General features: G+C 70.0%; 44 protein-coding genes. 24 read left to right on the top strand and 20 right to left on the bottom strand.

From position 1 onward, the window contains the following. Positions 1-114 precede the first annotated feature (114 nt). The 4 genes from mch to ABS772_RS23020 all read right to left on the bottom strand — a co-directional run bounded on the left by mch (position 115) and on the right by ABS772_RS23020 (position 4,251). Positions 115-1,086 (bottom strand): methenyltetrahydromethanopterin cyclohydrolase, encoded by a 972-nt coding sequence (mch, locus tag ABS772_RS23035; protein WP_238256902.1) that lies wholly within the window; start codon positions 1,084-1,086, stop codon positions 115-117. After that, on the bottom strand, positions 1,016-2,140 hold the full coding sequence (locus ABS772_RS23030) for an ATP-grasp domain-containing protein (RefSeq protein WP_350397013.1): 1,125 nt from the start codon (positions 2,138-2,140) through the stop codon (positions 1,016-1,018). Before ABS772_RS23030 ends, mch begins: the two co-directional genes overlap by 71 nt. Positions 2,141-2,250: 110 nt before the next feature. Continuing rightward, positions 2,251-3,144 (bottom strand): NAD(P)-dependent methylenetetrahydromethanopterin dehydrogenase, encoded by an 894-nt coding sequence (mtdB, locus tag ABS772_RS23025; protein WP_350397012.1) that lies wholly within the window; start codon positions 3,142-3,144, stop codon positions 2,251-2,253. 111 nt (positions 3,145-3,255) lie between these two features. Next, positions 3,256-4,251, bottom strand: coding sequence for a beta-ribofuranosylaminobenzene 5'-phosphate synthase family protein (locus ABS772_RS23020; protein ID WP_350397011.1), 996 nt, complete (start codon positions 4,249-4,251; stop codon positions 3,256-3,258). 465 nt (positions 4,252-4,716) lie between these two features. Between ABS772_RS23020 and ABS772_RS23015 the strand changes: the two genes are divergently transcribed. The 18 genes from ABS772_RS23015 (at position 4,717) to folK (ending at position 19,703) form a co-directional block, all read left to right on the top strand. Continuing rightward, the gene (locus ABS772_RS23015; RefSeq protein ID WP_350397010.1) at positions 4,717-5,793 is read left to right on the top strand and encodes a formyltransferase; all 1,077 of its coding nucleotides are present in this window, start codon (positions 4,717-4,719) and stop codon (positions 5,791-5,793) included. Further along, positions 5,787-7,430, top strand: a complete 1,644-nt coding sequence (locus ABS772_RS23010) for a formylmethanofuran dehydrogenase subunit A (protein WP_350397009.1) — start codon at positions 5,787-5,789, stop codon at positions 7,428-7,430. Before ABS772_RS23015 ends, ABS772_RS23010 begins: the two co-directional genes overlap by 7 nt. A gap of 237 nt (positions 7,431-7,667) precedes the next feature. Beyond that, complete coding sequence (gene fhcD / locus ABS772_RS23005; protein WP_238256482.1) at positions 7,668-8,603, top strand: formylmethanofuran--tetrahydromethanopterin N-formyltransferase; 936 nt, start codon at positions 7,668-7,670, stop codon at positions 8,601-8,603. Between the two features lie 10 nt (positions 8,604-8,613). Further along, positions 8,614-9,414 (top strand): formylmethanofuran dehydrogenase subunit C, encoded by an 801-nt coding sequence (locus ABS772_RS23000; protein ID WP_350397008.1) that lies wholly within the window; start codon positions 8,614-8,616, stop codon positions 9,412-9,414. Between the two features lie 72 nt (positions 9,415-9,486). Beyond that, complete coding sequence (locus ABS772_RS22995; RefSeq protein ID WP_238256480.1) at positions 9,487-9,780, top strand: type II toxin-antitoxin system Phd/YefM family antitoxin; 294 nt, start codon at positions 9,487-9,489, stop codon at positions 9,778-9,780. Beyond that, complete coding sequence (locus ABS772_RS22990; protein ID WP_350397007.1) at positions 9,777-10,226, top strand: hypothetical protein; 450 nt, start codon at positions 9,777-9,779, stop codon at positions 10,224-10,226. The genes ABS772_RS22995 and ABS772_RS22990 overlap by 4 nt, the downstream gene beginning before the upstream one ends. A 154-nt stretch (positions 10,227-10,380) precedes the next feature. Beyond that, entirely contained in the window at positions 10,381-10,587 is a 207-nt protein-coding gene (locus ABS772_RS22985; RefSeq protein WP_238256478.1) for a hypothetical protein, read from the top strand. Between the two features lie 105 nt (positions 10,588-10,692). Beyond that, entirely contained in the window at positions 10,693-12,327 is a 1,635-nt protein-coding gene (locus ABS772_RS22980; RefSeq protein ID WP_350397006.1) for a sensor histidine kinase, read from the top strand. Then, positions 12,324-13,031 carry a response regulator transcription factor gene (locus ABS772_RS22975; RefSeq protein WP_350397005.1) on the top strand — a complete coding sequence of 236 codons (708 nt, stop codon included), beginning with the start codon at positions 12,324-12,326 and terminating at the stop codon, positions 13,029-13,031. The genes ABS772_RS22980 and ABS772_RS22975 overlap by 4 nt, the downstream gene beginning before the upstream one ends. Positions 13,032-13,264: 233 nt before the next feature. After that, positions 13,265-13,354 (top strand): pyrroloquinoline quinone precursor peptide PqqA, encoded by a 90-nt coding sequence (gene pqqA, locus ABS772_RS22970; RefSeq protein WP_012317526.1) that lies wholly within the window; start codon positions 13,265-13,267, stop codon positions 13,352-13,354. A 46-nt stretch (positions 13,355-13,400) separates the two neighbouring features. Then, positions 13,401-14,300, top strand: coding sequence for a pyrroloquinoline quinone biosynthesis protein PqqB (gene pqqB / locus ABS772_RS22965; protein ID WP_350397004.1), 900 nt, complete (start codon positions 13,401-13,403; stop codon positions 14,298-14,300). Between the two features lie 217 nt (positions 14,301-14,517). Further along, positions 14,518-15,621, top strand: a complete 1,104-nt coding sequence (gene pqqC, locus ABS772_RS22960; protein WP_350397003.1) for a pyrroloquinoline-quinone synthase PqqC — start codon at positions 14,518-14,520, stop codon at positions 15,619-15,621. After that, positions 15,618-16,772 carry a pyrroloquinoline quinone biosynthesis protein PqqE gene (gene pqqE / locus ABS772_RS22955; RefSeq protein WP_350397002.1) on the top strand — a complete coding sequence of 385 codons (1,155 nt, stop codon included), beginning with the start codon at positions 15,618-15,620 and terminating at the stop codon, positions 16,770-16,772. The genes pqqC and pqqE overlap by 4 nt, the downstream gene beginning before the upstream one ends. Then, entirely contained in the window at positions 16,769-17,509 is a 741-nt protein-coding gene (locus ABS772_RS22950) for a hypothetical protein (RefSeq protein ID WP_350397001.1), read from the top strand. Before pqqE ends, ABS772_RS22950 begins: the two co-directional genes overlap by 4 nt. Continuing rightward, positions 17,490-17,855: a hypothetical protein gene (locus ABS772_RS22945; protein WP_350397000.1), complete on the top strand. Its 366-nt coding sequence runs from the start codon at positions 17,490-17,492 to the stop codon at positions 17,853-17,855. Before ABS772_RS22950 ends, ABS772_RS22945 begins: the two co-directional genes overlap by 20 nt. A gap of 96 nt (positions 17,856-17,951) precedes the next feature. Next, positions 17,952-18,821: a dihydropteroate synthase gene (gene folP / locus ABS772_RS22940; RefSeq protein ID WP_350396999.1), complete on the top strand. Its 870-nt coding sequence runs from the start codon at positions 17,952-17,954 to the stop codon at positions 18,819-18,821. Further along, entirely contained in the window at positions 18,814-19,230 is a 417-nt protein-coding gene (gene folB / locus ABS772_RS22935; protein WP_350396997.1) for a dihydroneopterin aldolase, read from the top strand. Before folP ends, folB begins: the two co-directional genes overlap by 8 nt. Beyond that, positions 19,227-19,703, top strand: a complete 477-nt coding sequence (gene folK, locus ABS772_RS22930; RefSeq protein WP_238254824.1) for a 2-amino-4-hydroxy-6-hydroxymethyldihydropteridine diphosphokinase — start codon at positions 19,227-19,229, stop codon at positions 19,701-19,703. The genes folB and folK overlap by 4 nt, the downstream gene beginning before the upstream one ends. 52 nt (positions 19,704-19,755) lie before the next feature. Here the strand turns inward: folK and xoxJ are convergent, their stop codons facing one another. From xoxJ to ABS772_RS22900, 6 genes are all read right to left on the bottom strand, one after another. Next, entirely contained in the window at positions 19,756-20,610 is an 855-nt protein-coding gene (gene xoxJ / locus ABS772_RS22925; protein WP_238253649.1) for a rare earth element methanol dehydrogenase accessory protein XoxJ, read from the bottom strand. Continuing rightward, on the bottom strand, positions 20,610-21,161 hold the full coding sequence (xoxG, locus tag ABS772_RS22920) for a methanol metabolism c-type cytochrome XoxG (RefSeq protein ID WP_238253650.1): 552 nt from the start codon (positions 21,159-21,161) through the stop codon (positions 20,610-20,612). Before xoxG ends, xoxJ begins: the two co-directional genes overlap by 1 nt. A 191-nt stretch (positions 21,162-21,352) precedes the next feature. Continuing rightward, positions 21,353-23,158: a lanthanide-dependent methanol dehydrogenase XoxF1 gene (xoxF1, locus tag ABS772_RS22915; RefSeq protein WP_238253648.1), complete on the bottom strand. Its 1,806-nt coding sequence runs from the start codon at positions 23,156-23,158 to the stop codon at positions 21,353-21,355. A 708-nt stretch (positions 23,159-23,866) separates the two neighbouring features. Next, positions 23,867-24,628 (bottom strand): ABC transporter ATP-binding protein, encoded by a 762-nt coding sequence (locus ABS772_RS22910; protein WP_350396996.1) that lies wholly within the window; start codon positions 24,626-24,628, stop codon positions 23,867-23,869. After that, positions 24,609-25,343, bottom strand: coding sequence for an ABC transporter permease (locus ABS772_RS22905; RefSeq protein WP_238253646.1), 735 nt, complete (start codon positions 25,341-25,343; stop codon positions 24,609-24,611). The genes ABS772_RS22910 and ABS772_RS22905 overlap by 20 nt, the downstream gene beginning before the upstream one ends. Positions 25,344-25,394: 51 nt before the next feature. Beyond that, a complete protein-coding gene (locus tag ABS772_RS22900) occupies positions 25,395-26,390 on the bottom strand; it encodes an ABC transporter substrate-binding protein (protein ID WP_238253645.1) in 996 nt (331 codons plus the stop codon). Positions 26,391-26,675: 285 nt separating this feature from the next. Here ABS772_RS22900 and ABS772_RS22895 point away from each other — a divergent pair, with 285 nt between their 5' ends. After that, entirely contained in the window at positions 26,676-27,053 is a 378-nt protein-coding gene (locus ABS772_RS22895; protein WP_350396995.1) for a 4a-hydroxytetrahydrobiopterin dehydratase, read from the top strand. 113 nt (positions 27,054-27,166) lie between these two features. Here ABS772_RS22895 and ABS772_RS22890 read toward each other — a convergent pair whose 3' ends face one another. Then, complete coding sequence (locus ABS772_RS22890; protein WP_350396994.1) at positions 27,167-28,042, bottom strand: dienelactone hydrolase family protein; 876 nt, start codon at positions 28,040-28,042, stop codon at positions 27,167-27,169. A gap of 98 nt (positions 28,043-28,140) precedes the next feature. Continuing rightward, positions 28,141-29,073, bottom strand: coding sequence for a LysR family transcriptional regulator (locus ABS772_RS22885; RefSeq protein ID WP_350396993.1), 933 nt, complete (start codon positions 29,071-29,073; stop codon positions 28,141-28,143). Between the two features lie 157 nt (positions 29,074-29,230). Here ABS772_RS22885 and ABS772_RS22880 point away from each other — a divergent pair, with 157 nt between their 5' ends. Both ABS772_RS22880 and ABS772_RS22875 read left to right on the top strand, forming a co-directional pair. Beyond that, positions 29,231-30,334: an NADH:flavin oxidoreductase gene (locus ABS772_RS22880; RefSeq protein WP_350396992.1), complete on the top strand. Its 1,104-nt coding sequence runs from the start codon at positions 29,231-29,233 to the stop codon at positions 30,332-30,334. A gap of 173 nt (positions 30,335-30,507) precedes the next feature. Beyond that, positions 30,508-30,894, top strand: a complete 387-nt coding sequence (locus ABS772_RS22875) for a RidA family protein (protein ID WP_350396991.1) — start codon at positions 30,508-30,510, stop codon at positions 30,892-30,894. An 82-nt stretch (positions 30,895-30,976) separates the two neighbouring features. On the opposite strand, the gene ABS772_RS22870 is transcribed toward ABS772_RS22875, so the two are convergent. The 8 genes from ABS772_RS22870 to ABS772_RS22835 form a co-directional block, all read right to left on the bottom strand. Then, on the bottom strand, positions 30,977-31,951 hold the full coding sequence (locus ABS772_RS22870; RefSeq protein WP_238253639.1) for an HpcH/HpaI aldolase/citrate lyase family protein: 975 nt from the start codon (positions 31,949-31,951) through the stop codon (positions 30,977-30,979). A gap of 126 nt (positions 31,952-32,077) precedes the next feature. Continuing rightward, entirely contained in the window at positions 32,078-34,846 is a 2,769-nt protein-coding gene (locus ABS772_RS22865; protein ID WP_238253638.1) for a phosphoenolpyruvate carboxylase, read from the bottom strand. Between the two features lie 218 nt (positions 34,847-35,064). Beyond that, positions 35,065-35,955: a succinate--CoA ligase subunit alpha gene (gene sucD / locus ABS772_RS22860; protein WP_198580282.1), complete on the bottom strand. Its 891-nt coding sequence runs from the start codon at positions 35,953-35,955 to the stop codon at positions 35,065-35,067. A gap of 22 nt (positions 35,956-35,977) precedes the next feature. Next, positions 35,978-37,150: a malate--CoA ligase subunit beta gene (locus ABS772_RS22855; protein ID WP_350396989.1), complete on the bottom strand. Its 1,173-nt coding sequence runs from the start codon at positions 37,148-37,150 to the stop codon at positions 35,978-35,980. Between the two features lie 427 nt (positions 37,151-37,577). Beyond that, positions 37,578-38,204: a methenyltetrahydrofolate cyclohydrolase gene (fchA, locus tag ABS772_RS22850; RefSeq protein WP_238253635.1), complete on the bottom strand. Its 627-nt coding sequence runs from the start codon at positions 38,202-38,204 to the stop codon at positions 37,578-37,580. A 77-nt stretch (positions 38,205-38,281) separates the two neighbouring features. Next, positions 38,282-39,148, bottom strand: a complete 867-nt coding sequence (locus tag ABS772_RS22845) for an NADP-dependent methylenetetrahydromethanopterin/methylenetetrahydrofolate dehydrogenase (protein WP_350396988.1) — start codon at positions 39,146-39,148, stop codon at positions 38,282-38,284. 235 nt (positions 39,149-39,383) lie between these two features. Further along, positions 39,384-40,328: a D-2-hydroxyacid dehydrogenase gene (locus tag ABS772_RS22840; RefSeq protein ID WP_238253633.1), complete on the bottom strand. Its 945-nt coding sequence runs from the start codon at positions 40,326-40,328 to the stop codon at positions 39,384-39,386. 166 nt (positions 40,329-40,494) lie between these two features. Then, positions 40,495-41,703: an aminotransferase class V-fold PLP-dependent enzyme gene (locus ABS772_RS22835; protein ID WP_238253632.1), complete on the bottom strand. Its 1,209-nt coding sequence runs from the start codon at positions 41,701-41,703 to the stop codon at positions 40,495-40,497. Between the two features lie 659 nt (positions 41,704-42,362). Here ABS772_RS22835 and ABS772_RS22830 point away from each other — a divergent pair. From ABS772_RS22830 to ABS772_RS22820, 3 genes are all read left to right on the top strand, one after another. Then, the gene (locus ABS772_RS22830; protein WP_238253631.1) at positions 42,363-43,175 is read left to right on the top strand and encodes a UDP-2,3-diacylglucosamine diphosphatase; all 813 of its coding nucleotides are present in this window, start codon (positions 42,363-42,365) and stop codon (positions 43,173-43,175) included. 52 nt (positions 43,176-43,227) lie between these two features. Then, the gene (locus tag ABS772_RS22825) at positions 43,228-44,292 is read left to right on the top strand and encodes a glycosyltransferase family 4 protein (RefSeq protein WP_350396987.1); all 1,065 of its coding nucleotides are present in this window, start codon (positions 43,228-43,230) and stop codon (positions 44,290-44,292) included. A gap of 86 nt (positions 44,293-44,378) precedes the next feature. Further along, positions 44,379-45,029 carry a ribonuclease HII gene (locus ABS772_RS22820; protein ID WP_350396986.1) on the top strand — a complete coding sequence of 217 codons (651 nt, stop codon included), beginning with the start codon at positions 44,379-44,381 and terminating at the stop codon, positions 45,027-45,029. Positions 45,030-45,141 lie beyond the last annotated feature (112 nt).

Here is a 45,141-nt window from a genome sequence, read left to right as displayed (position 1 = left end):
CCGCTGACGCAGGAGCCACCCTCCCCCCACCCAAGTCGGGCCTGCCCGACTTGGGCAGACGCTTGCGGATCTCGGGCAGGCCCGAGATCCGTTGGGGGGAGGGTTTTTTCCGCCTTACGCGAACGAGGCGTCCACGAGCTGCGGCTCGAGCCGGCCGCCGCGAAAAGACTTGCCGGTCTTGACCGAGGTGACGATCGCCTCGGCGGGCGAGAACAGCGCGCCGTCGATCTTGTAGAAGTCGCCGTTCACCCGGGCGAAGATCTCGGCGAAGGGCGCGCCGTGGTCGGCCGAGGTGGTGGAGGGGAGCTGCTCGGCGAGCTGCTTGGCATCCGCGTCGTCGGCATCGACGAAGAGCTGCACCCGGCCGCCGTAGATGATGGCGTCGTTGGTGCGGCCCATCGCCTGGATGAAGTCCGGATGCTGCGGCGAGAGCGGGGCCGAGCCGATGCCGTCGAGGATCTTGTGCAGGTCGAAGCCGACGGTGTGGGCCTTGTGCAGCGCCACCTCCAGCACGCGGGCGACGACCTGGGTCGCGCCGGCGAGGCTCTGGGTCGGGGCGTAGATGAAGGTCACGTTCTCCGGCGCGAGGCCGGTGGCGGACGCCACCTTGGCGACGACGGAGGCCGGCGGGGCGCTGCCGGATTCGAGCACCAGGGCGGTCGCCGCCGCGTTGTCGCGGTAGCCGAGCTCCTTGTAGAGCTCCTCCACCACGGCGATGGCGCGGCCGGGGCCGGAGCCGAGGGCGAAGAAGCCGGAATCGCCCTCCTCGTCGGCGAGGCTCCAGCCGGCATATTGCGAGCCGAGGCAGGCCAGCACCGGGTCGGCGGAGTGGACGACGATCGAGTAGGGCCAGGAGGCGACCGGGCCGGTGGGGGCGATCGTCACCGTGCCGAGGCCGCCGAGGCAGATCTCGGCGATGCGCCGGCCGGCCTCGATCGAGCCGCGGGCGTTGGCGCCGGCATCGACGGTGCGGGCGCCGTTCTCCTGGGCGACGACGAGGCGGAGCTTGGCCGCGTCAGCGACGAGGCTCTCGACCAGCGGCCCGGCCAGGGCGTTGAGGCTCGGTGCGGTCGTGTTGGAACTCATGGTCGGTCTCCGTCTCCTCCAGCAGCGCGCGGACCCTCTCGATCCGCGCCCGCAAGTCTTGTTTGACCGCCGCGGCGTCCGGCCCGGAGGCCGTCACCGTGCAGAACGGTGCGTCGCGCGCGACAAGGCTGCCGGCCCGCGGCCGGTCACGGACGTGATCGGGCCAGTCGAGCGGCGGCACCGCCGCACAGGTCCGGGCCGCGTAACAGATCTCGGCGCCTGTCGCATCTGTCGGTGCTGCCTCGATGGCAGGCATTCGGCCGAGCGCGGCCTCGATATGCTGGATCAGCAGCGGGGTCGGGCGGCGGTCGAGCACGTCGAGGGTCGCGCCGGGGCGCGGATTGATCTCCAGGAGCCACCACGCGTCGCCATCGACGAGGCAGTCGGCGCTGGCAAGGCCGACGAGGCCGGTCGCCCGCGCCAGGCGCAAAGCCGCCTCCGCGATCGCCGCGGCGAGCGCCGCCGGGACCGGCCCCGCCTCGTCGCGGCCGCGGGCGAGCGCCCCGGCATAGCGGAACGGCCGCAGCGGCGAGGGCGCCTGCCACTGTTCGGTGAACACCAGGGGCTCGATGGTGTATCCATCGGCCAAAAAATTCAGGGCGACGGCGCGGCCGGGCCGGCGCGCCTGGAGATAGTGGCCGGGGGGCGCGGCCCCGGCCGCACTCGCGCGGATATGCGAGCCGCCGCAGCCGCCCGCCCGCTTGAGCAGCCACGCGCCGGGCTCGGCCACTGGGCCGGCACTGACCGCCGGGTGCGGGATCGCGAGGCGCTCGCAGAGCGCGGCGAAGCGGAACGGGTCCTTGAGGACGGCGACCGTCTCGGGGCCGGCGCCGAGCAGGCGGTGGCGGGCGGCGATCTCCGCGATGAGATCCGGCGCGCCCTCGAAGCCGCTGCCGAGGACGACGCCGAGGGCCCCGCCCGCCCGCGCCGACAGGTCCTCGAGCCCCGCCAGCACGCCGGCCCGGTCGCGGTCGCCCGCGCCGAAGCGGCCGGGCAGCGTCCGGTGATGCGCGGCGAGCGCCAGGGTGTCCTCGTCGCCGAACAGATCGAGCACGAACGGGCGCAGGCCCGCCCGCCGCGCCGCCTGCGCCAGCGCCCGGCCGGACTGGGCGGCGATCAGGACCGCGCCGCCCTCACGGGGACGAGAGAGGCTCAGCGCCGCGCTCAGCCGGCGATCTCGACGGCGAGCTGGTAGGCATCGCGGAAATCGAGGCAGAGCGGCTCCTGCGCCTCCAGCATCTTGCGGAACAGGCGACACTGGGTCTGGTACTTCACGTTGCCGACCGCGAGCGCGCCGATGCCGACGCCCCGGCCGACCGGCAAGGGGACATCGACGGCGTTCACGTCGATGCCGGCGATGCCGGCGGGCGGCACGGCGTTGACGTCGGAGGCCACCAGCAGCTTCGGCGCGGATTCGAGATCCTCCGCCGTCAGGATCGAGACGCCGGCGGGGCCGGCCGAGAGGATCACGTCGGCATCGGCGATGGCCGCGCGCCGCGCCTCCGGCGCCGTGCCGTCGACGGCGCCGACCTCGATGCCGAAGCGCCACTTCATGGTGAAGGCGATCTTCGAGACGCGCTCCTCGCCGTCATGGCCGACGAGCACGGTCTGCGCGCCCTCCAGCGCGCCGATCACCGCGGCGACGTAGGCGACCACGCCCGCGCCGCCGAAGATGACGATGCGCTTGCCCCTGAGATCGGTCGAGAACCGCGCCTTCAGGGCGCGGTTCACCTCGGCGACCATCGCCGCGCCGGTGGTGAAGGAGCCGGCCGGGTCGGCGAAGACGTGGTTCACGAAGGGCGGCACGAAGGCCTTCTTCGCCCGGTCCACCATGTCGAGGGCGAGCTCGGCGTTCTTGCCGCCGATGAAGATACCGGTGCGCACGCCGTCCTGCGGCGCGCGGGAGAAGATCGAGTCCTGGGTCAGCGAGACGACATCGGTGAGATCGACGCCCGTATAGGGGATCAGCGTCTCGAAACCGGCATCGATCGCCATGTTCACGTCGAACGGGCTCATGTGCTTGAGCGGCGTCAGCATGTGCAGGATCGAGCGGGCCATGGTGTTCGTCCTCTCGTGACCGCGCCCTTGGCGGAGCGCTTCAGGTGCAAAACCGGAACGGCCGGCGCCGGTCAAGCGCAGGTTTCTTTGAAGCGGGAAAAAGAAAAAGCCCTAAACTTCGGTCACCGAGGCGCCGACGTTGCGCCCGCGGGCGATGACGAAGCGCAGGCGGCCGGGCCGCGCCAGCCGCGCGACCAGCGCCTCTGCGTCCTTCTGCGAGGGCATCAGCGCGAAGCCGGTCGGCCCCCAGGAACTCTGGCCGTAGCCGGGCACGCCGGCGGCCGCGACGGCGGCGAGGGCCTCGGCCACCGCCGGGCTGGCGAAGCGGCCGCCCTGATGGGGCGCGAAATGGTCGCCGATCCGCTTCTGGATCGCGGTGATACCGGCTCCGAAGCCGTCGGGCTCGGCGGTGGCGGCGGCCGGCAGCACCTGCATCAGCACGATCCGGCAGATCTCGGCGGCCTCGCCCGCATCGAACAGCGGCAGATCGCGGAAGGCCTCCGTCTCGCGGGAGCCGTGCACGCCGGTCATGCCCTCGTCGATCATCAGCACGACGCGCCAATCCTCCGGATAGGGCAGCCGGGCGATGACCGGCGGCGGCGCACCGGACTCGTCGCGCCCGCCATCGACGATCAGGCCGCCCTCGGTGAAGGCGGCGAGCCCGACGCCGGAGCGGTTGCCGCGGTCGAGCACGTCGGCGAAGTCGGCCGGCAGGAACGGGCGCCGGTTGAGGCGGGCCACGGCGGCGGCCACCGCCAGGGCGACCTGCGTGCCCGAGCCGAAGCCGGCATGAGGGGGAATCGCCTCCTCGACCTCCACCGCCACGGTGTCCGGCACGTCGAGATAGGAGGATGCGGCGAGCAGATTGGCGCGGACCCGCTCGGCCTCCGGGCCGCTGGCGGAGACGCGCTTCGCAGGCCGCGCCACGAGTTGCACCGCCGGGGCGTCGAGGGCGAGCCCGATGCTGCCGAAGCGGCGCCCGAGGCCGCCGTTGAGATCGAGGAAGCCGAAATGCAGGCGCGCGGGCGCGCGGACCCGCACGGCGTTCACGGCGCTGCCGGTGGAGCGGGGGGCGCTCTCACCCGTCTGGTCCGGGACCTCGGCCACCGTCTCGTTTCCTCCCGCAAAAGCTGCCGGCCCGGCCGGCGCACACGCGCCGGACGATGCGGCCGGCTTCTCCCATGCTGCGGCGCCGGCGACAACCTCGCCGGAGCCATCTCGGGGCGTCGAGCCCGGGTTAGCATGGTCGGCGTGTCGGAGGCCCATCCGTCTCACGGATTCCGTTATCGCCGGAACGCCGCAGGCGGACCCGGACTGACGGCTCGGTTTCCGGGCCGACGACCGAAATCCTTGGCCCAAACTTCGCCGGGGGCTTGCAGGCTTCGGTTCGGGAAGGCAAAACCAGCCCGCTCCCTTTCGCGGAGCCGGTCCGAGCCGCCGTTGTCGAACCCGAGCCGGGATTTCGAGACGCCTGAAGCTCCACCAGGGGCGTCGTTCCGACGCCCTTCGGACATGACCGTCTTTCGCCCCGCCTCGACGCGGGGATGCCCGAAGAAACGACGGTGAGGAAGCATGGCAGCCTGGGTGAAGGGAGGCGCGGCGGATGTGGACGCGGCGGTCGAAGCCGCGGCCGACCTGCTGGCCGCGGCGCGCGTGCCGGTGCTGGCGGGCCTGAGCGCCGAAGTCGCGGCGCTCCGCGCCGCCTACCGGCTGGCCGAAACGCTCGGCGCCTCGCTCGATCCCGTCTCCGGCCCGAGCCTCTACGCCGAACTCGGCGCGCTCAGCGCGGGCGGCATCATGAGCACGACGCGGGCCGAGACCATCGGCCGGGCCGACGTCGTGCTGATCCTCGGCAACCGCCCCTGGGACGGCGACCTGGTCGGCGCGATCGCCGCCGCGCCCCCGAGCCGCGGACGCGCGGCGGGCAGCGAGCGCGCCCTGCTCTCGCTCGGCGGTCCGCAGAACGGCGCGATCCGCCACGTCGCCTACACCGCCGATGCCGGCGGCCTCGCGATCTCGCTGGGCCACCTGCGCGCCTTCGCCAAGGGCCATCTCGCCGGCGAAGAGGCCTTCACCGACCTCGCCCGGCGCCTGTTTTCCGCGCAGTACGGCGTCGTGATCTACGATCCGGAGGAGGTGGGCGAGCTCGGCGTCGAGATGCTCCAGGGCCTGATCCGCGACCTCAACGAATCCACCCGCTTCTTCGCGCTGACACTGGCCGACCCGTTCCAGGGCCGTGCCGCCGTGCAGCTCTCCGCCTGGACCACGGGGCAGGCGCCCCGGGTCGGCTTCGGCCGCCATCAGCCCGAGCACGATCCGTGGCGCTTCGACAGCGCCCGGCAGATCGCGGCGGGCGAGGCCGACGCCGCCCTGTGGCTCGCCTCGCTCCCCGCCCCGCGCCCGGCCTGGCTCGGAAGCCTGCCCACGGTCGCCATCGTCGGCGAGGGCTCGCCCGAGGCCGCGGGCGAGACCGCGGACATCGTCATCACCGTCGGCGTGCCGGGCCAGAGCGTCGGCGGCGCGCTGTGGAACGAGCGGCGCGGCGTCATCGCCTATGCCGAGCCGAGGGCTCAGGCGGAGACGGAGACGGCGGCCGGCGTGCTCGCCCGCATCCGCGACCGCCTCATCGAGAAGGGTGTCTCATGCTGACCCGTATCCACGGCGGACGGGTGATCGATCCCACGGTCGGGCGCGACAGCGTCGGCGACGTCTGGATCGAGGACGGCCGCGTCGTCGCCCCCTCCGAGCGCGCCCCCGATCAGACCATCGACGCCACCGGCTGCGTGGTGATGGCCGGCGGCGTCGAGGTCCACTCGCACATCGCCGGCGGCAACGTGGTGATGAGCCGCCTGCTCCTGCCCGACCTCTACGTCAGCGAATCCGCGCCCAACGGCCACCCCTTCGCCCATGCCGGCGGCTCGGGCAGCTGGATCGGCGCCAACTACGCGCGGATGGGCTACACCACCGCGGTCGAACCGGCCCTGCCGCCCTCGAACGCGCTCGCGACCCATCTCGAACTCGCCGACATCCCGCTGCTCGACCGCGGCGGGCTGGCCGTGCTCGGCAACGACGACCACCTGCTCCACCTCCTGCGCGACGGCGAGGGCAAGCAGGCGGTGCGCGACCTCGTGCAGCAGACGCTGGCCCATTCGCGGGGGCTGGGCGTCAAGTGCATCAACGCGGGCGGCGCCTCGGCCTTCAAGGACGGCGTGCTGAAGCTCAGCCTCGACGACGAGATCCCCTGCTACGGGCTCTCGACGCGCACGATCATGTCGGCGCTCCTCGACGCGGTGGAGGAGATCGGCGTGCCGCACCCGCTGCACGTCCACTGCAACAATCTGGGGCTCCCCGGCGCCGACGACTCCCTCGTGGCGACGCTGGAGGCGGCGGAGGGCCGGCGCATCCACTTCGCCCACGCCCAGTTCTACGCCTACGGCGTCGCCGACCCCGAGAACCCGATGACCGGCGGCTTCCGCTCGGCGGCCGAGCGGATCAACGCGGCGATGGAGGCCCATCCCAACGCGACCTACGACGTCGGTCAGGTGGTGTTCGGCCAGACGGTGACGATCTCGCTCGACATCCTGCGCCAGTTCGGCGGCCGCAAGGGCGCCAAGCCGAAGAAGTGGGCGCTCTCGGCCGGCGACGCAGAGGGCGGCGGCGTGGTGCCGTTCCTCTACCGGCCGCGGGGACCGGTCTCGTCGCTGCAATGGGCGATCGGCCTGGAGCTGATGCTCCTGTCGTCCAATCCCGAGCGCACCATCCTGACGACCGACCACCCCAATGGCGGCGTCTTCACCGAGTATCCGCGCATCATCCACCTGCTGATGGATGCCGAGGAGCGGGCGAAAGAGATCGCGACGCTGCCGGCGGTGGTCGGCGAGCGCTCCGGCCTGCCGAAGATCGAGCGCGAGTACACGTTCAGCGAGATCGCCCAGCTCACCCGCTCCGGCCCGGCCAAGCTTTTGGGGCTGACCGACCGCGGCCACCTGCGCGAGGGTGCCAAGGCCGACGTCGCGATCTACCGCGACGACAAGGACCGCACGGCGATGTTCGCGCGGGCCAAGCTGGTGCTGAAGGACGGCCGGCCGATCGTCGAGGACGGCGAGGTCGTGGCGTGGTTCTCCGGAAAAACGCTCTCGCTCGACGTCGAGGCCGATGCCGGCATGGAGAAGCGGGCCGAGAGCTACCTGCAGGACCGCTTCGGCGCCGGGCTCGACACCTTCGCGGTGCCGGACGCGGCGTTCCCCGAAGCGCAGACCTTCGAGGACGTGGCATGCCGGGCGTGACCGCGTTTTCCCCTCTCCCCGCCCGCGGGGAGAGGGCCGCGACGACCTCGTCGTCGGCGCGGCAAGCCCGAAGGGCGATGGTGAGGGGGGGTGTCCGGACGCGCCTCATCCTGAATCGCCCCCTCACCTCCGCTTCGGCTGCGCCTCCGCTTCCTGCATGGACGACGAGGTCCATGCAGGCCTCTCCCCGCATGCGGGGAGAGGGGAACATGTCCGTGCTGGCCTGCGAGACCTGGAATGGCTGACCTCATCCTCAACGGCATCAAGGTCGAGGACACCTTCGCCGAGGCCTTCGACGTCGCGGGCACCGCGATCATCGTCACCAACGACACGCCGAAATGGGCGATGATCGCGGCGACGGTGATGACGGGATTCGCCACCTCGGTGATCGGCTGCGGCGCCGAGGCCGGCATCGACGCGGAGCTCTCCCCGGAGGAGACGCCAGACGGACGCCCCGGCGTGCGCATCCTGCTGTTCGGCTTCGAGCCGAACGGGCTGAAGGAGCAGCTCCTGAAGCGGGTCGGCCAGTGCATCCTGACCTGCCCCGGCACCGCCTGCTACGCGGGCGTGGAGGGGCCGCACAAGATCAAGCTCGGCGGCGCGATCCGCTATTTCGGCGACGGCTTCGCGGTCGCCAAGCGCCTGCCCGACGCGCAGGGGCGGATGCGCCGCTACTGGCGCATCCCCGTCATGGACGGCGAGTTCCTGTGCGAGGATTCGACCCGCGCGGTGGACGGCGCGGTCGGCGGCGGCAACCTCCTGTTCCTCGGCCGGGTCCATTCCGAGACGCTGAAGGTCGCCGAGATCGCGGTCGAGGCCGCCAAGGCGGTGCCCGGCGCGATCCTGCCCTTCCCCGGCGGCATCGTCCGCTCCGGCTCGAAGGTCGGCGGGCGCACCAAGGGCATGATGGCCTCCACCAACGACGCCTACTGCCCGACGCTCAAAGGCCGGGCCGGCTCGGCGCTGCCGCCCGAATGCGGCGTGGTGCTGGAGATCGTCATCGACGCGCTGACCTCGCAAGGGGTCGCCGAATCGATGCGCGCGGCGCTCCACGCCGCGACCGAGATCGGCGCCAAGCACGGGCTCGTCGCCGTCACCGCCGGCAATTACGGCGGCAATCTCGGCCGGCACCACTACCACCTGCGCGACCTGCTGGAGAAACCCGCCGCATGAGGACTCCACGATGAGCACGCTGAGACTGCGCGGTGATCTGCCGGAGCGGGTCGATCTCCTCAACATCACCCCGCTGGCCCTGAGCGGGCTGTCCGAGGCCGAAGCCGGCAAGCTCGCCATCGGCACCAGCCGCCGCGGACTGACGCTCGGCGACGCGTTCGAGATCCGCCTCGACGGCTCCGACAGCCTCGTGATCGAGGGCGGCTCGTCCCGGCTCGACCGGGTCGGCGCGGCGCTGTCGCAAGGATCGATCCGGGTCGAGGGCGATGTCGGCCAGCGCCTCGGCGAGGGCATGGCGGCGGGCACGCTGACGGTGACGGGCTCCGCCGGCCCCTATGCCGCCACCGGCGCCACCGGCGGCACCATCACGATTCGAGGCGATGCCGGCGACCACGCCGGCGGCGCGGTCTACGCCGCCAAGGCCGGGCTCGACGGCGCGACCCTCGTCATCGAGGGCGCGGCCGGCGACGGTCTCGGCGACCGCATGCGCAAGGGCCTGATCCTGGCGGGCTCGGCGGGCGCCTACGCCGGCTCGCGCATGATCGCGGGCACCATCGTCGTCTCCGGCGCGCTCGGCGACCATCCGGGCTACGGCATGCGCCGCGGCACGCTGATCGCCGGCAGCCACGGCGCGCTGCTGCCGACCTTCGTCGAGACCGGCACGCCGGATCTGGTCTTCGTCCGGCTGCTGGCGCAGAGCCTCAAGCGCCTCGGCGCGGCGCAGGCCGGCCTGCTCGGCGGCACCCTGCGGCGCTACTCGGGCGACCTCGCGACGCTCGGCAAGGGCGAGCTGTTCGTGCCGGCTGCCTGAGGGCGGAGGCCTCGGCCTCCGACCTTGTGCACGCCAATGTCTCCCGTACAGTCAAGGGAAACGGAGGCGTTCATGACGGCGACGGTGACGGCGTCCGAAGCGCGGAAGAATTTCGATCTCTGGCACGACCGTTCTCGGACGGAGCCGGTGCAGATCACTGAGCATGGGCGGGAGACGGCCTATCTCGTCTCCGCCGAAACGTTCCATGAGCTGTGGTCCTGCTACCGCAAGGCGGTCGCCATCGGTGACCTGTCGGATGCCGAGATGGCTTTGATCCTGGCATCCGATGTTCCCGAAGAGCACGCCTACGAGATCTCGGATCTCGACGAGGCGGGGGATGCGACGAACCCGAAGCCTGGAGCGTGACGCTTCCCGAGGATCCGCGTCCCGGTCTCGTTCTCTGTTACGCTTACCTTTGGAAGCGTGAATTCGAAGCGGGCCTGCGTGAAGGCCGTAAAGATCGTCCCGTCGTGGTCGTCCTGGCACGCCGCGACCTGGGCCCCTCGCGGGTCATCTACGTCGCACCGGTAAGCCATTCCGCCCCGGCCGCAAGGCACGAGGCCGTGGAAATTCCGGCGGCCGTCAAGCGCCATCTCGGTCTCGATGACGGGGCTTCCTTCATTTCCGCAACCGAGATGAACGTATTCGTCTGGCCCGGCCCCGACCTTCGTCCAACCTATCGCCCGCTTTCCGGCAATCTCGATGCTGTCCCATGCCATTGGGGCTACTTGCCGAGAGGCCTTTTTCAATCCTTGAAACTTGCCATTGCGCACAATCGCGGGCTGGGCACGGCTGGCATCATCAAACGCTGACCGCCGCGGTCACAGAGACGTCATCGGCGGCTATGCCGGCATCTTGGACGAAAGCCCTTGCCGGCCTGCCGGATTCTCCCACCTTGCCTCGAACCGAGGCGCAGGACCCCCGTCCGACCCAAGTCGCTGCGCTCCCTCCGAGCCGAGGCCGCGCATGTTCCTGCTTCTGTCCGTCTGCCTGATCGCCCAGCCCGCGAAGTGTCACGAGGAGCGGATCAACCTCTCCTACGACAGCCCGAACACGTTCATCTGCCTGCGCAACTCGCAGAGCACGCTCGCGGCGTGGCAGGAGGAGCATCCCGACTACCACGTGAAGAGCTGGCGCTGCGCGCCCAAGGGCAGCCTGCCGAACGATCTCTAGGACCGTTTGCCCGGCGGGCCGGGACAAGCCGGCAAAGAGAACCGGCTTGAGGCGCCGCCCCGGCGGTGACATGGTCCGCCCGCCGCCGCGGCGGAGAGGGAGACCATGCGCTCGCTGAAAGTCCGGTTCGCCCTCTTGCTCGGCGGCACGGCGCTGCTCGCCCTGCTGGCGGCGGCCGGCGTGCTGTGGTCGATCCGGCTGACCGAGAACGTCATCGACCGGACGCTCGCCGCTCAGCACCGGCTGGAGCTTCTCGCCGAACTCTCCGGCCGGCTGGCGCAGTACGGCTTCGCCGCCATCGAGAGCATCGGCAATGCGGACGCGCCGCCCGAGGCCCTGTCGGTGACCCGGGACCGGGTCGATGAGGCGCTCAACCGGGTCGACGACGCCCTCGGCGCCGGCATGGCGACCAGCACCAACCTGGAGGACCGGATCCAGTACGTCGCCCGGACCCGGCCGCTGGCCAACGTCCGCGCGGCGCGGGCGATGCTCGACCGGCAGGTCACCCTGGTGCGGCGGGAGAGCGATCCCGACCGGCGCAAGACCGCGATGCAGGGGGCGCTGAACGCCTTCGGCGCGATGACCGGGCCGCCGCTCTCGCTGCTGGTCGAGGCCGAGCGGCGCAGCATGAATGCGGGCTCGGAGGCCGCCGCGACCCTGTCGCACCGGCTGACCGCCGCCGCCCTCGCGGCGGTGGTGCTGGCGCTCGCCTTCGTCGCCGTGCTCTACCGCTCGGTGATCCGGCCGACCCTGGCGCGGATCGAGGAGATCCGCCGGGCGGCCGGCGCCGTCGGCAGCGGCGCGCTCGACACCCGGCTCTCGGTCGAGACCCGCGACGAACTCGGGCTTCTCGTCGCGAACTTCAACCGCATGGCCGCCCGGCTCGCCCGCCGCGAGGGGCGGCTCGCCGCCGACCGGGCCGCGCTGGAGGACACGGTGCAGGCCCGCACCGCCGACCTGCGCGCGGCCAACGAGCGGCTGGAGATGGTCGACCGCTCCCGGCGCCGCTTCTTCGCCGATGTCAGCCACGAATTGCGGACCCCGCTCACGGTGATCCTGGGCGAGTGCGACCTCGCCCAGCGGTCGGCGGAGCGCGCCGCCGGGAGGCCCGTGGATCACGGTCCCGTCTTCGCCACCATCCGCAAGCGGGCGCAGCGGCTCAAGCGCCGGGTCGAGGACCTTCTGCGCGTCGCCCGCTCGGAATCCGGGCAGATCGAGCTCGACCGGCGCAGCGTCAGCGCGGTGGCGGTGCTCGGCGACGCCGTCGACAGCGCCGGCTCCGAGGCCGCCCGCCGCCGGGTCGAGCTGGTGCTGGAGCCGGGCGACCACGACATCGAGGTCGATGCCGATCCGGAATGGCTGCGCCAGGTCGTCGAGAGCCTGATCGACAACGCCCTGCGCCACGCCACCGGCCTGACCCGCATCACCGTCTCGCTCAGCGGGCGCGCCGCGCCGCAGGGCAGCCGGGCGCTCATCACCATCGACGACGACGGCCCCGGCTTCCCCGAGGACGGGGACGGCCTGTTCGAGCGCTTCCGCCGCGAGGCCCGGCCGGGAGAGGCGGGATTCGGCATCGGTTTGGCTCTGGCGCGCTGGGTCGTTGAGCGCCATGATGGCGTGATCAGCCTCGGCAGGGCGGGACAGGGCGGCGCCCGGGTGGTCCTCGACCTGCCCGCGCTCGATGACGGCGTCGTGCCGGAACAGGACGGGGCAGGACACGAGAGGATCGGCGCCGCATGACGACGCGCGTATTGATCGTTGAGGACGACATCGACATCCGCGGCATCCTGGCCCGCGGCCTGGAGGCGGAAGGGTTCTCCGTCGGTGTCGCCGGCCGGGTCGAGGACGCGCTCTCCGCCGCCCGCGACGACGCCCCGGAAGCGGTGGTGCTCGACATCACCCTGCCCGACGGCTCCGGCCACGACGTCTGCCGATCCCTGCGCGAGGGCGGCTATCCCGGCGCGATCCTGTTCTTGAGCGCCCGCGACGAGGTGCGCGACCGGGCCGAGGGGCTGGCGCTCGGCGCGGACGACTACATCGTCAAGCCGTTCGTGTTCGACGAGCTGCTCGCGCGGCTGCAGACCCACCTGCTGCGGCGTCGCGCGGCCGACACGCCGCGCACCGTCTTCACCGCCGGGCGGCTGACGCTCGACACCACCATCCGCCAGGTCAGCTTCGGCGACGCCTCGGCCCGCCTCACCCCGCGGGAGGCGGAGCTGCTCGCCCTGCTGATGCAGGAGGTGAACCGGCCGATCTCCCGCGGCGAGATCTTCGACCGGCTCTGGGCCGGCCAGGGCGGCCTCTCGCTCAACGTCGTCGACGTCTATGTCGGCTATCTGCGCTCGAAGCTCTCGGACTTCGTGCGGCTGGGCGGGCCCATCATCGTCACCGTGCGCGGCAAGGGCTTCATGCTCGACCTGCGGGGCCAGGATTTCCGCCACTGACCGCCCCGCGGCATTTCGTTCCTCCGCCCGGATTCCGGCCCGCGGCTCACCTGAACTTTGGTCGAACCCGGCGCGAACTTGGGAAGAAACGGCAAGCGGGCTCTTGCGGGCGGAGCCGGAATTGGCGATATACCTCCAGCGTGCGAAAACCAGTGCGTCGCCAGTATCTTACGATCCTCTTAATCAAGCGGGATCGGAGGTTCGGGCGTTCCATAAAGTCGAGGAGAGACACCATGAAGTGGGCCGCCCCCATCGTTTCCGAGATCTGCGTCGGCATGGAAGTCACGAGCTACGAGTCGGCCGAGATCGACACCTTCAACTAAGGTGATCTGAGCCGGGTCGGGTTGCGGGCATCAGCGGGTTCTCACCATGCATGTCGTGATCCTGGGCTCGGCTGCGGGCGGCGGCGTTCCTCAATGGAACTGCCGCTGCCCCATCTGCTCCCTGGCCTGGGCGGGCGATCCCCGCGTCAGGCCGCGCACGCAGTCGAGCATCGCGGTCTCCCCGGACGGAGAGCGCTGGCTCCTGCTGAACGCCTCACCCGACATCCGCCAGCAGATCCAGGCCAACCCGCCCATGCATCCGCGGGAGGGCCTGCGCCACTCGCCGATCCACGCGGTGCTGCTGACGAACGGCGACGTGGATCACGTCGCGGGCCTGCTCACCTTGCGCGAGGGCCAGCCCTTCACGCTCTACGCCACGCCCGGCATCCTCGCCTCGGTCTCCGACAACCGCGTCTTCGACGTGATGGCGGCCGACGTGGTGCGGCGGCAGACGATCGCCCTCAACGAGACCTTCGAGCCGGTGCCCGGCCTCTCGGTGACGCTGTTCTCCGTCCCCGGCAAGGTGCCGCTCTGGCTGGAGGACGCCTCGCTGCAGATCGGGGCGGAGACCGAGACCACCGTCGGCACGATGATCGAGGCCGGGGGCAAGCGCCTCGCCTACATCCCCGGCTGCGCCCGGGTGACGGAGGATCTGAAAGCCCGCGTCGCGGGGGCCGACGCGCTCCTGTTCGACGGCACGGTGCTGGAGGACGACGACATGATTCGCGCCGGCGTCGGCACCAAGACCGGCTGGCGCATGGGCCATATCCAGATCAACGGCGAGACCGGCTCCATCGCCTCCTTCGCCGACGTCGAGATCGGCCGGCGGGTCTTGATCCATATCAACAACACCAACCCGATCCTGGTCGAGGACTCGCCCGAGCGCGCCGGCGTCGAGGCGCGCGGCTGGACCGTCGCCCATGACGGCCTGACCCTCGATCTCTGATCGGACGCGCGAGCATCGTCCGAAAGGCGGTCGCCGGCCTGTCTTGAGAGACGGTGCCTCGGACCGCAGATGGGGCCGGCCTGGAAGTTTAGTGCCGGACCGAATATATTTTGCACGATACAATCGTGCGGCGGCGGCACTGCTCCTCCCGGTGCCAGGCCCCATTTAAGAAAAGCTCCAGGAAACGCGACTCGAAGCCCGGGGAAACGAAAACGCCATGACCGCCCAATTCCCGCCCCCCGTCCCGGAATCCGAGCAGCGGCTGCTGAGCCACGAGGAGCTCGAGGCGGCGCTCCGCGACATCGGCGCGCGGCGCTACCACAACCTCCACCCGTTCCACCGGCTGCTGCACGACGGCAAGCTCTCGAAGGATCAGGTGCGGGCCTGGGCGCTCAACCGCTACTACTACCAGGCGATGATCCCGGTGAAGGACGCGGCGCTGCTCGCCCGCCTGCCGGACGCGCAGCTGCGCCGGATCTGGCGCCAGCGCATCGTCGATCACGACGGCGACTTCGAGGGCGACGGCGGCATCGAGCGCTGGCTGAAGCTCGCGGAAGGGGTGGGCTTCGCCCGCGACTACGTGCTCTCCACCAAGGGCATCCTGTCCGCGACCCGCTTCTCGGTCGATGCCTATGTCCACTTCGTCTCCGAGCGCTCGCTCCTGGAGGCGATCGCCTCCTCGCTGACCGAGATGTTCTCGCCGACGATCATCTCCGAGCGCGTCGCCGGGATGCTGAAGAACTATGACTTCATCACCAAGGAAACGCTCGCCTATTTCGACAAGCGCCTGACCCAGGCCCCGCGCGACGCCGACTTCGCCCTCGACTACGTGAAGCGGCACGCCACCACGCCCGAGATGCAGCGGGCGGCGATGGACGCGCTGACCTTCAAGTGCAACGTCCTCTGGACCCAGCTCGACGCGCTCTACTTCGCCTACGTCGCCCCCGGCCTGGTGCCGCCGGACGCGTGGCAGCCGGGCGAGGGCCTGGTCGCCGAGAGCGACCCCGCCGTGGCCAGCCCCGCCGCGGCGCCGACGGGCGCCCCCGCCGCCTTCTCCGGCAGCGACGTGCCGCGACTGCCCCGCGGCGTGCGCCTGCGCTTCGACGAAGTCCGCAACAAGCACGTGCTGCTCGCCCCCGAGCGCACCTTCGACCTCGACGACAACGCCGTCGCGGTCCTCAAGCTCGTCGATGGCCAGAACACGGTCTCGCAGATCGCCCGCACCCTGGGCCAGACCTACGATGCCGACCCGGCCGTCATCGAGGCCGACATCCTCCCGATGCTGGCCGGTCTCGCGCAGAAAAGGGTTCTGGAGCGATGAATGCACCGACCCCCGCCCCCTCCCCCACGGAAGTGATTCCGGCGCCCGTGGGTCTGCTCGCCGAGCTGACCCACCGCTGCCCGCTGCGCTGCCCCTACTGCTCGAACCCGCTGGAGCTCGACCGGCGCTCGGCCGAGCTGGACACGCAGACGTGGCTGCGGGTGCTGACGGAGGCGGCGGGGCTCGGCGTGCTGCACGTCCACCTCTCCGGCGGCGAGCCGACGGCGCGCCCCGACATCGTCGAGATCACGGCCAAATGCGCCGAGCTCGGCCTCTACTCGAACCTGATCACCTCGGGCGTCGGCGGTGCGCTGGCCAAGCTCGACGCGCTCTACGACGCCGGCCTCGACCACGTGCAGCTCTCGGTGCAGGGCGTCGATGCGGCGAATGCGGAAAAAATCGGCGGCCTCAAGAACGCGCAGCCGCAGAAGATGCAGTTCGCCGCCCGCGTCACCGAACTCGGCCTGCCGCTGACGCTGAACTCGGTGATCCACCGCGGCAACATCCACGAGGTGCCCGGCTTCATCGACCTCGCGGTCAAGCTCGGCGCCAAGCGGCTGGAGGTGGCCCACACCCAGTATTACGGCTGGGCCTACGTCAACCGCGCGGCGCTGATGCCGGACAAGGCCCAGGTCGACGAGTCGATCCGCATCGTCGAGGCCGCGCGCGAGCGGCTGAAAGGTCAGCTCGTCATCGACCTCGTGGTGCCGGACTACTACGCCAAGTACCCGAAGGCCTGCGCCGGCGGCTGGGGCCGCAAGCTGATGAACGTGACGCCCCAGGGCAAGGTCCTGCCCTGCCACGCCGCCGAGACCATCCCCGGCCTCGAATTCTGGTACGTGAACGACCATTCGCTGGGCGACATCTGGGCGCGGTCGCCGGCCTTCGCGGCCTATCGCGGCACCTCCTGGATGAAGGAGCCCTGCCGCTCCTGCGACCGGCGCGAGAAGGATTGGGGCGGCTGCCGCTGCCAGGCGCTGGCGCTCACGGGCGACGCCGCCAACACCGATCCGGCCTGCTCGCTCTCGCCGCTTCACGCGAAAATGCGGGATCTTGCCAAGGAAGAGGCTGCCGAGAACCCGCCCGACTATATATACCGCAGCATCGGGACGAATGTGCAAAATCCCCTGAGCGAAAAGGCACCCCTTTGAGACGGACTATCCTGGCGGCCGCCGTCACGGCGGCTCTCTCGACGACGCTTCTCGCGGCCGCGCCCCTCGCCTGGGCGGCCTCGGACCCGGCCCCCAAGGAAACGGCCAAGGACCCGACCAAGGACGCGGCCGCGGCGCCTAATGCCGGCGACCTGCTCTTCGAGCAACCGCAGATGAAGAACACGGCGCCCGGCAGCACGCTGACCTACGACTACCTGCGCCGCAGCGGGATCGTGCGGGGGCCCTACGGCCCGCCGCTCATCGACGCGATCAAGCTGACCATCGAGCCCGGCAAGAGCGCCGAGAGCCGCGACATCCAGGTGCAGATGTTCTCCGGCGGCAACCGCGTCCCGGCCGGCCCCTTCCAGGATATGGCCGGCAATCCCGTGCTGCCCCTCTTCCTGGAAAACCACCTGAAGGGTCTCGCGGGCCTGCTCGAGGCCAATCCGCGCTACATCAAGAACGCGATCCGCAAGGGACTGCGCGAGAAGGCGACGGTCACCCCGGTCCAGATCGATTTCAAGGGCCGCAAGGTCGATGGCTGGCGCGTCGAGATGAAACCCTTCGAGGGCGACGCGCAGACCGAGCGGATGCGCGGCTTCGACTCCACCACCTACACCTTCGTCGTGGCGCCGGAAGTGCCGGGCGAGATCGTCTCGATCGAGGCACGGACCCTGAAGCCGGATGGCGGCGAACTGCTCGAAGAGAGGCTCGATTATGACCAGAAGGATTCCTGAGGTCGCCCTCGCCGCGGCGCTGGCGGCGGCGCTCCTCGCCGCACCCGCGCGCGCCGACGAGAACGACTACCCGACCGATGCGCGGGCCGACTACGTCTTCGGCTGCATGGCCGCCAACGGCCAGACCCGCGAGGCGCTGGAGAAATGCTCCTGCTCGCTCGACGCGCTCGCCTCGATCCTGCCCTACGACAAGTACGTGCAGGCGAGCACCATCCTCTCGATGCGCCAGGGCATCGGCCAGCGCACCACGGCGTTCAAGTCGACCAAGATGTTCGACGACAAGGTGGCCGACCTTCGCCGCGCCCAGGCCGAGGCGGAGATCCGCTGCTATCGCGGCACCTCCTGAGGCGCGACGAGACCGGGGCGGCGCGCGGATTGGATCTGGCGAAACCCCGTCGGAGGGGCTAGGCCGGCAGACCCGGCCTGACAGCTTTGATCCGCGATGCCGCCCGACACGCCTGCTCCCTCGACCCGCCTGAACACCCTGCTGCCCGACCTCGGTCGGCGCACCCTGGTGATGGGCATCCTCAACGTCACGCCGGACTCGTTCTCGGACGGCGGCCGTTTCGAGGGGGTCGAGGCGGCGCGGGCGCAGGCCGCGGCGCTCACGGAGGCCGGCGCCCACATCCTCGATATCGGCGGCGAATCGACCCGGCCCGGCCACACCCCGGTGCCGGCCGCGGAGGAGCAGGCGCGCGTCCTGCCCGTGATCGAGGCGGTGGCGCCGGGCCTGTCGGTTCCGATCTCGATCGACACCTACAAGGCGTCCACGGCGGAGGCCGCGCTCCGGGCCGGCGCCGGCCTCGTCAACGACGTCTGGGGCCTGCAGCGCGAGCCGGATATCGCCCGCGTGGCCGCCGACCACGGCGCCCCGGTCATCGTCATGCACAATCGCGAGACGGTCGACGCCTCCCTCGACATCGTCGCCGACATGCTGCGCTTCTTCGAGCGCTCGCTCGCCATCGCCCGCCGCGCCGGCATCCCGGACGGCGACATCGTGCTCGATCCCGGCATCGGCTTCGGCAAGAGCTGGGAGCAGCATCTCGAGGCCCTGCGCCGACTCCCCGAAATCCGGGCGCTGGGCTTCCCCCTCCTCGTCGGCGTCTCGCGGAAAAGCCTGCTCGGCCGCCTCCACGACCGGGAGACGGCCCCGCGCGACCGCCTCGTCGGCTCGCTCGCCGCGCATGTGCTGGCCGGCTCCCTCGGCGCCGACATCGTGCGCGTCCACGACGTGGCGCCGCATGTCGAGGCGCTGCGGGTACTCGACGCGGTGATGCGCCCCGACGCGGCATCGGGACCCGTTCATGGCTGACCGCATCCTCGTCCACCGCCTCGCGGTCTTCGCCCGTCACGGGGTGCTGCCGGAGGAGGAGCGGCTCGGCCAGCGCTTCTACATCTCCCTCGAATGCCGCCTCGACCTGTCGCAGGCCGGGCGCAGCGATGATGTCGCCGCCACCGTGAGCTACGCCGATCTGGCCGAGATCGCCCTCGACATCGCCAGCAACCGGCGCTTCGCCCTGATCGAGGCCCTGGCCGAGGCGATCGCCGAGACCTGCCTCGCGCGCTTTCCCCGCATCGAGACGATCGCCGTGCGGATCGACAAGCCGAGCGCGCCGATCCCCGCCGTGCTCGACTACGCCGCGATCGAGATCGTGCGCGGCCGCGCGGATCGGGCGCAGACGCAAGATTCGACGCAAGACTCGACGACGGAGACGAGATGACGCGCGCCTATCTCGGGCTCGGCAGCAATATCGGCGACAAGGCCGCGATGCTGGCCCAGGCCGTCGAGCGCCTCGCGGCGACGCCCGGCATCCGGGTCACGGCGCGCTCCTGCGATTACCGCACGCCGCCCTGGGGCGACACCGATCAGGACTGGTTCCTCAATGCGGCCGTCGCCATCGACACCGTGTTGACGCCGCACGGATTGCTGGAGGTCTGCCTGTCGATCGAGGCGGCGCTCGGGCGCGTCCGCGAGCGCCGCTGGGGGCCGCGGGTGATCGACATCGACGTGCTGGCCTACGAGGGCGCGGAGGTCTCCGACGAGCGCCTCGTGCTGCCGCACCGCTTCGTCCGCGAGCGCGCCTTCGTGCTGGTGCCGCTCGCCGAGATCGCTCCCGATCTCGTCGTCGGCGGCGAGACGGTCGCGGCGGCTCTGGCCAAGCTCGACCGGACCGGGATCGAGCGCGTCGAATGAAAAAGGCCCGAACCGCGGTTCGGGCCTTCGCATGGCGCATCGGGAGCGGGGGTTACGGCTCCGCTGCACCGAGAGGCTTGTTCTCTTCCTCCGCCAGCAGCGGCACCTCGTAGTCCCGCAGCACCTTCTCGATATCGGCCTTGCGCTTGCGCAGCACGGTGTTGAGGGTGCGCTTCCAGTCGTTCTCGTTCTGGCGGACGCCCATCGAGACGCGGAAGGTCAAGGGAGGCCGCGTCGGCTCGCTGAGGAGCGGCACCACATCCATCGGCACGCCGCTCTGCTTGGCCAGCCAGCCCGCGGCCGGTCCCCAGAGGATCGCCACGTCGATCTTCTTCTCGGCGAGGTCGGCGATCACCCCGGCGGCGACCGTCTGGTGCTTGCGCTCGGACCCGAAGGCGTAGGGCGCGTAGGCGTGGATCCGTTCGCCGACGAGCTTCAGCTCGCTCAGGCGGTTGGTGGGCGGCGTGCCGGCGATGATGCCGATCTGCCGGTCCTTCAAGCGCGGATCGTCGAGGCTCTTGATGTCCGGCATCTCGCCCTGGCGCGAGACGAGGACGTAGGCCGACCGATAATAGGGATTGGTCGGCTGAACGATCTCGCCGCCCGAGGTGCCGATGATCAGGTCGCACAGGCCGGTCCCGAGGGTGTTGCGGACGAAGCCGGGACCTTGGGTCAGCCAGTAGTAGCGCAGCTTGACCTTCAGTTCGTCGGCGACGATCTGCGCGATCTTGTTCTCGAAGCCGTCACCCTTGCGCTCGGAGAAGGGCATGTTGCCGGGATCGCTGCAGACGCGCAGCACATCCTGCGTGACCATGTCCGGCAGGTGCTGCGCCTGCGCGGGCCGCGCCCCTGCGGAGAGCAGGAGCGCGGCGGCGGCAAGGGCGCCGAGAGGGCTTGAGCGGGTCATCAGCCGCCCAGGCACTCCTTCTCGGCCGTCTTGGCGGCTTCGGGCTTCTCTTCCTTCTCGCCCGGACGCGCGCGACCCCAGGCACCGGAGGCGCGGGCGCGCAGGTACACGTAGAGGTCGTTGGCGTAGCACATGACGTTCTTGTTATCGCCGAAGGCGGGCATCACCTGGTTGGCGGTGTTGCTCACGTCCTGCTTGCCGCCGGCGAGGATGCCGTAGAATTCCTCGTAGGAGAGGATCTTCAGCGAATCCTTGAGAGCGGGGGCGTAGGTCGAACCCATGCCGTCCGGCCCGTGGCAGACGTGGCACTCGGCGTGGTACCGGCGGTACCCGGAATAGGTGTACCAATCGACCTTCTTGCCGTCGTTGGTGATGTGGAAGGTCGGGTGACCATCCTTGTCGAGGTACTTGCCGTCCTCGTCCTTCACCGCCGTGGCGGCCTTGAGCACCTTCTCGTCGAGATCCTTGGCGTTCGGATCGAGCTTGTTGGCGAGTTCCGGCTTGGCGTCCTGTGCGAGGACGGCGGTCGCGGTCGGGACCGCTCCGAGCAGGGCCGCGCCGATGAGACCTAGAACAGCGGTTCTTTTTATAGAAGACAACGACGTTTCTCCCGAGACCGTATGTTGCACCGCAGCATAGATCGTGCGGCTACGAGGCAGGCCGTACAGCATAATCATAGAATCATAAAGATGCCGGCGCGATTTCCCGCGCCGGCATCCTTAGGCTCAGTGTCGCAAGCGACTTAGTTGTTCGGCAGAGCGAACACGGTCAGCTGGCCACCCAGGTTGGTGTAGCTCGACAGGGCCGCGTAGCCGCCCACCGCGCCGAGACCGGCGTTCGGGTCGGTCAGACCGGCCGCGAGGCCGATGCCGGCCCAGCCGCCGACGCCCGACAGGACGCCCACGTACTGCTTGCCCTTGTGCTCGTAGGTCATCACGTTGCCGATGATGCCCGACGGGGTCTTGAACTTGTACAGTTCCTTACCCGACTTCGAGTCGACCGCCTTCAGGTAGCCTTCCAGCGTGCCGTAGAAGACCACGTCGCCGGCGGTGGCCAGCGCGCCGCCCCAGGCCGAGAACTGCTCGGGGTTCGACCACTTGATCTTACCGTTCACGCCGTCCCAGGCGATGAAGTTACCCATGCCGCCGTGCGAGCCGGGGGCCGGGTACATCGAGAGGGTCGCACCGACATAGGGCTGGCCCGGGGTGTAGGTCACCCGGAACGGCTCGTAGTCCATGCAGACGTGGTTGGTGGGCACGTAGAAGAGCTGCGTCTTGGGCGAGTAGGCCGCCGGCTGCTGGTCCTTGGAACCGAGCGCCGCCGGGCAGATGCCCTTCGAGTTCACGTCTTCGCCGTTCTGCTCGGTCGAGTACTTCGACACGACCAGCGGACGGCCGTAGGTCTTGGACCCCTTGTCCATGTCGACCTTGGTGGCCCAGTTCACGACCGGATCGTACTTCTCGGCGACGAGGAGTTCGCCGGTGGCGCGATCGAGCGTGTAGCCGAAGCCGTTACGGTCGAAGTGCGTCAGGAGCGGACGATCCTTGCCGTCGATCTTCTGATCCGTGAGGATCATCTCGTTGATGCCGTCGTAGTCCCACTCGTCGTGCGGGGTCATCTGGTAGACCCACTTGGCCATGCCGGTGTCCGGGTTACGCGCCCAGATCGTCATGGACCACTTGTTGTCGCCCGGACGCTGCTTCGGGTTCCAGGTCGAGGGGTTGCCCGAGCCGTAGTACATCAGGTCGAGCTTGGGATCGTAGGAGAACCAGCCCCAGGTGCAGCCGCCGCCGGTCTTCCACTGATCGCCTTCCCAGGTCTTCAGCGAGGAGTCCTTGCCGACCGGCTTGCCGAGAGAGGTGGTCTTCTCGGGATCCATGATCATGTCGGCGTCGGGGCCCTGCGAGTGGCCGCGCCACACCTTCTTGCCCGTCTTCAGGTCGTAGGCGGTGACGTGGCAGTTCACGCCGAACTCGCCGCCGGAGATGCCGACGATGACCTTGTCCTTCACCGGGAGAACGGTGGCGGTGTTGGTCTCACCCTTGGACGGGTCGCCGTTCTTGACCGACCAGTTGACCTTGCCGGACTTGGCGTCGAGCGACACGAGCGTGGTGTCGGCCTGGTGCAGGAGGATCGCGCCATCGGCATAGGCCAGACCACGGTTGACCGTGTCGCAGCACATCACCGGGATCACCGACGGATCCTGCTTGGGCTCGTACTTCCACACGATCTTGGCGCCCTGGTCGAGGTCCAGCGCGTAGACGATGTTCGGGAAGGGCGTGTGGACGTACATGATGTTGCCGACGACGAGCGGGGAGCCCTCGTGGCCGCGCAGAACGCCGGTCGAGAAGGTCCAGGCGACCTGGAGGTTCTTGACGTTGTTGGCGTTGATCTGGTCGAGCTTGGAATAACGGGTGTTGGCGTAATCGACGGTCTGAAGAACCTGCTCCGCCGGGTTGGCGATGCCCTTCATGACGCTTTCGTTGGCCAGGGCCGGGCTCGCAGCAGCGAGACCCGCACCGAGGGCGAGAAGATGTACCGCTCTCATGGATTCCTCCGACAAGTCTTACCCGCGGCCGGATAGCAGCCCGCTACCCGCCGTTGATTGACCTGCTGTTTGCGACAGGGATCGTATTCGCTCCGGCAGCTCGCGATCACTCGCCTTCGGATCCGAGAAAATCTCGTTCTTTCGGCAGCTTACGCGGCTGGTTCCGCATCCCCGAGCGGCCCCCTCAAAACCGAAGCTTGAACGAACTCTAAGAAAATTTCCGGCGCCGTCAACTCGCTTTCGCGCGTGGAATGTCGCAGCTGCCACAGGCTTTATCAGGAAACTTTCTTATTAAAACGAGATTTTTGCGCCGCACAATTTGATGGGCAGCGCACACGTCTCAAGTTTAATTTGTCGAGTACAGGGTCGATCGACCGGCTCTGAATGCACCCACCGCATGAACGGAGGCCGCGAACGAGACCAGCATGCGCCGAGAGCACTTTAATTCCTGCCTCGAGCCCGGTCCGGACCGGCGTCCGATGCCGCGTCGCAAAAGTATGATCGTTCCCGCGGGGACATTTTGCCGGGCATCGACCACGCGCGGGGGCACGGGGAGAGCGGGAAATTTTTGCACGCGCCGATGCCTCTTATCCTTAAGGACAGGGGATCGATCGAAAGACGGCTTCCAGCAAGGCCAGGGCGGAGCCGGATTCCGGCACGATCCGACGGCACGGAGGCGTGGCGGACGCGATTCTCTCGGGCGTGATTCTACTGAGCGACGATACCGGGGAACCGCGCGGCCAAGCCGCGGCGGGTCGCGTCGGCCCAGGCCCGGTCCCGCTCCGGGCGCGGCCGGTCGAGGGGGAGGTTCGCGAGGAGGTGCGCCGGCCGGGGCGAGACCAGCAGGAGCCGGTCGGCGATCTCGATCGCCTCGGCCACGTTGTGCGTGACCATCAGCACGCTCGTGCCGGAGCGGGCCACCGCCGCGACCACCAGGGCGCGCAGGGAGGCGGCCGCCGCGTCGTCGAGCGAGACGAAGGGCTCGTCGAGAACGAGGATGCGCGGCTCCAGCGCCAGCGCCCGCGCCAGGGCGACCCGGCGCTGCATCCCGAGCGACAGCGCGCCGGGATAATGCGCGCGCCAGGGCGCGAGCCCGAGCGACTCGAACAGGTCGTCGAGGTCGCGCGTCCTCCGCTCGCGCGGCAGGCCGAGCCGCACGTTCTGCTCGATGGTGCGCCAGGGCAGCAGGCGCGGATCCTGGAACACCATGGCGATGCCGGCCTGCGACGGCTCGGGCGTCACGCTGCCCTCGAAGTCGCGGTCGAGGCCGAGCAGGATGCGCAGGGTGGTGGTCTTGCCCGCGCCCGACGGTCCGATCAGGCAGGTGATCTCGCCGGCGTGAAGGTCGAAGGCGAGGCCGCGCACCGCCTCGACCGCCTCGGTGCGCGCCTTGCGATACACCTTGCGGTCCACGCGCACCATCAGGAGCGGCGCGGGTCCGGTGACCGTCTCAGCGCCAGCGTCGGACATGGGCGTCGAGCGGCTGGAGGAGGAAGGCGTCGATGGCGAGCATCACGCTCATGAAGACGAGGCTGTAGCCGATCACGGCGGTGACGTCGAAGAGGGTGAAGTAGTAGTTGATGGCGAACCCGACCCCGTTCGGGCGCCCGAGCAGTTCCACCACCAGCACGATCTTCCAGGCGAGCGAGATGCCGGACCGCGCCGCCGCCACCATGAAGGGCTGCAGCTGCGGCAGCAGCACGTGTGCGATCCAGGTGCGGCGGTCGAAGCGGTAGGTCGTCGCCATCTCCTCCAGGCCCGGATCGAGGCCGCGCGCCCCCTCGCGCATGATGACCGCGACGTTGGGCAGCTTGTTGAGCGCCACCGCGACGATGGCCGCGGTCTCGGTGAGCCCGAGCCAGACATAGGCCAGCACCGTGATGACGAGGGCCGGCGTGTTGAGGACGACGAGGAGCGGCGTGTCGAGCAGCCGGTCGGCGAGGCGCGAGCGGCCGAGGGCGATGCCGAGCAGCACGCCCAGGCTCATGGCGATCACGAAGGAGACCGCCACCCGGGCAAGCGTGACGCCGACATTGAAGAAGAGGCTCCCGGCCTCCGCCTCGCGCAGGACGAAGGCGAGCACCGCGCTCGGCGCCGGCAGGGTCCGCACGTCGGCGTAGACGGAGATGCCCTGCCAAAGGGCGAGGAGGACGCCGAGGGAGAGGAGGCGCGCGAGCAGGGCCATGCGGAGGGTCAATGGACCGGAACCGGGACCGAAGCCGTCATCGCGCCGCCGTCAGCCGTTGCCCGCGGCGTCGAGATAGAGGTCCGGCGGCAGGCTCTTGCCGGCACCGAGGAGCTGGGCCCCCGCGAGCCGGTCGAGCGCCGCGTAGATGCGCTCGCCGTCCGCGCGCTCCGCCGCGATGGGCCGGCGCGGGATGCCGGCGAGGAAGTCGCGCTTGAGGGTGGCGAAGGTGGCGTCGTCCTCCGCCGCCATGAGCGGGCGGACCGTCTCCCACAGGGCCGGCTCGTTGGCCAGAGCGTCCTTGGCGGCGACGGAGGCCCGGGCGAAGCCCCGCACCACCTCGCCCCGGTCGGCCACGGTGTGGCCCTCGTAGAGGTAGCCGATCAGCGAGACGGCGCCCTTGGCGCCGAAGGCCCGCATGACGTCGTCGGCGGAGATCAGCCGCTTGAAGCCCTTGGCTTCGAGGCGGGCGCAGAACTGCCAGTAGAGCAGGGCCGCGTCGAGTTCGCCGCTCTCCAGCTTCTGCGCCAGCAGGGGCGGCGCGCCGTAGGCGATCTGCGCGGCGTTGGCGAGGTCGAGCCCCGCCGTCTCCTGCGCCTGCGCCTTCAGCAGGATCCAGTTCTTGTCGAGCGCCCCGCCGGCCACCCCGAGCCGCTTGCCGGCGAGCCCCTTGAGATCGCTGATCGGGCTGCCCGCCGGCACCATCAGCGCGCCTTCCGTAGTCGAGTAGGGCGAAAAGCGCACGCCGCGGCCCTCGTTGCCGAGGCGGGCGGCGAAGATCAGGTCGCCGACGATCGCGTCCACCTGGCCGCCGAGGAAGGCGATGCGGGCGGCATCGTTGCCGGCGAGCTTGACGATGTCGAGGGTGAAGCCGTTGGCCGCGTCGAAGCCCCGCGCCTTGATGACCGCGGCCTCCCAGGAGGCGGTGCCGAAGGGCAGCACGCCGAGCCGGAAGGTCTCGCCCGCCGCCCGCGCGCGGCGAACCGCCGGCAGCGCCGCCGCGAGCGACAGGGCCGCCGTCGCGAGCATTCCGCGCCGTGACAGCATGGGCGTCCTCATGAAGTGTCGGTCAGGCCGTCCCGCCGGTTCGAAGGCGAGCGTTTCTGTTGAAATTTTTAATAGGGACTCGCTTCCGCCCCGTCCACAGCCGCTCCCGGCGTTTCCGCTGCGACATGCGGGCCCGCGCCCGGCGCCCGCCTCCGCGGGCTCAGGCTTTCGCGCCGCGAAGCCGCTCACGCGGCTTCGCGCGATGGCCGCGCGTCTTAATCGATCCCGGCTTGCACCGCCGCCCGTCCCGACGCAGGCTTCCGCCCGATCCCGTGGGAGGCGACGATGGCACAGGCACGCGAGGGCGTCCTCGACGACGCGACGGTGGAGCGGCGGCTCAAGGAGGAGCTTCCGGGGTGGCGGCTGGAGGACGGCTGGATCCGCCGGACCTACAAGACCGCCTCGTGGAAGAGCACGCTGATGGTGATCAACACGGTGGGCCACCTGGCCGAGGCCGCGTGGCACCATCCGGACCTCACCGCCTCCTACGCCTGGGTCGAGGTGCGGCTGATGAACCACGCCGCCAAGGGCATCACCGAGAAGGATTTCGCCCTGGCGAAGAAGATCGAGGAGGTGGTGGGCTGGCAGCCGGGCGCGGAGGGCGGCGCGCTGGAGGGCACGCCGAGCGATCCGCGCTTCGCCTACATCAAGTACGAGAAGTGATGCCGCTTCCGGTCCATTCCTCTTGTGCCGCTTCCCGTCATCCCGGGTTCCGCGACGCGACCCCGGACTGACGGTGGTGGGGTCCGGGCCGAGGCGAACCGCCGGAACCGCGATCAGGCCACGCCGTGCTGCCGGAACCAGTCCTGCAACCGCTTCCAGCCCTCCTGCGCCGGCTCGGCCCGGTAGCTCGGGCGATAGTCGGCGTGGAAGGCGTGCGGCGCGTCCGGGAAGACGACGAAGTCGCAGGTCTTGGCCGCCGCCCGGCAGGCCTCCTTCATCCGGTCGATCGTGCCGACGGGAATGCCCTGGTCGGCCCCGCCGTAGAGGCCGAGCACCGGCGCCTTGAGCTCGGCGGCGACATCGACGGGATGCTTCGGCATCAGGGCCGAGCTGTCGCCGACGAGGCGCCCGTACCAGGCGACGCCCGCCTTCACATCCGGATTGTGCGCGGCGTAGAGCCAGGTGATGCGCCCGCCCCAGCAGAAGCCGGTGATGCCGAGGCGGCCCGTATCGGCCTTGCCGGTCCCCTTGGCGTAGGCGACCGCCGCGTCGAGGTCGCTCATGACCTGGGCGTCGGGCACCTTGGAGACGACCTCGCTCACGATCTGCTGGATGTTCGTCAGCTTCGAGACGTCGCCCTGCCGGGCGTAGAGCTCCGGCGCCAGGGCGAAGTAGCCGAGCTTGGCCAGGCGGCGGCACACGTCCTTGATGTGCTCGTGGACGCCGAAGATTTCCTGCACGACCAGGATCGTCGGGAAGGGACCGCCCTCGGCCGGCATCGCCCGGTAGGCCGGAATCTCGCCGTCCTGCGTCGGGATCTTCACCTCGCCGGCGGTCAGGCCGTCCGTGCCGGTGGTGATGGTGGTCTGCGCCGCGACGGGCTGCACCGCGAGGGCGAAGCCTGTGGCGAGGCTGGTGGCGATCACGGTGCGGCGGGAGAGAGTCGTCTGAGCCGCGAGGCTCCGCAGGTCGGCGTCGAAAGCGGTCATGCGCGCCTCTGGAGGTTCGAGAACGTCGAGCGGGCCGGAGCCCGACGGCAGAGTTAGCAGCGCATCGGCAAAAGGCGATGACGGCCGCCGCCTGACGATCAGCCCGCCTCCGCAGCGGGCGGATGATTCGCCCCGGCCGGTTCGGCAACGGCCGGGGTCCGGCTCAGGTCGGCCCTCAGCGCGTCGAGGAAGTGGCGCACCCGCGCCGGCCGGTGCTGCCGCGACGGGAGGACGGCCCAGATCGCGAGCCGTTCCGGCTCGGCGTCGGACAGGCTCAGCGCGACCAGGGTTTCCTCGGCGAGGTCCTGAGCCACGTCCCAGTAGGTGAGCAGGGCGAGGCCCGCCCCGGCGAGGCAGGCTTCGCGCACGGCATCGACGCTGTTGGCCGCCAGACGTCCCCCGACGCGCCTGGCGAGGGGTTTCCCGTCCCGATTGAACGGCCACGCCTCCATCGCGTGCAGCGTCAGGCAGGCGTGGCCGTCGAGGTCCGCGAGGCACGCCGGGCGTCCGTGGGCGGCCAGGTAGCCCGGGGCGGCGCAGAGGATGCGCGGGTTGTCGGCCAAGCGGACGGCGACGAGGTCCGACGCCTGCAGGGTGGCCACCCGCAGCGCGACGTCGATCCCCGAGGCCACGATGTCGACGATGCGGTCGCTGAGCGTCAGATCCACCTGCAGCAGCGGGTTCTCGGCCATCAGGCGCACCGCCAGGGGCACGACCAGCGCCCGCCCGATCCGGTTGGGCGCGGTCACCCGCAGGACGCCGCTCAAGCCCTCGTGCCGCTCGACGAAAGCCGCCGCGGCGGCCTCCCGCGCCGCGATCATGGTCCTGGCGAAGGGGAGGAAGGTCTCGCCGTCCGCCGTTAGGGCGACGGCCCGAGTCGTGCGATGCAGGAGGCGGACGCCCAGTTCCGCCTCCAGCGCGGCGAGGCGGCGGCTGACCGCCATCGGCGAATGCCCCGACGCGCGCCCGGCGGCCGACAGGCTGCCGGTCGTGACGATCGAGCAGAACAGGGCGACGTCGGCGAGATCCATCGGCATATCATGGGGCGATAAGATCCTTATCGTCCAGCCGCGCTACCGCGGTCCGACGCCCGCCGCTACCTCGAAGCCATCCCATCGCGGCAGACAGGGCGCTCCCTGCCGAACCGGTCCTTTCGATCGACAGGCGAGCGCCGAAGCGGAGTCCGACATGAGCACGCGCCCCGACGGCGTCTTCACGCCCATCGATATAAACAATCTCACGCTCCGCAACCGCCTGGCGGTCGCGCCGATGACCCGCGTGAGCGCGGCCGAGGACGGGACCGCGACGGCGGAGATGGCGCGCTACTACGAGCGCTTCGCCCGCGGCGGCTTCGGCCTGCTGATCACCGAGGGCCTCTACACGGACCGGGCCTTCGCTCAGGGCTACCGTCATCAGCCCGGCCTCACCGACGCGGCGCAGGCGCTCGCCTGGCGCCCGGTGGTCGAGGCCGCCCACCGCCACGGGGCGCGCATCGTCGCGCAGCTGATGCATGCGGGCGCGCTCAGCCAGGGCAACCGTTTTCGCGATGCCACCGTCGGCCCCTCGGCGGTCCGGCCCCGGGGCCAGCAGATGGCGTTCTACTATGGGCAAGGGCCCTATCCGACGCCGCGCGCCATGACGGAGGTGGAGATCGCCGACGCCGTCCAAGGCTTTGCCGACGCGGCCGAGCGGGCCATCGCCACCGCCGGGTTCGACGGAATCGAGATCCACGGCGCGAACGGCTACCTCATCGACCAGTTCCTGACGGAGTCCACCAACCGGCGCACCGACCGCTGGGGCGGCGACACGTCCCGGCGTACCGCCTTTCTCGTCGCGGTGCTGCGCGCCGTGCGGGAGAGGGTCGGCGGACGGGTGCCGGTCGGCGTCCGGATCTCGCAGGGCAAGGTCAACGACGTCGCCCACACATGGGCCGGGGGCGAGCGGGACGCCGAGGCGATCTTCGGCGCCATCGCGCGGGCCGGCGCGGACACCATCCACGTCACCGAGCACGAGGGCTGGAAGCCCGCCTTCGAGGGCGGCCGTGACAGCCTCGTCGCCCTCGCGCGCCGGTTCGCGCCCGATCTGCGCCTGATCGCCAACGGCGGCCTCCACGATCCGGCGCGGGCGCAGGCGGTCCTGGAGGCCGGGGCCGACCTCGTGGCCCTTGGCAAGGGCGCGCTCGCCAACCCGGACTTCCCCGAGCGCATCCGGGCCGCGCGGGCGGTGGCGGCGTTCGATCCCGCCCTGCTCGGGCCGATCGCCAACATCAAGCCGAGCGAGCTGGCCGCCTGATCACATTTCCGATCGATCCCTTCGGTGCCGCCGCTTTCCGTCATCCCGGGGCCGCGCAGCGGAACCCGGAATGACGGTGGTGGGGTCGAATCGAACCAATCAGCAGGGAACCGCGTGAGGCGCAATTCTAAGGATGCCGACACGCGGATCGAACGCGCAGAAGGAGCAAGACGATGCTGGAACGAGTGGTCACCGAGCCCGACAATTACGCGCCCTTCCTGCTCTCGCAGGGCATCCGCTACGGCAACCTCGTCTTCATTTCCGGTCAGGCGGGTGCGGGCGACGACGGCCGGATCGTCGAGGGCGGCTTCCGGGCCCAGGGCGAACAGGCCTTCGCCAACCTGCGCCGCGCCCTGGAAGCCGGCGGGTCGAGCCTGAAGGACGTGATCAAGGTGACGATCTTCGTCACCGACATGGGTCACTTCGCCGACGTGGTCGAGCTGCGCCGAAAATTCTTCTCGGCCCCCTACCCCGCCGACACCATCGCGGAGGTGAAAGCGCTCTACGATCCCGCGGCGATGATCGAGATCGAAGCGATCGCGGCCGTGCGCGACGCGTGACGCCGCCACGGCCGAGCCTGAGCGTTCCGCACAAGAAAATGGCCGGGCGAACCCGGCCATCCTCCGTCGAAGTGCGAAAAACTTACTTCCCGCCCATCGCGTCGGCCTTCTGGATCAGCGCCTCGGCCATGCGGATCGAGGCGATGTCGATGAGGCGGCCGTCGAGCGAGACGGCGCCGCGGCCGGCCTTGGCGGCCTCTTCCATGGCTTCCAGGATGCGGCGGGCCTTGGTGACCTCGGCCTCGGAGGGGGTGAAGACCTCGTTGGCGAGATCGATCTGCGAGGGGTGGATCGCCCACTTGCCCTCGAAGCCGAGGGCGGCGCAGCGGCGGGCCGCCGAGGTGTAGCCGTCCGGATCGGAGAAGTCGCCGAACGGGCCGTCGATCGGGCGCAGGCCGTAGGCGCGGCAGGCCACCAGCATGCGGTTCTGGGCGAACAGCCACGGGTCCTGCCAGTGGGTCTGGCGGTTGCCCGCCTCGTCCTTGTCGGTGAGCACCGAGTAATCGGGGTTCACGCCGCCGATCACGGTGGAGCGGGCGCGGGTGGAGGCGGCGTAGTCGGCGACGCCGAAGGACATCGCCTCGAGGCGCTTCGAGGAGGTCGCGATCGCCTCGACATTGGCCATGCCGAGCGCGGTCTCGATCAGGATCTCGAAGCCGATCTTCTTCTCGCGCTTCTTGGCCTGCTCGATCTGGGTCACCAGCACGTCGATGGCGTAGACGTCGGCCGGCACGCCGACCTTCGGGATCAGGATCATGTCGAGGCGCGGGCAGGCCTCCACGATATCGACGACGTCGCGGTACATGTAGTGGGTGTCGAGACCGTTGATGCGGATCATCATGGTCTTGTTGCCCCAATCCAGGTCGTTGAGCGCCTGGATGATGTTGGTGCGCGCCTTCTCCTTGTCGTCGGGCGCGACCGCGTCCTCGAGGTCGAGGAAGATCACGTCGGCCTTCGAGGCGGCCGACTTCTCCATGAAGGTCGGGTTCGAGCCGGGAACCGCGAGTTCCGAGCGGTGCAGGCGGGGCGTCGCCTGTTGAATCAGGGTGAAGCTCATCGTGGTTCCTCCGTTCTCCGAGACCGTCGTGTTGTGTGCGCGGTCACCTGCGTGCCGCGCTTCTATCTCGCGCGCCCGGTCCGGCCGTCCAGCCGGGTCCGCGACACGTCGCCGAGATTGTATGCATTATCCAGTCGCGCCGAAGCCGACGGCGATGCAGTTGATGGAGAGGAGCAGGGCGGACTTCACCGCCTCGCGCTTGTCCTCGTCGGTTTCGCTGCGGTAGCGGCGCAGCAGCTCGACCTGCTCGCGGCTGACCTGGTTGATGGTCGGCAACCGGCCCCGCAGGCGCTCGCTGAACTGCGGGAAGCGCTGGGCGAGTTCGCCGTCGCCGGAGACGCGCAACACCATCGCGCGGGTGAGCGCGTATTCCTGCTCGATCATGCCGAAGATGCGCGCGCGGATGCCCTCGTCCTCGACGAGGCCGGCATAGTCGCGGGCGATCTCCAGATCGACCATCATCAGCGTCTTCTCGACCTCGTCGAGGACGAGGCGGAACACCCGGCATTCCCGGAACATGCGCCGCAGCAGGGCCTCGCCCTGTTCCCCGCGCACGTCGATGAAGCTCTTGAGCCCCGAGCCGACGCCGTACCAGCCGGTGATGACGTGCCGGTTCTGCGACCACGCGAACACCCAGGGGATCGCGCGCAGGTCGGAGAGCGACTTGGCGCCGAAGCGGCGCGCGGGCCGCGAGCCGATGTTGAGGAGCGATATCTCGTCGAGCGGGCTCGCCGCCTGGAAGTAATCGACGAGGCCCTCGGCCTGGAGCAGGTTGACGTAGGCCGCCCGCGAGGCGCCCGACAGCGCCTCCAGCGCGTCGTCGAGTTCGGCGCGCGAGCCGTTGCCGTTCCCCTCCGAGAGCAGGGCGTGCTCGAAGACGGAGGCCGCCAGCAGCTCCATCTGGTAGGCCGCCGTGCCGCGGTTGGCGTATTTGAACGAGACGACCTCGCCCTGCTCGGTGATGCGGAAGCGGCCCTGGATCGAGCCGGGCGGCTGGGCGGCGATGCCGCGATGGGTCGGCACGCCGCCGCGGCTGACCGAGCCGCCGCGGCCGTGGAAGAAGGCGATCGGCACGCCGAGATGGTTGCCGAGCACGGTGAGCCGCACCTGCGCCTTGTAGAGCTCCCAGTTCGAGGCGATGAAGCCGCCGTCCTTGTTGGAATCGGAGTAGCCGATCATCACCTCCTGCACCCCGCCCTGCCAGCGGGTGGAGCGCCGCACCACGGGGATGCCGAGCAGCTCCTTCATGATGGCGGGCGCGGCGCGCAGGTCGTCGATCGTCTCGAACAGCGGCACGATCGGCAGGGGGCAGATCTCGGTGCCGGTGGCGTCGAGGAAGATGCCCGCCTCCTTGGCGAGCAGGTAGGCGCCGAGCACGTCGACGGTGGAGCGCGTCATCGACAGGATGAAGGCGCCGAACGCCTCGCGGTCGAGGGTGTCGCGCATCTCGCCCACCAGCGCGAAGGTGGCGAGCGTCTCGCGCGCGTCGTCCGGCAGCCGGTCGGCGAAATCCTCGAAGGCGGTCTCCGGGTTGCGCGGCCGGGCGAGTTCGGTGAGCAGCCACTCCTTCCATGCCGGCGAGTCGAGTTCCGGCGGCTCGCGGTCGCCGTTGCGGAGCTTCCACAGGGCGTGCAGCGTCTTGGTCGTGCGCGTCGAATTCTCACGCAGATCCAGGCGGACGGTCGAGAACCGAAAGATCTCGACCATGCGGCGCACGGGGCGCACGATGTCGGTGGCGAGCGCGCCGCACTTGGCGTCGGCGAGCCCCTTTTCCAGGATGCGCAGGTCGTTGATGAGCCCGTCCGCGCTCGGATAGTCGGGCCCGACCGAGCGGGCGCCCTTGTTGCGGGCGATCGTCGCCTCGAGCTTGCGCAGCACGCAGGACAGGAACTGGCGGTAGGCCTCGCCGGGGTTGCGGTTGGCGATCGCCCGGCCGTCGCCCGACTCGGCGAGCAGGCTCGCGAGTTCGCTGCGGAAGGTCTCGGGCACCGGCAGCGAGCGCTCGGTGATCGAGAGAACCCGGCCGAGATGGGTGATGCCGTCGCGGTAGCGGCGGAGCGAGGCCAGCGCGTTGCGCTGCAGCGTCTCGCGGGTCACGCTCGCGGTGACGTAGGGGTTGCCGTCACGGTCGCCGCCGATCCAGCTTCCGAACTGGAAGAAGGGCGGCACCTCGAAGGTCTCGTCGGGATAGTACTGCGCGAGGCTCTCCTCCAGCGAAACCATCACCTCCGGCAGCATCTCGAACAGGGTCTCGTCGAAGAAGTGCAGGCCCCAGGCGACCTCGCGCTCGACGGTGGCCTTCTCCAGGTGCAGCTCGCCGGTCATCCAGATCAGCTCGATCTGGTCGCGCAGCTCGTTCATCAGGCCGTTGCGCTCGCGCTCGGTCCAGCGCGGCAGCTCCAGCTCGCGCAGCACGAGGTAGATCCGGCGCAGCTTCTCCAGCACCGTCACGCGCTTGCCCTCGGTGGGATGCGCGGTGATGGTCGGGCGGATGCGCAGGTCTTTCAACAGCGCGTGGATCTGCTGCGGACCGATGCCGCGGGCGGAGGCTTCCGCCAGCACCTTGGCGAAGGAGCCGTTGAGCGCCGCCCGGCCCTGGTCGCGCTCGACGTGGCGGCGGCGGCGCATGGCCCCGTTCTGCTCGGCGATCGAGACGAGCTGGAACCAGATGCCCTGCACCTGCAGCGCGCGGGCCAGCATCTCGGGGGTGAAGGAGGAGATGTCGGCGCGGCCGTGCAGCACGTCCTCCAATTCGGGATCGTGGCGGCGGGCTACGTCGAGGAGGGCGCGGAACAGGATGTCGAGGGCGTCCTCGGTCGCCGTGCCGGTGATGACCGGCGGCGCGAAGGTCGAGTCGGTCGCGGCTGACGGCCGGGCGTGCAGCGTCTTGGTCATGGGATCCCCCCTGGCGAGGTTCTTTCGGAGTTCCGCGGGCGTGCCTGCGGGACGGCAGTCGGTGGCGGCCGGGAGCCTCTCCTCCCCCTTGTGGGGAGGAGCCGGAGGTGGGGGTGGCGCAGGATGGAGCGCCGACGGTGCCTTCTGCACCACCCCCACCCCTACCCCTCCCCACAAGGGGGAGGGGATACGCTCCGGTCAGTCGCGAAAACGCGCCGTCACGCCGCGCGGGCGAGCACGTCGGCGACGGTGCGGCCGAAGGAGCCCGGATCGGGCGCGACCGTCAGGCCGTAGGACTTCATGATCTCGGCCTTCTCGGCGGCGCTGTCGCCGGTCGCCGAGATGATCGCGCCGGCATGGCCCATGCGGCGGCCCTTCGGGGCGGTGAGGCCCGCCACGAACCCGATCACGGGCTTGGAAAAGTTCTCCTTGATCCAGGCCGAGGCCTCGGCCTCCTGCGGGCCGCCGATCTCGCCGATCATCAGCACCGCTTCCGTCTCCGGGTCCTGCTCGAACAGGGCGAGGTGGTCGAGGAAGGAGGAGCCGTTGATCGGGTCGCCGCCGATGCCGACCGAGGTCGAGATGCCGATCCCGAGTTCTTTCATCTGCGCCGCGGCCTCGTAGCCGAGGGTGCCGGAGCGCGAGATCACGCCGACCTTGCCGGGCAGGTAGATGTGGCCGGGCATGATGCCGAGCATCGACTTGCCCGGCGAGATGATGCCGGCGCAGTTCGGGCCGACCACCATCGTGCGCTTCTCCTTCGGATAGCGCCGCAGGTAGCGCTTCACCCGCATCATGTCCTGGGCGGGGATGCCGTCGGTGATCGAGCAGACGAGCTTCAGGCCGGCATCGGCCGCCTCCATGATCGCGTCCGCCGCGAAGGGGGGCGCCACGAAGGTGATCGAGGTGGTGGCGCCGGTGGCGGCGACCGCCTCCTTGACGGTGTTGAACACCGGCACGCCGCAATGGGTCTTGCCGCCCTTGCCGGGGGTGACGCCGCCGACGACGTTGGAGCCGTAGGCGATCATCTCCTTGGCGTGGAAGGTGCCCTTGTCGCCCGTGATGCCCTGGACGAGGATCGGGGTCTTCTCGTCGATGAGAATGCTCATGGCGTGATTCCTCCCTCCTTCGTCAGTGCTTGGCGCCGTGGCAGGCCTCGACGGCCTTGCGCGCGGCGTCCGTCAGGGTGTCGGCGGTGATGAGGTCGAGCCCGCTCTCGGCGAGGATCTTCTGGCCCTCCTCGACATTCGTGCCGGCGAGCCGCACCACCAGGGGCACGTCGATCTTGACCTCGCGGGCGGCCTTCACCACGCCCTCCGCGACCCAGTCGCAGCGATTGATGCCGGCGAAGATGTTGACGAGGATCGCCTTCACGTTGCGGTCCGACAGGACGAGGCGGAAGGCCGTGGCGACGCGGTCCGGCGAGGCGCCGCCGCCCACGTCCAGGAAGTTCGCCGGCTCACCGCCCGCGTGCTTGATCATGTCCATGGTCGCCATGGCGAGCCCGGCGCCGTTGACGATGCAGCCGATCTCGCCGTCGAGGCCGATATAGCTGAGATTGTGCTCGGCGGCCTGGGCCTCGCGGGGATCCCCCTGCGACGGGTCGTGCATGTCCGCGATGTTGCGGCGGCGGAACAGGGCGTTGTCGTCGAAGGACATCTTGGCGTCGAGCGCCAGCACCCGGTCGTCCTTGGTGACGACGAGCGGGTTGATCTCCAGCATGGTGCCGTCGCAGTCGCGGAACGCCCGGTAGGCGTTCATGATGGTCTTCACCGCGGCCGAGACCTGCTTGATGTTGAGGCCGAGTTGGAACGCGATCTCGCGGGCCTGGAACTGCTGCAGGCCGACCGCCGGCTCGACCACCACCTGGATCAGCGCCTCCGGCTCCTTGGCGGCGATCTCCTCGATATCCATGCCGCCGCGCTGGGAGGCGATGACGCGGACGCGCTCGGCCTTCCGGTCGAGGACGTAGCCGAGATAGAGCTCGCGCTCGAACGGGTCGGCGGTCTCGACGTAGACGCGCTGGACCGGCTTGCCGTCGGGACCGGTCTGAAGGGTGACGAGGCGCTTGCCCAGCAGGTCGCGGGCGGCGTCGCGGACCTCGTTGTAGGTGCGGCAGAGCTTGATTCCGCCGGCCTTGCCGCGGGCGCCGGCATGGATCTGGGCCTTCACCGCCCAGAACGAGCCGCCGAGTTCGGTCGCGGCGTAGACCGCCTGATCCGGGCTGAAGGCCACGGCGCCCTTCGGCACGGCGACTCCGAAGCTCGCGAGCAGCTCCTTGGCTTGGTACTCGTGAACGTCCATCGAGACCTCCTTGGCGTTTCCGTCGTTCTTGTTGGGCCAACCTTCGCGGAAAAATTACTTTTCGGGAAGCGGGTCAGCTCTCAATTTTTTCTTCTCTTACACTTCAGTTTGCTTGCCCGTCAGAGACTTAGCGGGCTTCTAAAGTGGAGACGACAGGCCCCTAGCCGTACGCGCGGCCCGGCAATGTTGGTCCGACTCGCCCCTCGTCCCGACGTCCCGGAGCCAAGCGTAGGCCTCGCTCGAGGATCCTGCGAGGCCGCTTGCCGGCACCCCGGGATCAGGTCCGGAATCGAGAAACGATCACACGCTGTAATTGCGAAGCGGGGCCGAAGCAATCCGGCCCGCGACCTCCCCGGACGGAGTCGTGCCCCCGGATCGCTTCGCGTTCGCGCGCCATGACGGTCGAGGGCGCGAACCGCCTTCGGCCTCAGCTCACCTTGGCCTTCACCGTCTCGTAGACCCGCTCGTTGAGCGCGCCGGCCTCCGCCAGCAGGGTCTCCAGCTCCTTCAGCCGCTCGTCGGCGAAGGCGCGGTCGTCCAGGCCCTTGGCGTTGACGTAGACGTTGAGCGCGGCCGAGCGCAGGCCGGCATAGGCCGAGAGCACCGCGACGCCGGCATCGGAGATGACGTTGAGATTGCCCTTCTCGGCGACGATCTCGGCCAGATCGATCACCTCGCGGCAGACGCGGCAGCAGGCGAGCGGCACGTCGGTCGCGGTCTTGAGGGCTTCCTGGATCCTGGCGGCGCGGGCAGCCTTCTCCTCGTCGGTGTTCTTCGGCAGCCCGTAGGCGCCCATCACCGCGTCGAAGGCTTCCACGTCGTCGGCGATCATGCCGGTGAGCGTGCGGCGCAGGGCTTCCGACTTCTCCAGCACCTGCTTCAGGTCGGCCTCGACCTCGACGTACTTCTTCTTGCCGATGGTGAGGTTGCAGACCATCGAGACCAGGGCCGCGCCCATGGCGCCGGAGATCGCGGCGGCCCCGCCGCCGCCGGGGGTCGGGGCCGAACTCGCCAGACCGTCGAGGAATGTTTCGATCGTCTCGTTGCCGGCCATGGGTTCCTCCCCTCGTGATTCTTGCTTGAGCGGGGCAGCACCGGCGATGCCGGCGCTGCCCGGTCGTCCCTGCGTGGTCAGGCCATTTCCTTGGCCAGCTTGTAGATCTCTTCCGCGTCGAAGACGCCTTCGCTCGACTCGAACAGCTTGGCGACGCAGGCGCGGTGCAGCTTGAGCTTCAAGCCGCCGATGCCGAGCGCACCGAAGGCGCGCTTGCCGCCGTACTCCTTGCCCTTGTCGGTCGCGTCGATCCCGCCGATGCCGAGCGGCGGCTGGGCGTTGTAGTCGGCCACGATCTCGATCGAGGCCTCGTTCTGCCACGTCGCCTGCGGCAGCAATTCGAGGCCGATCGCGCCGGCGGTGAAGACGAGATGCGCGCCCTTCACCACCTCGGAGCGCGAGGCGTCGTCCGGGGTCTCGGCCGCGGCGACGTTGACCTTGAAGCGCTTGTTCACGGAATCGGCCGCGGCCTGGGCCTTGTCGAGCTTGCGCCCGCACAGCACGACCTCGGCCCCCTCGAGGGCGAGGAGCGCGGCGGAGCGCATCCCGACGGGGCCGGTGCCCGCGAGCACCACGGCCTTCTTGCCCGTCACCGAGCCGCCCGCCGCCTTGACGACGAGCGCCACGCCCGCGGCGGCGGTCGTGTTGGAGCCGTTCGAATCCAGCATGCAGGAGACGCGGAACGGGCCGAAGAAGCGCTTCTTCACCGCCGTGAAGACCCGCTCGCCGGCCGCCATGTCGCCGCCGCCGACGAAGATCGCCGTCGACTGCTTCTCCTTGCCGCCGCGGGTGTAGATCGTGCCGTCGACATAGGCGCCGACGTTGTCGGGCGTGACGTTGCCGTAGCCGGTGATGTGGTCGGCACCGCCGTCATAGCCGACGACGACGTCGAACACGCTCGGCGTGGGATCGGTGTCGAACTGGAAGAGCAGCTTCTTGGACATGGTTCCTCTGAGAGTCGGTGTCCGCGCGAGGCGCGGAGCGCTTCCTTGAGTGGCACCGGGGCCACCGATTCAAATCGTCATTCCGGGGCGCTGACAAGCGAACCCGGAAGCCACCCGTGATGCGGCGACGAGCACCGATCCGTCGTGCCGCGTCGTGGATGGCACGCCTCCGGCGGGTCCCTTCGGGTCCGGGTTCCGCTGCGCGGCCCCGGAATGACGACCGGGGTGGTGGGCCCTACGCCTCGACGACGTTCTGCGGCTTGCCCGCGACGAAGGCCTCGACGTTGTCCACGAGCTGGTCGGCGAGGATCTGCATCGCTTCCTTGCTCGCCCAGGCCACGTGCGGGGTGACGATCAGGTTCGGCAGGTCCGCCTCGCAGAGGATGTTGCCGTCCTTCGGCGGCTCCTGGGCCACCACGTCGAAGCCGGCGCCGCCGATGGTGCCGTCCTTGAGCGCCTGGAGCAGGGCCGCCTCGTCCACGAGCCCGCCGCGGGCGGTGTTGATGAGGATCGCCGAGCGCTTCATCTTCTTGAGCTGCTCGGCCCCGATCATGTTCTTGGTGTCGGGAGTGAGCGGCACGTGGAGCGTGATGACGTCGGACTGGGTGAGGATCGTGTCGAGATCCACCAGCCCGTCCTGCGGAAACACGTCGTAGGCCAGCACCTTCATGCCGAGGGCTTCCGCCCGCTTGGCGATCGACTTGCCGAGCGCGCCGTAGCCGATGATGCCGAGCGTCGAGCCGGCGATGTCGTAGATCGGGTAGTCGAAGTAGCAGAACTGGGTCGACTTGTTCCAATCACCCCGGCGCACGGAATTGGCGTAGGGCACGATCGCGCGGCGGAGCGCGAACATCAGGCCGACCACGTGCTCGGGCACGGTGTTGAAGGCGTAGTTGCGGATGTTGACGACCGTGACCCCCTGCGCCTTGGCGGCGGCCTTGTCGACGACGTCCGTGCCGGTGGCGGCCACCGCGATCAGCTTCAGGTCGGGAAGCTGCTTCAGCGTGTCGGCCCGCATCGGCACCTTGTTGATGATCGCGATCTCGGCGCCCTGAAGGCGCTCCACGATCTCCTCCGGCGTCCAGGTCGACTCGTATTCCTTGTACTCGTGCGGGAAGTTGAATTCGCGCACGGTCGCGTCGAGCGACTCGCGATCGAGGAAGACGACTTTCTTTGTCATTCTGGACCCCTTCCGGATCGACCGGCGGGCGTGACGCCGGCCCCGTTTCCTCACCTGTCTCGAAGCGTCTCCCGCGCAGCGGCCGGCAGGCCGGACGCCGGGCGGGGCGCCTTTCTCTACTTAGCGGAAGCGGCGCCGTTGGAACCGGCGCCGCTCACCAAAAAAATCAGGACTTCGAGAGGGGGTTCTCGCGCAGGTAGCTGGAGGCCGCGGCCACGCCCGAGCCCGGCGTCACCTTCACGCCGTTGTCGAGGAGCGACATCTCGGCACCGGCGATCGCGCCGAGCAGCGACAGCTCGTTGAGATCGCCGACGTGGCCGATGCGGAACACCTTACCCGCGACCTGGGACAGGCCGGCGCCGAGCGCGAGGTTGTAGCGCACGTAGGCGTGCTTGATGATCTTGGCCGCGTCCACACCCTCGGGCGCCAGGATGGCGGTGACGGTGTCGGAGTTCCACTCCGGCGACTTGGCGCAGGTCTTCAGGCCCCAGGCCGCGACGGCCTGGCGGGTCGCCTCGCCGAGCACGGCGTGGCGGTGGTAGACGTTCTCCAGCCCTTCCTCGAACAGGCAGGCGAGCGCCTCGCGCAGGCCGTAGAGCAGCGGCAGCGGCGGGGTGTAGGGGAAGTAGCCGGTCGGGTTCTGCTTCTTGTGGTCTTCCCAGTCGAAGTAGACGCGGGCGAGCCGGTCGTTGCGGCCGGACGAGCCCTCGGCGGCCTTGAGCGCCTTCTGGCTGACGCAGATCACGCCGAGGCCGGCGGGCAGCATCAGGCCCTTCTGCGAGCCGGCGATGGCGCAGTCGACCTTCCACTCGTCGGCGTAGAACGGCAGCGAGCCGATCGAGGACACGCCGTCGACGAACAGCATGGCCGGGTGGCCGGCGGCGTCGATCGCCTTGCGCACGGCGCCGATGTTCGAGGTCACGCCGGTCGCGGTCTCGTTATGGACCACCATGACGGCCTTGATCTCGTGCCCCTTGTCGGCACGCAGGACCTCCTCGATCTTCTCGGGCTTGGCGCCGGTGCCCCACTCCTCCTCCTGGACGATGACGTCCAGGCCGAGGCGCTGGGCCATGTCGATCCAGAGGTGGCTGAACTGGCCGTAGCGGGAGGTCAGCACCTTGTCGCCGCGGGCGAGCGTGTTGGTCAGCGCCGATTCCCAGATGCCGGTGCCGGAGGCCGGGAACAGGAAGATCGTGCCGTCGGTCGAGCCGAACACCTTCTTGGTGTCCTCGAACAGCGGCTTCGTCAGCGACGGGAAGTCGACCGAGCGGTGGTCCTCGGACTGCACCATCATGGCGCGCATCACCCGGTCCGGGATGTTGGTCGGGCCGGGAACGAACAGGTGGTTGCGTCCCGGACGTCTCGTTGCCGCCATGAAAGTTTCCTCCAATCAAGTCGTTCTGGGCGGGCCGGCCCTTCGCGGCCGCGCTCCCGCCCGATCCTGGTAGCGGGTGCGAGCCCGCCGCGAAACGTCCTCAGTCCCGCCGCAAAGCCGCGCGCAAAGGGCCTCGCGCGGGCCGGGACCATACCACCGTGATGTCGGATCGTTGATCGTCCCGGAGCGGCGAGCCGGCCGTCGGGCCGCCCGCGTCGCGGCGCGTGCAGCCACGCCGGTCGCCTCCAGAGGACCGAACCCTCGATGCGTCAGCCCAGCGCCGCATTGAAGCGCGCTCCTGCTGATTGTCCAGCGCTCCCATCCGTCGCGGCCATCCCCGTACCCCTGCCCGCACCTCTGCCGGGTGCCGTTGCGCAAGCGCGAGGCACGCGCGGCGGATGACCTTGGCCGCCGTTATGCCCCCCCTGCCTGGGAATGGAAAACGGAAAAAACTGAATTGAAAAACAAAAAGATTTTCGCATGCGCGGGCCGCGGGCGGGGTCTGCGGCGGGCCGGGACCGGACCGGTGGCCGGCCCCGGGCAACGGTCCGGACGCTCGGTGCCGGCAGGATGATGCGTGGTGCCGTCATCAAACTGAGATCGGAATGCGATTTGGCTCTTCCCCGTCGCGATGCGGTTGTGTGGAGCCGGAGGCGCCCGTGTCCCAAGATCCGGAATCGACCATCCGCGTTCGGACGCTGTTCCTGTCCGACCTTCACCTCGGCACGAAGGGCTGCCAGGCGGCCCTGCTGCTCGATTTCCTGCGCGACGTCGATGCCGATACGATCTACCTCGTCGGCGACATCGTCGACGGATGGCAGCTCCGTTCGGGCTGGTACTGGCCGCAGGCGCACAACGACGTGGTGCAGAAGCTGCTGCGCAAGGTGCGCAAGGGCGCCCACGTCGTCTACGTGCCCGGCAACCACGACGAGTTCCTGCGCGACTATATCGGCATGACCTTCGGCGGCATCGAGATCGCCGACAGCCGGGTCCACGTGGCGGCCGACGGCAAGCGCTACCTCGTCATCCACGGCGACCAGTTCGACATGGTGGTGCGCCACTCCAAGTGGCTCGCGCATCTGGGCGACTGGGCCTACACCACGGCGCTCACCATCAACACCGTGGTCAACCGCGTGCGCCGCCGCCTCGGGCTCGCCTACTGGTCGCTCTCGGCCTGGGCCAAGCTCAAGGTGAAGAACGCGGTCAACTTCATCGGCCAGTTCGAGACCTTCCTCGCGAGCGAGGCCCGGCGCCAGGGGGCGGACGGGGTGATCTGCGGCCATATCCACCACGCCGCCCACCGCGAGGTCGAGGGCCTGACCTACCTCAACACCGGCGACTGGGTGGAATCCTGCACCGGCATCGTCGAGCACTACGACGGCCGCATGGAGGTGCTGCACTACCCGACCATGCTGCGCGAGCGCCGGGCCGCGGACAGCTTCGAACCCGAGATCCGCCGCGCCGTCGCCTGAGCCGAGCGACGGGATCCCCCTGAGGCTGCCATGAGGCTGGGATGAGGCTGGGATGAGGCTGCTGCTCGCGACCGATGCGTGGCACCCGCAGGTCAACGGCGTGGTCCGCTCCGTGGAGCGCATGGCCGAAGCCGCCGCCGGCCTCGGCGTCGAGCCGCTGATGCTGACCCCGGCGGACTTCGCCTCCCTGCCGATGCCGGGCTATTCCGAGATCCGGCTCTCCCTCGTCACCCGGCGGCGGGTGCTGTCCCGCTGGGAGCGGCTCGCGCCGACCCACGTGCACATCGCCACCGAAGGCCCGATCGGCCACGCGGTGCGCGCCGCCTGCCTGTCGCGGGGTCAGGCCTTCACCACGAGCTACCACACCCGCTTTCCCGAGTACCTCGCCGCCCGCGCGCCCGTGCCGGAGGCCTGGAGCTACGCGTGGCTGCGCCGCTTCCACGCGGCGGCAAGCGGCACCATGGTCAGCACGCCCTCGCTGGAGCGCGAGCTGGCGGGGCGCGGCTTCACGAACCTGATGCGCTGGACGCGGGGCGTCGACACCGACCTGTTCCGCCCCCGCGACGAGAACGTCTTCCCCGACCTACCGCGCCCGATCTTCCTCTCGGTCGGGCGGCTGGCGGTCGAAAAAAACCTCGCCGCCTTCCTCGCCCTCGACCTGCCGGGCTCCAAGGTCGTGGTCGGCGACGGGCCGGACCGGACCCGGCTCCAGGCGCTGGCGCCCGACGCGCATTTTTTGGGCGCGCTCACCGGCGAGGCGCTGGCGCGGGTCTACGCGAGCGCGGACGCCTTCGTCTTCCCGAGCCTGACCGACACCTTCGGCATCGTGCTGCTCGAAGCCCTGGCCTCGGGCCTGCCGGTGGCGGCGTTCCCGGTCACCGGACCCCTCGACGTCATCGGCGGCACGGGGGCGGGCGCCCTCGACGGGGACCTGCGCGCGGCCGCCTTGGCGGCGCTCACGATCCCGCGGGCGCGCTGCCGGGCGGAGGCGCTGCGCTACACCTGGGCCGAGAGCGCGCGCCAGTTCTACGACAACATCGCGACCGCGCACGCGGTGGGGCCGGTCCGGCGCTCCGCCGGACGCCCGAGCGCCGCCGCTCTCGCCCGCCCCGGCTGATCCTCGTCCCGTCGCGGAACGCTTTGTCCGCCGGTTTTCACCCCGGCCGGGATGACCGGCGGGGGCGGGAATGCGAAGATCGGCGCATGGCGCCCCGACCGAAATCCGAAAAAGCGATCCGCCCGTTCGATCCCGCGCTGGCGGCGCGCTACCCGGCGGTGATCGGCTGCGACGAGGTTGGGCGCGGCGCGCTGTGCGGGCCGGTGATGGTGGCCGCGATCTGGTTCGATCCCCTCGCCTTCCCGCCCGAGATCCTGACCCGGCTCGACGACAGCAAGCGCCTCGACCGCGCCGCGCGCGAGGCGCTGACGCCGCTGATCCGGGCGCATGCGCGGGTGTCCCTCGCGGCGGGTTCGCGGGCGCTGGTGGACCGGGTGAACGTGCGGGCCGCGACCCTCGACGCCATGCGCCGGGCGGTGGCCGGTCTCGGCCTCGACGCGACCGTGCTGGTGGACGGGCGCGACGCGATCCCCGGCCTGAGCCAGCCCTGCCGGGCGGTGGTCGGCGGCGACCGCCTCGTGCCGCAGATCGCCGCCGCCTCCATCGTCGCCAAGACGTTTCGCGACGCGCTGATGCGTCGGCTGGCGCTGCGCCATCCGGCCTATGCCTGGGAGCGCAACGCCGGCTACGGCACCGCCGCCCACCTCGCCGGCCTGATCGCGCGGGGCCGCAGCCCGCATCACCGGGTGAGCTTCACGGGGCGGTTCGAGGCCGCGGGCGTCGCCCCGACCGTGTGATCGGGTTTCCGGTTGATCGCTTCGGTCAGGACATGGCCTGTCCCCTCCCCCTTGTGGGGAGGGGTTCGGGGTGGGGGTGGTGCAGACGGCACCGCCGCGCTCGATCCGGCAC

It is taken from the genome of Methylorubrum podarium (assembly GCF_040270385.1).
Taxonomy (GTDB): Bacteria; Pseudomonadota; Alphaproteobacteria; order Rhizobiales; family Beijerinckiaceae; genus Methylobacterium; species Methylobacterium podarium.
The sequence above is the reverse complement of the archived record's forward strand: the minus strand, read 5'-3'. Positions and strand labels throughout refer to the sequence as shown.

What these genes read in the sequence shown, in the direction of transcription:
- ABS772_RS22845 (WP_350396988.1), bottom strand. Translation starts at nt 39,148, where the DNA reads ATGTCCAAGAAGCTGCTCTTCCAGTTCGACACCGATCCCACGCCGAGC.
- folB (WP_350396997.1), top strand. Translation starts at nt 18,814, where the DNA reads ATGGCTGACCGCATCCTCGTCCACCGCCTCGCGGTCTTCGCCCGTCAC.
- ABS772_RS22840 (WP_238253633.1), bottom strand. Translation starts at nt 40,328, where the DNA reads ATGACAAAGAAAGTCGTCTTCCTCGATCGCGAGTCGCTCGACGCGACC.
- ABS772_RS22945 (WP_350397000.1), top strand. Translation starts at nt 17,490, where the DNA reads ATGACCAGAAGGATTCCTGAGGTCGCCCTCGCCGCGGCGCTGGCGGCG.
- ABS772_RS22875 (WP_350396991.1), top strand. Translation starts at nt 30,508, where the DNA reads ATGCTGGAACGAGTGGTCACCGAGCCCGACAATTACGCGCCCTTCCTG.
- ABS772_RS22975 (WP_350397005.1), top strand. Translation starts at nt 12,324, where the DNA reads ATGACGACGCGCGTATTGATCGTTGAGGACGACATCGACATCCGCGGC.
- folK (WP_238254824.1), top strand. Translation starts at nt 19,227, where the DNA reads ATGACGCGCGCCTATCTCGGGCTCGGCAGCAATATCGGCGACAAGGCC.
- ABS772_RS22980 (WP_350397006.1), top strand. Translation starts at nt 10,693, where the DNA reads ATGCGCTCGCTGAAAGTCCGGTTCGCCCTCTTGCTCGGCGGCACGGCG.
- ABS772_RS22890 (WP_350396994.1), bottom strand. Translation starts at nt 28,042, where the DNA reads ATGACCGCTTTCGACGCCGACCTGCGGAGCCTCGCGGCTCAGACGACT.
- sucD (WP_198580282.1), bottom strand. Translation starts at nt 35,955, where the DNA reads ATGAGCATTCTCATCGACGAGAAGACCCCGATCCTCGTCCAGGGCATC.
- pqqB (WP_350397004.1), top strand. Translation starts at nt 13,401, where the DNA reads ATGCATGTCGTGATCCTGGGCTCGGCTGCGGGCGGCGGCGTTCCTCAA.
- mch (WP_238256902.1), bottom strand. Translation starts at nt 1,086, where the DNA reads ATGAGTTCCAACACGACCGCACCGAGCCTCAACGCCCTGGCCGGGCCG.
- ABS772_RS22910 (WP_350396996.1), bottom strand. Translation starts at nt 24,628, where the DNA reads ATGTCCGACGCTGGCGCTGAGACGGTCACCGGACCCGCGCCGCTCCTG.
- ABS772_RS22835 (WP_238253632.1), bottom strand. Translation starts at nt 41,703, where the DNA reads ATGGCGGCAACGAGACGTCCGGGACGCAACCACCTGTTCGTTCCCGGC.
- xoxF1 (WP_238253648.1), bottom strand. Translation starts at nt 23,158, where the DNA reads ATGAGAGCGGTACATCTTCTCGCCCTCGGTGCGGGTCTCGCTGCTGCG.
- ABS772_RS22880 (WP_350396992.1), top strand. Translation starts at nt 29,231, where the DNA reads ATGAGCACGCGCCCCGACGGCGTCTTCACGCCCATCGATATAAACAAT.
- pqqA (WP_012317526.1), top strand. Translation starts at nt 13,265, where the DNA reads ATGAAGTGGGCCGCCCCCATCGTTTCCGAGATCTGCGTCGGCATGGAA.
- ABS772_RS22825 (WP_350396987.1), top strand. Translation starts at nt 43,228, where the DNA reads ATGAGGCTGCTGCTCGCGACCGATGCGTGGCACCCGCAGGTCAACGGC.
- fchA (WP_238253635.1), bottom strand. Translation starts at nt 38,204, where the DNA reads ATGGCCGGCAACGAGACGATCGAAACATTCCTCGACGGTCTGGCGAGT.
- ABS772_RS23010 (WP_350397009.1), top strand. Translation starts at nt 5,787, where the DNA reads ATGCTGACCCGTATCCACGGCGGACGGGTGATCGATCCCACGGTCGGG.
- ABS772_RS22995 (WP_238256480.1), top strand. Translation starts at nt 9,487, where the DNA reads ATGACGGCGACGGTGACGGCGTCCGAAGCGCGGAAGAATTTCGATCTC.
- ABS772_RS22895 (WP_350396995.1), top strand. Translation starts at nt 26,676, where the DNA reads ATGGCACAGGCACGCGAGGGCGTCCTCGACGACGCGACGGTGGAGCGG.
- ABS772_RS22870 (WP_238253639.1), bottom strand. Translation starts at nt 31,951, where the DNA reads ATGAGCTTCACCCTGATTCAACAGGCGACGCCCCGCCTGCACCGCTCG.
- ABS772_RS22865 (WP_238253638.1), bottom strand. Translation starts at nt 34,846, where the DNA reads ATGACCAAGACGCTGCACGCCCGGCCGTCAGCCGCGACCGACTCGACC.
- xoxJ (WP_238253649.1), bottom strand. Translation starts at nt 20,610, where the DNA reads ATGACCCGCTCAAGCCCTCTCGGCGCCCTTGCCGCCGCCGCGCTCCTG.
- mtdB (WP_350397012.1), bottom strand. Translation starts at nt 3,144, where the DNA reads ATGGCCCGCTCGATCCTGCACATGCTGACGCCGCTCAAGCACATGAGC.
- ABS772_RS22820 (WP_350396986.1), top strand. Translation starts at nt 44,379, where the DNA reads ATGGCGCCCCGACCGAAATCCGAAAAAGCGATCCGCCCGTTCGATCCC.
- ABS772_RS23000 (WP_350397008.1), top strand. Translation starts at nt 8,614, where the DNA reads ATGAGCACGCTGAGACTGCGCGGTGATCTGCCGGAGCGGGTCGATCTC.
- ABS772_RS22885 (WP_350396993.1), bottom strand. Translation starts at nt 29,073, where the DNA reads ATGGATCTCGCCGACGTCGCCCTGTTCTGCTCGATCGTCACGACCGGC.
- ABS772_RS22985 (WP_238256478.1), top strand. Translation starts at nt 10,381, where the DNA reads ATGTTCCTGCTTCTGTCCGTCTGCCTGATCGCCCAGCCCGCGAAGTGT.
- ABS772_RS22905 (WP_238253646.1), bottom strand. Translation starts at nt 25,343, where the DNA reads ATGGCCCTGCTCGCGCGCCTCCTCTCCCTCGGCGTCCTCCTCGCCCTT.
- fhcD (WP_238256482.1), top strand. Translation starts at nt 7,668, where the DNA reads ATGGCTGACCTCATCCTCAACGGCATCAAGGTCGAGGACACCTTCGCC.
- ABS772_RS22855 (WP_350396989.1), bottom strand. Translation starts at nt 37,150, where the DNA reads ATGGACGTTCACGAGTACCAAGCCAAGGAGCTGCTCGCGAGCTTCGGA.
- ABS772_RS23015 (WP_350397010.1), top strand. Translation starts at nt 4,717, where the DNA reads ATGGCAGCCTGGGTGAAGGGAGGCGCGGCGGATGTGGACGCGGCGGTC.
- pqqC (WP_350397003.1), top strand. Translation starts at nt 14,518, where the DNA reads ATGACCGCCCAATTCCCGCCCCCCGTCCCGGAATCCGAGCAGCGGCTG.
- ABS772_RS22900 (WP_238253645.1), bottom strand. Translation starts at nt 26,390, where the DNA reads ATGCTGTCACGGCGCGGAATGCTCGCGACGGCGGCCCTGTCGCTCGCG.
- folP (WP_350396999.1), top strand. Translation starts at nt 17,952, where the DNA reads ATGCCGCCCGACACGCCTGCTCCCTCGACCCGCCTGAACACCCTGCTG.
- pqqE (WP_350397002.1), top strand. Translation starts at nt 15,618, where the DNA reads ATGAATGCACCGACCCCCGCCCCCTCCCCCACGGAAGTGATTCCGGCG.